This is a genomic window from Nocardia xishanensis NBRC 101358, assembly GCF_001613365.1.
GTDB lineage: Bacteria > Actinomycetota > Actinomycetes > Mycobacteriales > Mycobacteriaceae > Nocardia > Nocardia xishanensis.
Genome location: NZ_BDCF01000004.1, coordinates 1 through 57671, shown reverse-complemented (window position 1 = coordinate 57671; position 57671 = coordinate 1). Strand labels below are relative to the sequence as shown.

The 57671-nt window shown below is 69.7% G+C and carries 53 protein-coding genes and 1 pseudogene (1 of these 54 running past the window's edge); 39 read left to right on the top strand and 15 right to left on the bottom strand.

Going from position 1 to position 57671, the window contains the following annotated elements; translation table 11 throughout:
* Window positions 1–823 carry the 5' portion of an IclR family transcriptional regulator gene (locus NX1_RS05375; RefSeq protein WP_068054738.1) on the bottom strand. It extends 17 nt beyond the left edge of the window, so only the first 823 of its 840 coding nucleotides appear in the window; its start codon is at window positions 821–823; its stop codon lies beyond the left edge, outside the window.
* A gap of 241 nt (window positions 824–1064) precedes the next feature.
* Here NX1_RS05375 and NX1_RS05370 point away from each other — a divergent pair, with 241 nt between their 5' ends.
* The 9 genes and pseudogenes from NX1_RS05370 to NX1_RS05330 form a co-directional block, all read left to right on the top strand.
* Window positions 1065–1541 (top strand): flavin reductase family protein, encoded by a 477-nt coding sequence (locus NX1_RS05370; protein WP_068054735.1) that lies wholly within the window; start codon window positions 1065–1067, stop codon window positions 1539–1541.
* 113 nt (window positions 1542–1654) lie between these two features.
* Window positions 1655–2806: a 3-ketosteroid-9-alpha-monooxygenase, oxygenase component gene (locus NX1_RS05365; protein ID WP_068054732.1), complete on the top strand. Its 1152-nt coding sequence runs from the start codon at window positions 1655–1657 to the stop codon at window positions 2804–2806.
* 10 nt (window positions 2807–2816) lie between these two features.
* Window positions 2817–3044, top strand: coding sequence for a hypothetical protein (locus tag NX1_RS05360; protein ID WP_068054729.1), 228 nt, complete (start codon window positions 2817–2819; stop codon window positions 3042–3044).
* Complete coding sequence (locus NX1_RS05355) at window positions 3041–4045, top strand: ferredoxin--NADP reductase (protein WP_068054718.1); 1005 nt, start codon at window positions 3041–3043, stop codon at window positions 4043–4045. The genes NX1_RS05360 and NX1_RS05355 overlap by 4 nt, the downstream gene beginning before the upstream one ends.
* A 13-nt stretch (window positions 4046–4058) precedes the next feature.
* On the top strand, window positions 4059–4943 hold the full coding sequence (locus NX1_RS05350) for a VOC family protein (RefSeq protein WP_068054768.1): 885 nt from the start codon (window positions 4059–4061) through the stop codon (window positions 4941–4943).
* 31 nt (window positions 4944–4974) lie between these two features.
* Window positions 4975–6186 (top strand): LLM class flavin-dependent oxidoreductase, encoded by a 1212-nt coding sequence (locus tag NX1_RS05345; RefSeq protein WP_068054715.1) that lies wholly within the window; start codon window positions 4975–4977, stop codon window positions 6184–6186.
* Window positions 6186–7217 (top strand): zinc-binding dehydrogenase, encoded by a 1032-nt coding sequence (locus NX1_RS05340; protein ID WP_068054712.1) that lies wholly within the window; start codon window positions 6186–6188, stop codon window positions 7215–7217. The genes NX1_RS05345 and NX1_RS05340 overlap by 1 nt, the downstream gene beginning before the upstream one ends.
* Before the next feature lie 166 nt (window positions 7218–7383).
* The gene (locus NX1_RS05335) at window positions 7384–7884 is read left to right on the top strand and encodes a nuclear transport factor 2 family protein (RefSeq protein ID WP_245668332.1); all 501 of its coding nucleotides are present in this window, start codon (window positions 7384–7386) and stop codon (window positions 7882–7884) included.
* 131 nt (window positions 7885–8015) lie between these two features.
* Window positions 8016–9218 (top strand): annotated as a pseudogene (locus tag NX1_RS05330) (MFS transporter); the annotation flags it as partial.
* A 38-nt stretch (window positions 9219–9256) separates the two neighbouring features.
* Here the strand turns inward: NX1_RS05330 and NX1_RS05325 are convergent.
* Together NX1_RS05325 and NX1_RS05320 are read right to left on the bottom strand one after the other, a co-directional pair.
* The gene (locus tag NX1_RS05325; RefSeq protein ID WP_068054706.1) at window positions 9257–9904 is read right to left on the bottom strand and encodes a VOC family protein; all 648 of its coding nucleotides are present in this window, start codon (window positions 9902–9904) and stop codon (window positions 9257–9259) included.
* 188 nt (window positions 9905–10092) lie between these two features.
* Complete coding sequence (locus tag NX1_RS05320) at window positions 10093–10347, bottom strand: three-helix bundle dimerization domain-containing protein (protein WP_068054703.1); 255 nt, start codon at window positions 10345–10347, stop codon at window positions 10093–10095.
* 156 nt (window positions 10348–10503) lie between these two features.
* Here NX1_RS05320 and NX1_RS05315 point away from each other — a divergent pair, with 156 nt between their 5' ends.
* The 4 genes from NX1_RS05315 (at window position 10504) to NX1_RS05300 (ending at window position 14304) form a co-directional block, all read left to right on the top strand.
* Entirely contained in the window at window positions 10504–10980 is a 477-nt protein-coding gene (locus NX1_RS05315; protein WP_068054699.1) for a nuclear transport factor 2 family protein, read from the top strand.
* Window positions 10981–11117: 137 nt separating this feature from the next.
* Entirely contained in the window at window positions 11118–12209 is a 1092-nt protein-coding gene (locus NX1_RS05310) for a YncE family protein (protein ID WP_068054698.1), read from the top strand.
* A 423-nt stretch (window positions 12210–12632) separates the two neighbouring features.
* Entirely contained in the window at window positions 12633–13679 is a 1047-nt protein-coding gene (locus NX1_RS05305) for an aminotransferase class V-fold PLP-dependent enzyme (RefSeq protein ID WP_068054696.1), read from the top strand.
* Window positions 13680–13902: 223 nt separating this feature from the next.
* Window positions 13903–14304, top strand: a complete 402-nt coding sequence (locus NX1_RS05300) for a VOC family protein (protein ID WP_068054764.1) — start codon at window positions 13903–13905, stop codon at window positions 14302–14304.
* Window positions 14305–14718: 414 nt separating this feature from the next.
* Here the strand turns inward: NX1_RS05300 and NX1_RS35065 are convergent, their stop codons facing one another.
* Entirely contained in the window at window positions 14719–15927 is a 1209-nt protein-coding gene (locus tag NX1_RS35065; protein WP_218024062.1) for an alpha/beta fold hydrolase, read from the bottom strand.
* A gap of 83 nt (window positions 15928–16010) precedes the next feature.
* On the opposite strand from NX1_RS35065, the gene NX1_RS05290 reads away from it, so the two are divergent.
* Together NX1_RS05290 and NX1_RS05285 are read left to right on the top strand one after the other, a co-directional pair.
* Window positions 16011–16610: a TetR/AcrR family transcriptional regulator gene (locus NX1_RS05290; RefSeq protein WP_218024061.1), complete on the top strand. Its 600-nt coding sequence runs from the start codon at window positions 16011–16013 to the stop codon at window positions 16608–16610.
* Between the two features lie 391 nt (window positions 16611–17001).
* On the top strand, window positions 17002–17820 hold the full coding sequence (locus NX1_RS05285) for an alpha/beta fold hydrolase (RefSeq protein ID WP_245668331.1): 819 nt from the start codon (window positions 17002–17004) through the stop codon (window positions 17818–17820).
* A 101-nt stretch (window positions 17821–17921) separates the two neighbouring features.
* On the opposite strand, the gene NX1_RS05280 is transcribed toward NX1_RS05285, so the two are convergent.
* Together NX1_RS05280 and NX1_RS05275 are read right to left on the bottom strand one after the other, a co-directional pair.
* Window positions 17922–18989 (bottom strand): NAD(P)H-dependent amine dehydrogenase family protein, encoded by a 1068-nt coding sequence (locus NX1_RS05280; protein WP_068054690.1) that lies wholly within the window; start codon window positions 18987–18989, stop codon window positions 17922–17924.
* A gap of 1 nt (window position 18990) precedes the next feature.
* Window positions 18991–19782 carry an SDR family oxidoreductase gene (locus tag NX1_RS05275; RefSeq protein ID WP_068054687.1) on the bottom strand — a complete coding sequence of 264 codons (792 nt, stop codon included), beginning with the start codon at window positions 19780–19782 and terminating at the stop codon, window positions 18991–18993.
* Window positions 19783–19874: 92 nt separating this feature from the next.
* Between NX1_RS05275 and NX1_RS05270 the strand changes: the two genes are divergently transcribed.
* A complete protein-coding gene (locus NX1_RS05270) occupies window positions 19875–20774 on the top strand; it encodes a helix-turn-helix domain-containing protein (protein WP_068054684.1) in 900 nt (299 codons plus the stop codon).
* Window positions 20775–20795: 21 nt separating this feature from the next.
* On the opposite strand, the gene NX1_RS05265 is transcribed toward NX1_RS05270, so the two are convergent.
* The 6 genes from NX1_RS05265 to NX1_RS05240 all read right to left on the bottom strand — a co-directional run bounded on the left by NX1_RS05265 (window position 20796) and on the right by NX1_RS05240 (window position 27160).
* Entirely contained in the window at window positions 20796–21791 is a 996-nt protein-coding gene (locus NX1_RS05265; RefSeq protein ID WP_068054681.1) for a TAXI family TRAP transporter solute-binding subunit, read from the bottom strand.
* Window positions 21788–23824, bottom strand: coding sequence for a TRAP transporter permease (locus tag NX1_RS05260; protein WP_084501039.1), 2037 nt, complete (start codon window positions 23822–23824; stop codon window positions 21788–21790). Before NX1_RS05260 ends, NX1_RS05265 begins: the two co-directional genes overlap by 4 nt.
* A gap of 65 nt (window positions 23825–23889) precedes the next feature.
* On the bottom strand, window positions 23890–24255 hold the full coding sequence (locus NX1_RS05255; RefSeq protein WP_068054678.1) for a hypothetical protein: 366 nt from the start codon (window positions 24253–24255) through the stop codon (window positions 23890–23892).
* Window positions 24252–25202, bottom strand: a complete 951-nt coding sequence (gene lipP1 / locus NX1_RS05250; RefSeq protein ID WP_068054676.1) for a LipP1 family hormone-sensitive lipase — start codon at window positions 25200–25202, stop codon at window positions 24252–24254. Before lipP1 ends, NX1_RS05255 begins: the two co-directional genes overlap by 4 nt.
* A gap of 10 nt (window positions 25203–25212) precedes the next feature.
* The gene (locus tag NX1_RS05245; RefSeq protein ID WP_068054673.1) at window positions 25213–25989 is read right to left on the bottom strand and encodes a glucose 1-dehydrogenase; all 777 of its coding nucleotides are present in this window, start codon (window positions 25987–25989) and stop codon (window positions 25213–25215) included.
* Between the two features lies 1 nt (window position 25990).
* Window positions 25991–27160 (bottom strand): LLM class flavin-dependent oxidoreductase, encoded by a 1170-nt coding sequence (locus NX1_RS05240; RefSeq protein WP_068054669.1) that lies wholly within the window; start codon window positions 27158–27160, stop codon window positions 25991–25993.
* A gap of 151 nt (window positions 27161–27311) precedes the next feature.
* Between NX1_RS05240 and NX1_RS05235 the strand changes: the two genes are divergently transcribed.
* From NX1_RS05235 to NX1_RS05175, 13 genes are all read left to right on the top strand, one after another.
* Window positions 27312–28061, top strand: a complete 750-nt coding sequence (locus NX1_RS05235) for a glucose 1-dehydrogenase (protein ID WP_068054666.1) — start codon at window positions 27312–27314, stop codon at window positions 28059–28061.
* Between the two features lie 17 nt (window positions 28062–28078).
* Entirely contained in the window at window positions 28079–29767 is a 1689-nt protein-coding gene (gene kstD / locus NX1_RS05230; protein ID WP_068054662.1) for a 3-oxosteroid 1-dehydrogenase, read from the top strand.
* Between the two features lie 26 nt (window positions 29768–29793).
* A complete protein-coding gene (locus NX1_RS05225; RefSeq protein ID WP_068054658.1) occupies window positions 29794–30525 on the top strand; it encodes a glucose 1-dehydrogenase in 732 nt (243 codons plus the stop codon).
* Between the two features lie 16 nt (window positions 30526–30541).
* Window positions 30542–31360, top strand: coding sequence for an SDR family NAD(P)-dependent oxidoreductase (locus NX1_RS05220; RefSeq protein WP_068054655.1), 819 nt, complete (start codon window positions 30542–30544; stop codon window positions 31358–31360).
* A gap of 91 nt (window positions 31361–31451) precedes the next feature.
* A complete protein-coding gene (locus NX1_RS05215; RefSeq protein WP_157119553.1) occupies window positions 31452–31823 on the top strand; it encodes a hypothetical protein in 372 nt (123 codons plus the stop codon).
* 298 nt (window positions 31824–32121) lie between these two features.
* Entirely contained in the window at window positions 32122–34380 is a 2259-nt protein-coding gene (locus NX1_RS05210; protein ID WP_068054756.1) for an ATP-binding cassette domain-containing protein, read from the top strand.
* Between the two features lie 192 nt (window positions 34381–34572).
* Window positions 34573–36837 (top strand): pyruvate, phosphate dikinase, encoded by a 2265-nt coding sequence (locus NX1_RS05205; protein WP_068054649.1) that lies wholly within the window; start codon window positions 34573–34575, stop codon window positions 36835–36837.
* Window positions 36838–36843: 6 nt separating this feature from the next.
* On the top strand, window positions 36844–37608 hold the full coding sequence (locus NX1_RS05200; protein WP_084501037.1) for a tyrosine-protein phosphatase: 765 nt from the start codon (window positions 36844–36846) through the stop codon (window positions 37606–37608).
* A 73-nt stretch (window positions 37609–37681) separates the two neighbouring features.
* Window positions 37682–38563 (top strand): glycoside hydrolase family protein, encoded by an 882-nt coding sequence (locus tag NX1_RS05195; RefSeq protein WP_068054647.1) that lies wholly within the window; start codon window positions 37682–37684, stop codon window positions 38561–38563.
* Window positions 38564–38700: 137 nt separating this feature from the next.
* Window positions 38701–40131, top strand: a complete 1431-nt coding sequence (locus tag NX1_RS05190; RefSeq protein ID WP_068054644.1) for an L-fucose/L-arabinose isomerase family protein — start codon at window positions 38701–38703, stop codon at window positions 40129–40131.
* Window positions 40132–40167: 36 nt separating this feature from the next.
* Window positions 40168–41649: an FGGY-family carbohydrate kinase gene (locus NX1_RS05185; RefSeq protein ID WP_068054641.1), complete on the top strand. Its 1482-nt coding sequence runs from the start codon at window positions 40168–40170 to the stop codon at window positions 41647–41649.
* 63 nt (window positions 41650–41712) lie between these two features.
* Entirely contained in the window at window positions 41713–42165 is a 453-nt protein-coding gene (locus NX1_RS37300) for a thioredoxin family protein (RefSeq protein ID WP_307649950.1), read from the top strand.
* A complete protein-coding gene (locus tag NX1_RS05175; RefSeq protein WP_218024060.1) occupies window positions 42162–43178 on the top strand; it encodes a glycoside hydrolase family 172 protein in 1017 nt (338 codons plus the stop codon). The genes NX1_RS37300 and NX1_RS05175 overlap by 4 nt, the downstream gene beginning before the upstream one ends.
* Here the strand turns inward: NX1_RS05175 and NX1_RS05170 are convergent.
* The gene (locus NX1_RS05170) at window positions 43169–43621 is read right to left on the bottom strand and encodes a hypothetical protein (protein ID WP_068054635.1); all 453 of its coding nucleotides are present in this window, start codon (window positions 43619–43621) and stop codon (window positions 43169–43171) included. The genes NX1_RS05175 and NX1_RS05170 overlap by 10 nt on opposite strands.
* Before the next feature lie 77 nt (window positions 43622–43698).
* On the opposite strand from NX1_RS05170, the gene NX1_RS05165 reads away from it, so the two are divergent.
* The 7 genes from NX1_RS05165 (at window position 43699) to NX1_RS05135 (ending at window position 50124) form a co-directional block, all read left to right on the top strand.
* Complete coding sequence (locus tag NX1_RS05165) at window positions 43699–44703, top strand: zinc-dependent alcohol dehydrogenase family protein (protein WP_068054632.1); 1005 nt, start codon at window positions 43699–43701, stop codon at window positions 44701–44703.
* On the top strand, window positions 44700–46097 hold the full coding sequence (xylB, locus tag NX1_RS05160) for a xylulokinase (RefSeq protein WP_068054629.1): 1398 nt from the start codon (window positions 44700–44702) through the stop codon (window positions 46095–46097). Before NX1_RS05165 ends, xylB begins: the two co-directional genes overlap by 4 nt.
* 275 nt (window positions 46098–46372) lie before the next feature.
* A complete protein-coding gene (locus tag NX1_RS05155) occupies window positions 46373–46900 on the top strand; it encodes a GNAT family N-acetyltransferase (RefSeq protein WP_068054626.1) in 528 nt (175 codons plus the stop codon).
* A gap of 72 nt (window positions 46901–46972) precedes the next feature.
* Window positions 46973–47428, top strand: a complete 456-nt coding sequence (locus NX1_RS05150; RefSeq protein ID WP_169812185.1) for an RDD family protein — start codon at window positions 46973–46975, stop codon at window positions 47426–47428.
* Window positions 47429–47675: 247 nt separating this feature from the next.
* On the top strand, window positions 47676–48617 hold the full coding sequence (locus NX1_RS05145; protein ID WP_068054620.1) for an acyl-ACP desaturase: 942 nt from the start codon (window positions 47676–47678) through the stop codon (window positions 48615–48617).
* A gap of 156 nt (window positions 48618–48773) precedes the next feature.
* Window positions 48774–49673 carry a DUF4760 domain-containing protein gene (locus NX1_RS05140; RefSeq protein WP_084501032.1) on the top strand — a complete coding sequence of 300 codons (900 nt, stop codon included), beginning with the start codon at window positions 48774–48776 and terminating at the stop codon, window positions 49671–49673.
* 112 nt (window positions 49674–49785) lie between these two features.
* Window positions 49786–50124 carry an MmcQ/YjbR family DNA-binding protein gene (locus NX1_RS05135; protein WP_068054614.1) on the top strand — a complete coding sequence of 113 codons (339 nt, stop codon included), beginning with the start codon at window positions 49786–49788 and terminating at the stop codon, window positions 50122–50124.
* A gap of 63 nt (window positions 50125–50187) precedes the next feature.
* Here the strand turns inward: NX1_RS05135 and NX1_RS05130 are convergent, their stop codons facing one another.
* Together NX1_RS05130 and NX1_RS38335 are read right to left on the bottom strand one after the other, a co-directional pair.
* Window positions 50188–51105, bottom strand: a complete 918-nt coding sequence (locus NX1_RS05130) for a tyrosine-protein phosphatase (RefSeq protein WP_245668330.1) — start codon at window positions 51103–51105, stop codon at window positions 50188–50190.
* A gap of 41 nt (window positions 51106–51146) precedes the next feature.
* Window positions 51147–53570, bottom strand: coding sequence for a PEP-utilizing enzyme (locus NX1_RS38335; protein WP_068054608.1), 2424 nt, complete (start codon window positions 53568–53570; stop codon window positions 51147–51149).
* A 240-nt stretch (window positions 53571–53810) separates the two neighbouring features.
* Here NX1_RS38335 and NX1_RS05120 point away from each other — a divergent pair, with 240 nt between their 5' ends.
* The 3 genes from NX1_RS05120 (at window position 53811) to NX1_RS05110 (ending at window position 57459) form a co-directional block, all read left to right on the top strand.
* Entirely contained in the window at window positions 53811–55295 is a 1485-nt protein-coding gene (locus NX1_RS05120; RefSeq protein WP_068054605.1) for an FAD-dependent oxidoreductase, read from the top strand.
* Between the two features lie 140 nt (window positions 55296–55435).
* Window positions 55436–56602 carry a 3-hydroxy-9,10-secoandrosta-1,3,5(10)-triene-9,17-dione monooxygenase oxygenase subunit gene (hsaA, locus tag NX1_RS05115; protein ID WP_068054601.1) on the top strand — a complete coding sequence of 389 codons (1167 nt, stop codon included), beginning with the start codon at window positions 55436–55438 and terminating at the stop codon, window positions 56600–56602.
* A gap of 2 nt (window positions 56603–56604) precedes the next feature.
* Entirely contained in the window at window positions 56605–57459 is an 855-nt protein-coding gene (locus tag NX1_RS05110) for an alpha/beta fold hydrolase (protein ID WP_157119551.1), read from the top strand.
* Window positions 57460–57671 lie beyond the last annotated feature (212 nt).

Below are 57671 nucleotides of genomic sequence, written 5' to 3'. Positions count from 1 at the left end.
GCCGCGGGAACAGCGCGCGACCTGCCTCGTGAGCGATCTCGACGAGAACCCGCGCCAACCGGGCGGTGTCCAGCGCGGGCCGTTCGCCGCTGACCTGTCCGGACAGCGACAGCGCGGCCACCGCGGCGCCGCGCCCGCGTACCGGCACGGCTACGCACGCGATGCCGTTGACCGATTCCTCGTTGTCGACGGCGACGCCCTGGCGGTGCCGGATCCGGTTCAGCTCGCGGTGCAGTTCGCCTCTGTCGCAGACGGTCCGAGCCGTCAGCTGGGGCAGCCGGTCACGGAACGACGCCTCGACGATGCTGGGTTCCAGCGTCGCGAGCAGCGCCTTGCCCAATGCCGTGCTGTGCGCGGGCATGCGGCCGCCGAGCCGGGTCGGGATGGTCGCGGCCAGGCGTCCACCCGCCTTGTCGAGATAGAGCACCTCGCGCCCGTCGAGCACGCCGAGGTGTCCGACCATCCCGGTGCGCTGACAGAGATCGTGCAGCAGCGGGCTCACCACATCGCGAATCTCGTTGTGATCGGCGGCGAGTCCGCCGAGCTCCAGGGTGCGCATGCCGAGGCGATAGCCGCCGGGAGCATGCGCGAGCCAGCGCAGCCGAATCATCTGGTCCAGGATGCGATGCACCGTGGAACGAGGCAGCCCGGTCCGCTCGGCGAGACCCAGCAAGGTCAAAGTCGGTGTCGCGCCGTCGAACGCATCTAGGATCAGCGTCATTCTCTCGATCATCGACACCGGCGGCTGGGCCGGCTTGGCGGTCGCACGACCCGTACCCGTCCACTCGCCGGACTCGGGATGGGTCAGCATCTCGACCGTCATGGCTCACCTCCATTGTGTAGCGAATCAAGCTTAAGAGTATTTCGATTAGGCATGTGCAGTTTCGGCACGTGTTCTTGTGTCTCCCATCACAGTGCCGCGCCGGGCGCGAGCCTGAATCCCGGAAACTACGGAGATCGGTACGGATTTTCTCGGTAGCCGGAATCCGTGCTTGACACCCTGGGCCCCGCGCCGCCTACGGTCATGGCGAAACGGAATATTTCTAGTCGAAACTAGGAGCACCATGGCCGTCGATCTCGACTTCAAGGCCGTCCTGGGCCGATTCTGCACCGGCATCACCGCGATCACGGCACTCGAAGGCGACCAGCCGCTCGGCTTCGCCTGCCAGTCGTTCTCCGCGCTGTCGCTGGACCCGGCCGCCGTCGCGCTCTTCCCGGCCCGCACGTCCACCACCTGGCCGCGCATCCGCGAGGTCGGCCGGTTCTGCGTCAATATCCTGGCCGACGACCAAGAGGACGTGTGCAGGCAGCTGGGCCGCAGCGGCCCGGACAAGTTCGCCGACCTGCGCTGGCGCCGCTCCCCCAACGGTTCGCCGCTGCTGGAGGGTTCCATCGCCTGGATCGATTGCCTCGTGGAACGAGAGGTCGACGGCGGCGATCACACCATCGTCGTCGCGCACGTCACCGCTCTCGGCGAACAGCGGGAGGCCGCGCCGCTGCTGTTCTACCGGTCCGGCTACGAGCGGCTGGCGGTGGTCTGAGCGGCTCCCGATCAGTGGGACCACGCCTACCGGCGCCACGAGCGCCGTCACAGCATCGAAATAGCCCGGAACGACATAGGCCTGAGCGAAATACCAGTGGAGGACCCGACATCATGAGCACGGCGAACACCGACGATCAGGTGCGCGTGATCGACACCGGCGCCCCGCCCGCCCGCTACGCGCGCGGCTGGCACTGCCTCGGACTCGCCGAAGGCTTCCGGGACGGCAAGCCGCATACCATCACCGCGTTCGGCACCGAACTGGTCGTCTTCGCCGGCGCCGACGGCACGCTCAACGTGCTCGACGCCTACTGCAGGCACATGGGCGGCAACCTCGGCGACGGCACGATCAAGGGCGACACCATCGCCTGCCCGTTCCACGACTGGCGCTGGAAGGGCAACGGCCGCTGCGCCGCGATTCCATACGCCCGCCGGGTGCCGCCGCTGGCCCGCACCAAGGCGTGGACCACGCTCGAGCAGAACCGGCAGCTGTTCGTCTGGCACGACCCCGAGGGCAACCCGCCGCCGGAGGACATCACCATCCCGCGCATCGAGGGCGCGTACAGCGACGAGTGGAGCGACTGGACCTGGAACCAGATCGTCATCGACGGCGCGAACTGCCGCGAGGTCATCGACAACGTGGTCGACATGGCGCACTTCTTCTATGTGCACTTCGCCTTCCCGACCTATTTCAAAAACGTCTTCGAGGGCCACGTCGCCAGCCAGTACATGACCTCCATCGGCCGCGAGGACATGCAGGGCGAGCTGGCCAAGGAAGCGGGCGGCAAGAACGTGCTGCACTCCGAGGCGCACTACTACGGCCCCTCCTACATGATCGACAACCTGGTCAACGAGTCCAACGGCCAGACCGTGGAGGCGGTGCTGATCAACTGCCACTACCCGGTGACCCCCACCAAGTTCGTGCTCCAGTACGGCGCGATCGTCAAGAAGCTGCCCGGTCTCGCGCCCGAGGAGGCCGACGCGATGGCGGTGCGGTTCGCGGGCGGGCTCGGCCGCGGCTTCGAGCAGGACGTGGCGATCTGGAAGCGCAAGACCCGCATCGACAACCCGCTGCTGTGTGAGGAGGACGGGCCGGTGTACCAGCTGCGCCGCTGGTACGAGCAGTTCTACCGGGACGTCGCCGAGGTGGACGAGAAGATGACCGCCCGTTTCGAATTCGAGGTCGACACCACCCGCGCGATCAGCGCGTGGGAGGCCGAGGTCGCCGAGAACCTGGCCGCGCAGCGTGCGAGCAGCGAGGCCTGAGCGCAGCGCCATGGACGCCGTCATCTGTCAGGCCTGCGGAAACCGGGTCGCCGTAGTGAAATTCAGCCCCGCGCACACGAGCGTGCAGTGGACCGCCGCCGCGGCGCGCCAGTGCGCGGAGCTCGGCGGCGACGGCGGCGGACCGGTGCCGGGCTGCGCCGCGCTGCGCCGCAGCATCGACAACGCGGTCATCGCGGGCGCGCTTGGGTTGAGTACCCGAGAGCAGGATCTGCTGTGAGTATCCGGTTGCGCGTCGCGCGCGTGATCGCCGAGACCACCGACGCGGTGTCGCTGGAGTTTGTCGCCGAGGGCCCGCGGCCCGCGTATCGGCCTGGACAGTTCCTCACCCTGCGGATCCCCAGCGACCGCACCGGGTCGGTGGCGCGCTCGTACTCCCTGTCGAGCGCGCCGCACGAGGACGGTCCACTGAAGGTGACCGTGAAGCGGACGGCGTCCGGATACGCATCGAACTGGTTGTGCGACAACGCCGCCGAGGGCATGGAGTTCGACAGCCTACCCCCGGCGGGTGTCTTCACCCCGGACTCGCTCGATGACGACCTGCTGCTGCTCGCGGCGGGCAGCGGCATCACGCCGGTGCTGTCCATCGCGAAATCCGCGCTGGCACAGGGGCGCGGGCACTGCACCCTGATATACGCCAACCGGGACGAGCGCTCGGTGATCTTCGCCGGCGAACTGGCTCGGCTCGCGGCGGCCCATCCGGACCGCCTCACCGTGGTGCACTGGCTGGAGACCGTGCAGGGCCTGCCCTCAGCTCGGCAGCTCGAGGCGCTGCTGGCGCCGTGGGCCGATCGCCCTGTGTTCGTCTGCGGCCCAGAGCCTTTCATGGATGCCGTCGAGTCGGCGTCCGCCGCGCTCGGCGTCGACCGTGTGCACTCCGAGCGGTTCCTTTCCCTCACCGGCGACCCGTTCGCCTCGGTGCCCGCTGCCGACGCCGGACACGAGGACGCGGCATCCGTCACCGTCGACATCGACGGCGACACCCACGAATTCGGCTGGCCGCGCGAGACCGTGCTGCTCGACGTGCTGCTCGCCCGCGGCGTCGAGGCGCCGTACTCGTGCCGCGAGGGCGCGTGCAGCGCGTGCGTGTGCCGGGTGAGCGACGGCGAGGTGAAGCTACTGCGCAACGACGTATTGGAGAAAGAAGACCTGGCCGACGGCTATGTGCTCGCCTGCCAGGCGATTCCGGTCACCGACACGGTCCGGATCACCTATGACTGAGGAGAACCACCCCATGGCTGTCATCAGCTCGCTCGGTTATGTGAAGGTCGCGGTCAGCGATCCGCACGCCTGGCGCACCTTCGCCTTCGACGTGATGGGTTTCGCCGAGGGCAGCGGTCCCGACCCGGACGCGATCTACCTGCGCATGGACGAACGCGGCGCCCGCCTGGTGCTGGTGCCGGGCGACACCGACAAGGTGCTCGCGGTCGGCTGGGAGGTCCGCGACCACCGGGCGCTGGCCGCCGCGCGAGACGCGGTGCGCGCGGCCGGGATCGAGGTCGCCACGCTCTCGGTCGAGGAGGCCGACGCGCGCCGGGTCGAGGAGGCGATCGCCTTCACCGACCCCGCGGGCACGCCCGTCGAGGTGTTCCACGGCCCGGTGCTCGACCACAGCCCGGTCGTCACCCAGCACGGAAACCGTTTCGTCACCGAGGGACTCGGCCTCGGTCACGTCGTACTGCCGGTGCCTGACCTGGACGTCGCGTTCCGCTTCTACACCGACGTGCTCGGCTTCCTGCCGCGCGGCGCGTTCCGGCTGCCGACCCCGCCGGAATACGGCCCGATGCGGGTGCGGTTCCTCGGCGTCAACCAGCGGCATCACAGCCTGGCGCTGATCCCCTCCGGCGGCAAGGAAGGCTCCGGCCTGGTGCACATCATGGTCGAGGTCGACAAGCTCGACGACGTGGGCCGCGCGCTGGACCGGGTCGGCAAGGCCGGCTACCACCTGTCCTCCACCCTCGGCAGGCACACCAACGACAAGATGATCTCCTTCTACGTCCGCACCCCGGGCGGCTGGGATCTGGAGTACGGCACCGAGGGGCTGCTGGTGGACGAATCCACCTACACCGCGGAGGAGATCACCGCGGACAGCTACTGGGGCCACGACTGGTCGCGCTGACGGATACGAACACGAAGTCAGGACAACTGAATTGAACGGCACCGCTGCGTCCGGACCCACTCGGTTCGGCTTCTTCCTCGCGCCCTATCACCCCCTCACCGGCAACCCGACGCTGCAATTGCAGCGCGATCTGGAGCTGGTGTCGCTGGCCGACCGGCTCGGCTACGCGGAAGCCTGGGTGGGCGAACATCATTCGGCCGGACTGGAGATCATCGCGGCGCCTGAGGTATTCCTCGCCGCCGCCGCGCAGCGCACCAGTCGCATCCGCCTCGGCACCGGCGTGAACTCGCTGCCCTACCACCAGCCGCTGATGCTCGCCGATCGCCTGTGCTTGCTGGACCACCTCACCATGGGCCGCACCATGATGGGCGTCGGTCCTGGTCAGCTGGCCACCGACGCGGCCATGCTCGGCATCGACCCGGTGCGGCAGCGGGACATGATGCACGAGTCCATGGCGGTGCTGGTGCGCCTGCTGCGCGGTGAGACGGTGACCGCCGAGACCGACTGGTATCGCCTCGGCGACGCCCGGCTCCAGCTGCTGCCCTATCAGAGCGGCGGGCTGGAAATGGCTGTCGCGTCGACCCTTTCGCCGTCCGGTGCGGTGCTGGCCGGTCGGCACGGCGCCGGGCTGCTCTCGCTGGCCGCCTCGGATCCCAGCGGATACGAGGCGCTGGCGCCGAACTGGAAGGTCTACGAGAAGACGCTGCTCGAGCACGGGCACGCGGTGGACCGCTCGCGCTGGCGGCTCGTCGCGCCGATGCATATCGCCGAGACGCGCGAGCAGGCGATGCGGGACGCCGAATGGGGCGTCGGCCACCTCGTCGAGTACATCGAGAAGCTCAGCGGCCGGACCGCGCCGTGGGGTCGCTCGCCGCGGGCGGCCGTCGAACAGTGGGTGGTCGAAGGGTTCCCGGCGTTCGGCCGCGCCACCATCGGCACACCGGACGACGCCATCGCCGCCCTCGAGAAGCTCACCGAGCAGTCCGGCGGTTTCGGCACCTTCCTGCTGCTCGGGCTGAACGTAGCGGACTGGGACGCCACTCAGCGGTCAGCGCGCCTGTTCGCCGAACACGTGATCCCGCACTTCACCGGGGCGAACCGGAATCGGATCGCGTCACTCGATTGGGCGGAGGCCAACAGCGAACGTATGCTCGGCGGGCTGCAAGCGGGCATTCAGAGCGCCTTCGACAAACACGGGCAGACGCTGGCCGCCGCGCTCGGCGCCGACGAGGAGGGCCGCTGATGCGCGCGGTGGTGATGCGGGATCGCCGTCTGGTCGTCGACGAGGTCCCCGATCCGACGCCCGGCCCACGGCAGGTGCTGGTGGAGACGGTGGCCTGCGGAATCTGCGGATCCGACAAACAGGCGCTCGATTACACCGATGAGTTCCTCCAGGCCTCCCGCGACAGCGGCGTGCCGACCTTCGAGTTCGACCCGGGCCGGGACGTGGTGCTCGGCCACGAGATCGCGGCCCGGGTGGTGTCGGCCGGGCCGGACACCCCGCACGAGCCCGGTCAGCTGGTCGTGGCCTTGCCGTGGGCGGTGGACCACGCGGGACAGATCCACGGTGTCGGATTCTCGAACGAGTTCCCTGGCGGCTACGGGGAGCGCATGGTCTTGCAGGCCATGGCGCTCGAGCCGATCCCGGAGCACGTGCCGCCGCACGTCGCCGCGCTGACCGAACCGCTCGCGGTCGGATTCGGCAATGTGGCGCGCACCGGGATCGGCCCGTCCGGCTCGGGCATCGTGATCGGTTGCGGGCCAGTCGGTTTGGGCGCCGTCGCGGCGCTCGCCGAACGCGGCGTCGCGCCCATCGTCGCCTCGGATCCATCGAAACTGCGACGTGACGCAGCCTTACGACTCGGCGCGCACCGCGTCATCGATCCGGTGGTGGACGACCCGATCGAAGTGTGGCGCGAAGCCGCATCACCGGGGCAACTGCTGCACATCTGGGTTTGCGCCGCGGTGCCGGGCCTTCTGAACGACCTGATGCACAAGGCGCCGCGCCAGACCACCATCCTGCAGATCGGCGCGGTGATGACCAACGACGTCATCCGCCCGATCGTCGGCATCTACAAGGACATCTCGTTGCAGATGTGCATGGTCTACCCCCACGAGGAGTACGCGAAGACCCTCACCCGCATCGCCGACGGCACCATCGACGCGGCCTCCCTGATCACCGATCAGGTCGGCCTCGACGGCGTGGCCGGCGCGATCGACGCCCTCCGCAACCCGGACGCCCATATCCAAATCCTGGTCCGCCCGGATTTGTGAGAGGTGCGTGCGTCGGGCCCATCACCTCTGCCCCAGGCCCGGCGCACGCCCGCCCGGCTGTCGAGTCGGAGCATCGGCTCAGCACCGGGATAGCCAGTGGTAGCGGGTGATTCGATCGTTTCGGCTACGCGAGTGGTCGGCAAGACGCATGGGACATGCAAGGCCCGTGCAAGGGCAGTCATCGATTGTTGCTGCCATGACAACAACAATCGAGTCAGAAGATCGGGCGGAGATCAGCGCGCTGCTCAGTGGCTATTACCGAGCGGTCGATGACAAACGGGTCGATCGGGCGCTCGTCGAGGCGACATTCGCCGTTGACGGCCGCTGGGTGAGCCCGACCGGCGTCGCCAGGGTCGGTCGCGAGGCCATCGCCGCTCAGCAGATCGATGCCATAGCTTTGTTTCGAGCCACTCATCACACGACTACCGACCACCTCATCGAGCTCGACGGTGACACCGCTCGCCTACAGGCCAACGTGACCGCCATGCACCTGTGGGCATCCGGCACCGGCGATGAGGCCGCACTCGAATCTCACTTCCTGGCAGGTGGCGTGTTCGAGGGACACGCCGTGCGGACCAGCGTGGGATGGCGATTCTCGGAGCTGGCCCTCCGGATCGTTTGGCGCACAGGTGCTCTGCCGATTCACATCAGTCCGGAGAAGGTGTGAGTTCCGACCGCTGAACCAGCGGGCGCACAGGGCGTGCCGGATGGCGCCGCGTCAGGACGCGCCCGACCGCGGCGACGATCGCGTCCTTTTCCCGCCGGAAGCGCGAGTTCAGCGCTCCTAGCGTCGGTCCAATGAAAACCGATCCGATTCAGGACGACCGGGGCGCCGCACTGCGAACGCCCGTCGTTTGCTTCATGGCGCTCGCGGCCGCGTTCGGCACCGCAAGTATCTATCCGCTGCAACCGGCCATCGGGGAGGTGGCCGGTTCACTGCACGCCTCGCTCGCGGCGGTCGGCATGGCTCTGGCGTGCGGACCGTTCGGCTACCTGGCCGGCCTGGCGCTACTGGTACCGTTGGTCGACCGGTTCGCACCGCGCACGGTGGTGTCGGCCCAGTTCGGCGCCCTGGCAGTCGCTTTGGCGGTGAGTTCGGTGGCTGGTTCCGCCTGGCTGCTCGGCCTCGTCGTCGGGCTGATCGGCGCGGGGTCGTCGGTCGGCGCCCAACTGAGTTCGGTCGCAGGGCGTTTCGCCGAACCGCAGCGGCAGGCCACGGTCTTGGGGATCGTGACCGCGGGCATTTCGGCCGGGATCCTCGCGGGCCGGATCGCAGGAGGGTGGCTGGCGGATCTGATCGGTTGGCGCGGAACGCTTTTCGCTTTTGCGGTGGCGTGCGCGGCTATCGCGGTGACCGCCCGCTTCGCGCTGCCCACCGTAACGAGAAGTTCCACCGTGGGTTGTCTCGCAACGCTGCGCGGAATTCCAGGACTACACACCCGGTATCGGACGCTCCGGCTGGCGGCCGGTCGCGGCGCCCTTTGGTTCTTCGCCTTCTGCACGATCTGGGCCGGACTCCCTGTCGCGCTGTCGCAGCCGCCGTTCTCGTACTCGCCCGAACGGATCGGCATGTACGCCTTCGCTGGGCTGGTCGGTGTCGTCGCCACCCGGATCTCCGGTGTGTGGACCGATCGCGTCGGCGCGCGGCGAGTGATCGCGATCGGGCTCGTGCTCGCCATCGCCGCCGCGACCGCTCTGAGCGTCTTTCTGTCGAATACCGTCGTGACCCTGATCTGCCTCGGCCTCTTCGACGCCGGACTCTTCGCGGCCCAGGTAGCGAACCAGAGCACGGTGCTCGGCATCGACCCGGCCGCCCCGGCTCGCTTCAACAGCGCCTACATGATCGTCTACTTCATCGGCGGCAGCTTGGGTACCGCCTTCGGCGCCGCCGCCGTCGGCTGGTTCGGCTGGCCTGCCACCACCGCCCTCGCCGCCGTGGCCATCGCGATCGCCATGGCGATCACCTTGACCACTTCACACACCGCACCCACGAACCGGCCAGCGCCCCAGAACCCGAAAACCACATATGCGTCGAGGCGTCAGATCCCACCCGCTCGCGCAGAAGCGTCCTCCCACTCGAACCCGTCCGGGTCGGAGAAGGCTCCGAAACCGCCGGCGATGACGATCCGGTGCGATCCGGCGCCCTCGGGTGAGACGCCGGCGTCCTTGGCGGCGGCACGGCGACCGTAGAGCGCCAGCTTGACCGAGGACGGCGGGGTGTCGAACTCGACGTACTTGCTGCCGAAGCTCTTTCCGACGGCCATGCCATGGTCGACGTAGAACTGCTTGGTCGCCTTGACGTTGTCGACCCCGAGGAGCACCACGAAATCGTCGACCTCGCGGGTGGCCGGTCCGGTGTCCTTCTTCGCCGACGTCGCGATCTTCCAGATCGTCCCGTCCGGAGCCTGGATGACGCCCCCGTATCCCCAGAAGCTCTTCTTGGCAGGCTTCAGCGTCGTCGCGCCCGCGCCGAGTGCGGTGCCGATGAGGCTGTCGACGGTGCTCGGCTGAGACACCACGAGCGACAGAATGAAGCCGCGGAAGCCGGTCGTCGGCGCCTCAGAGGCGCGGAAACGCAGCTTGTCGCCGAGACCGAAGGCGGCGTCGTAGAAAGCCGCGGCAGCGGTGGGGTCGGCCACCTCGAGGATGACGGAGTCGATAGCGGTCTGATCAGTGGTGATGTTCATGGCGACAACGCTAATTGCGGCCCGGTGACCAGCGCTTCTTGATTCCTGATCGGTTCGGCCACCCGCCTCGCCTCGCATGGTGGGTGTGTCGATCTCGTCGACAACCAGGCACGACGCGGAAAGCGGCACTGCGGTGCGCCAAGTGTCCCGGGTGGGATTTCGGGCTGCCGGCGACCAAATCGGCGGACCTACGCCGAGGTCTCCGCCTCCGCCAACGCGCGCAGCCACTCGCGGGTGTAGCGCTCGGCGAGGAGAGGCAGGAAGTTGTCGAAGACGGCGTCGTCGGCCATGTAGTCGTAGGCGGCGTGCAGGAACTGGTCGATGGCGTTCTCGGGGACGTCGTCGAATTCCTTGACCAGCCGGGCGGCGGCGGTCCGCAGGGCGTGCTGCTGGTCGACGGATGGCTCGGCGGGGCGGTCGGCTGGTACGGGCGTCTCGGTCACGGTTCCTCCTCGTGACGGGTCTGTGCACGGCGGCGGCGCGGAGGGGCGCTCCGCACCCGCTCGTCGAGTACCCATTCGCCCGCGCCGCCGCACCCCGGCGACACGAAATGAGAACACGTTCTTGTCGAGCGGGCCGCCCCGTGCCAGGCTGAGCGAATGGATCTCGCCGCCATCGAAGCCGTGCGCCAGTTGAAGTACCGCTACTTCCGAACCCTCGATCTCAAGCTCTGGGCGGAATTCGCCGACACGCTCGCCGTCGACGCGGTCGGACGCTACGGCACGCACGCGCTGGGCGAACCGCTCGCGCTCGACGGACGCGCCGCCATCACCGACTTCATGCGCCAGAATCTGGGCCCCGGCATTCTCACGGTGCACATCGCGAACCATCCCGAGATCACCGTCGACGGCGACACCGCGACCGGGTCGTGGGCCTTCGAGGACACCGTCATCGCCACCGAGTACGGCATGCTGATCCGCGGCGCCGGATACTACGACGACCGGTACCGGCGCGACGCCGATGGGCAGTGGCGCATCACCGAGACCGGCTATCGGCGGATCTACGAATCCAGCCAATCGCTCGCCGACACGCCGAGTCACCGGCTGCTCAGCAACATGTGGGCCGACAAGGTCTGAACGGTTCCGCCGCGCGAGGAACCGGCGCGGAAGCGACCCATCGACACCGCAATACGGCCCGGTAGCGGGGCAACCGCTTGCGGCGGCGGCGATTACGCGGAATAGTCCGTTCGGATACCCACCAGAAAGGTCCTACGATGGCAAACCGGTTCCGGCGGCGATCGTCGCGCGCGTTGGCGCTCGCCGCGGTCGCCCTGTCGCTGCTCGCGCCGACCGCCGGAGCCGCCGATACCGGGCCGCTGGCCTACATCCCGGTCGCGGGCGAGGGCGCGGTGTTGGTGGTCGACACCGCGGCCGACCGTATCGTGGGCCGGGTCGAAGGAGTCGGACCGCAGGCGTCCGCGGTGACGGCTTCGCGGGACGGACAACACCTATACGTCCAGACGTTCAACCCGCCTTTCGCCGGCGCCGACGACATAGCTGTCATCGACCGCGCCACCGACAGCGTTACCGCCCGAATTCCGATCAGCGGCACCGACGGCATGGCGCGACCGATCACCGACCCGGTTCGGGACATCGTCTACGTGATCACCGCCCGCCCGTCCATCGACGTGCTGAGCACCACGTCCAACAAGCTGGTCCGCTCGATGCCGCTGCCGTCGCTGGCGCTCGCCGCCGCCATCTCGCCCGACGGCGAACGCCTCTACGCCGTGTTCGCCGACTCGACCGCCGCCGTGTTCGACCCCGAGTCGGGATTCCAGCTGGGCGAACGCATTCAGATCGACGGCTCGGTGCCCGCGTTCGCCGCGGTCTCCCCCGACGGCCACAAGCTCTACGCGATGAACGCGCTGGGCGACAACGTCTCGGTGATCGATACGGCGTCTTGGCGGCGGCTCGGCGCGATTCCGCTGCCGCCGGGCAGCGCACCGGTGTCGGGCGCGTTCAGCCCCGACGGCGATCGGCTTCTGGTGGCCACGCCGGGTGCGAATGCCGTCCAGGTGGTCGATGTGGCGGCCGACCGCGTGACGAGCGCGGTTCCGGTGGACGCACCGGTCTCGGTCGGCTTCACCGCCGACGGCGCCAAGCTCTACGTGGGAAGCCTAGGGCCACAGGCGGGTCCGGTCATCGCGCCGGTCGCGGGCTTCGACGCGACATCGCTGCTCCAGCCCCTGGTGCGGGCGAGCAGTCGGCCGAGTTCGGTGATCTCCCTGGACGCGGCGACGCTGCGGCCGACCGGATCGCCGGTCGCCCTGGGTGCGGCGCCCGGCGTCGGGGCCTTCATGAACTGAGTTCGACTGCCCCGCAATTGATCTCAGCGCTGCGGGCCCCGGCGGGTCGAGGTAGACAGACCGCGCTCCTCACCGAGGCCGACGGGTCGAGCCGATGTGGCGCCGATGCTCACCGCCACGGGTAACAGGGTGACGTAACCCAGGATCTGGTCATGGAGGCAGGTCGTACGTTGCCTGCACCCAGTCGGACAGCTGGGCAGCGGGTCGCCGTCGACAACACTGCGGGCAACGCGCTGTGCCATCTGATGGAGAATCCCGCGTAGGTGGCCCGATGTGGGTCGGAGGCGCAAGGTGCTTCTCAACTACCGGCGATGAGCCGAGGATGTGGTCAGGACGTGGAGGGGCTCGCCTGCCTCGCGATTAGGTCCACTTTCGGGCCGCTGGCGCTGTACGGATCACCGTCGAGATCGCATGATGCAAAGCATGTCCTCCTTAGCGCCCCATGAATTCCGTTCCGAGACCGCCTATCTCAACACCGCCTCGTACGGACTGCCCGCGAATCGGGCGCTCGCCGCGACGGCCGAGGTCAACGCCAGCTGGGCCGCGGGCAAGGGCGGCCCGATGACTCACGACTCGCTGGTGCCCGAGCTGCGCGCGGCGTTCGCGAGACTGCTCGCGGGCGCGCACGCCGATCACATCGCACTCGGCAGCGGCGTCGCCGGGCTGGTTGGTCCGGTGGCCGCCGCGCTGCCGCCCGGTGCGGAGGTGCTCCTCGCGGAGGGCGAATTCGCCTCGGTATCCAGCCCTTTCGTGCACCGGGGCGATCTGGTGGTGCGGGTGGTTCCGCTGGCTGAGCTGGCGGCGCAGGTGCGGCCGGAGACCGCGCTGGTGGCCGTGAGCGTCGTCCAGTCGGCGGACGGCCGGATCACCGACCTGTCCGAGCTCCGCGCCGCCACCGAGGCCAACGACGCCCGGCTGCTGGTCGACGCCACCCAGGCGGCGGGCTGGCTGCCGCTGAGCTTCGCCGACGCCGACTACTGGGTCTGCGCGACCTTCAAATGGCTGATCGGCGCGCGCAGCGTGGCGTTCTTCGCCGCCACGACGGAGTCCACCGCCGCGCTGCGCCCGGTCGGCCCCAGCTGGTACGCGGCCGAGGACCGCTGGACCGAACTCTACGAGCCGCGCGCCTTGCCGGTGACCACCCGCCGCTTCGACGCGACTCCGGACTGGCTCGGCGTCGTCGCCGCGTCGGCTGGTCTGAGCTTGATCGAGGAGCTGACCGTCGAGAAGATCAACGCGCACAATCTCGATCTGGCCGACCGCTTCCGCGCCGGTCTCGCCGAACTCGGCCGAGAGCCGGTGCCAGGGCGTTCGGCGATCGTCGTGGTCCCCGGCGCGGGCGAGCTCGCGCCCAGGCTGGAGCAGGCGGGCGTGATCGCCTCGGCGCGGGCGGGGGCGCTGCGGTTCGCGTTCCACCTCTACAACGACGAGACCGACGTGGACCGCGCGCTGAACGCATTGGAGTCGTGAGCCACCGCGAACCGGTTGCCGCACGTTTCTCGATCGCCGCGACGCGGGAACATCGAGGGGATGAGCGCCGTCGCCGAACAGCTCACACGCTCGGCAGGTGACCGCCTCCAAAGTGTCTGAGCTGCAGGATTTTCGTGCTGCGCCAGCTTCCGCGGCGCGAATCGCGGCCGATGTGGATGATTTTCCGGGCTCGGGACAGGCCCGCACGCGTACCGTCGAGCGCATGGCCTGCAGGATCACCGAACTCGTCATCGACTGTGCCGATCCGCAACTGCTGGGGAACTTCTGGTGCGAAGTCCTCGGCTACGTCGAGCTCGGCTGGGAGGGCGACGCCCTGGAGATCGGCCCGCCCGAAACCGGTTTCGGCGGGCCGCAACCCACATTGGTGTTCAGCCGAAGCACCGATCCGAAGCGCGGGAAACTACCGCTGCACCTGGACGTGAATCCCACCGACCGCGATCAGGACGCGGAGCTGGAGCGGCTGCTCGCCGCAGGTGCGCGAAAGGTCGACATCGGCCAGACCGGCGCCGAAACGTGGCACGTGCTGGCCGACCCGGAGGGGAACGAATTCTGCCTGCTGCGGCGCAGGGTCGATGCGGTGGGAAGCGACCCGAACACTCGATAATCGGCGTGGAAGCCGTCAGTTCCTGCCACTACCTTCGCCGCTGCCGTGTATATGGAGGTATAGCAATGGAATCCGGTCCTCTTCTGCCATTCACGGCGCGCTCGCACAGCCTGGTCGACTATCGGCCGTAGGTCAGCGCTTCAGCTTCGCCACCTGCGCGGCCGGCAGCCGATCGCATCGTCGCGGCGGGTCAGCCCTCCCGCTCATCCCACTCCAGGCCGAGTCGAAATGCTTGTAGCCCCTGGCATCCAGGCGACATCCAGGCTCGAAATCGGAGTTGTTGCCCCGGCCGGACAACACCGCTGGCACGCACTGCCGCTTTGGTCGCGGAGGCGATACTGCGCCCTGTGTTCGGGCCGTGTTGACGTCCTCTTCTCCCGCTCCCGGCGGGCTCGGGCAGGCAGGGCGGTGGATTCAGGATAGGGACGGGTCGGCAAGGGCTTGGGCGGCGGCAGCGGGGGCGTAGGTCGCCAGTGTGGTGATGAGGGTTCGGATGGCGCGGCGGGTGGCGGGGGTGAGTGATGCGGTGCGGGCGACGTCGAGTTCGTTGGCGATGGTGAGGACGGCGAAGTCGGCGAGGTCGGCGGCGGCCAGGGTGATGATCTCGCCGGTGAAGCGGTCGGTGAGCGGAAGCTGTGGCGCGCCGAGGCGGGGGTAGGTCTTGCTCCGGTCGCAGGCGCCGTAGCGGTAGACGAGGACTTCGGCCTCGTCGCCGATCGCGGCCCGCAGGCGGGTTCGCTGGTCGAGCGGCAGCAGTGCGTCCGGGTAGCCGTCGGTGCCGTAGGCGGCGTGACAGAGCGTGGCCAGGCGGACGCGTTGGCTCGCGCTCCAGTCCGTCACCAACTGGTTCACCCGCCGAAGGTGGTCGAGCAGCTTCCCGCCAGGGTGGTCGATCTGCCCCGCTCCGAGTTGGCGAAGCAGCGCCAGCGCAGGCCATTCGGTGGCGATGGTGGCGATGGCCTCGGCCAGTACTGCCGGTTGCTCGCGAGCGATGAGGTGGCCGGCACCTGGGATGCGCACCACTGTGGTTTGCGGGGCCAAGTCCAGCAACCGGTCGACGTCGTCGTCGGTGACCGGCGACCCGGCACCGCCGCGGACGAGCAGGACGGGCCGACCGAACTCGGCGATGGCCAGCCGCAGCGAGGCCACGTGCGCGAGGGCGTCATCGACGAATTCGGGATATGTGCCGAGCATGCCGATATCGGCGAGATAGTGGCGAATCCGGTGGGGATCGAGGTCGGGCACGCAATCCACCAGCACCAGGCCCGCGACTCGCTCTCGCGTCGCCGGATCACCCAAGGCGGCCATGGCGGCGAGTCCGCCCAGCGACGCGCCGACGACTATGCATCCAGGTGGCTCGGCATCGAGCATTGCGGCGACGTCGTCCGCGCAGCCGGCGAGCGCCCGCAGCTCGCCGCCGCTGTCACCGTGACCGCGTTGATCGAAGGCGACGCATCGGTTTCCGGCGTCGCCGAGGGCGTCGATGACCGGTCGCCAGACCTGGCGGCGCTCACCACCGGCGTGAAGTAGCAAGAGGGTCGGCCCGGCGCCGACTTCCTCGCCGTACAGGACTGCATCAGGGCGAGTGAGGCGCCGCATCCGGGGATTGGTGAGGTCGATCATGGTGGTGATTCCTCCACTACCTTGAGTTCTCAAAGTAAGAGCGTAGTGAGCCCGCCTTGGCCAGTCAAGGTAAAATTGCCCGCATGACACGTTCGCGTGTGCGCCGCACGCCTGACGAGGCGCGACGCCTGATCCTGGACGCGGCCGAGAGTCTCCTGGTCGAGGGTGGCGTTGCCGCGGTCCAGGTCCGAGCGGTCGCCACCCGCGTCGGCATGACCGATGCGGGGGTCAACCATCACTTCGGCACGCGTGAAGGCCTGTTGGAAGCTCTGCTGCGTCACGGCGGCAAGAAGATCCACGCCGGAGTGCAGGAGGTGCTGAGTGCCTGGCTCGACCGCGGCGCCGATCTCGCCGAACTGGTCGACGTCTTGGCGAAGTTCTACCGTCAGGGTTACGGCGAGCTAGGCGTCGCGCTACACGCCGCCGGGTGGCGGGATGAGGGATCCGGGATGCTCAACCCGGTCGTCGAGGCCCTTCACGCCCTGCGGCCCGACCCGGCCGACACCCCGATCGACGACACCCGGCTCGCCGTTGCCGCCCTCCATCAAGCCCTTGCTACCGAATCTTTGTATGGTCCGGCTTTCCGCCGGAGCGCCGGCCTCACCAGCCGGAAAGCCACCTCCCCCGGCCCCCAGCTCAGCTGGTGGACCACCTATCTCACTTGCGCCCTCGGTCTCCAGTAGCGCCCGGCATCCAGTCAGACCGGCACTGCATCCAGATTTCGACCGACAACTGCTGAACGATCTCGGAATCGATCGACCGGCTCAGCAGATCAGCAGTGACAGCTGATGTGAAACCCATTGAACCGCAGACAATCTCGCACTGTCGCTTGCAGTCTCCATTTCTCGCAGCTCGAGTCCACCTGCTCCGATACCCTTTGCGACGCCGCCCCTCGTCCTGATCAGGGCCTCGGCCGGCGTCTCACACGAATGACCGACAGCGGTGCGAGTCCTGCTCTGCTCGTGGAAATGGGGAAATCGAGTGTCTACTCGCCCGAATAGTCAGCACGTCGAACGGACGTCGGCGATCGACGGGTTCCGGCTGGCGTACGACCGAATCGGGGCTGGAACCCCGGTGGTTCTGCTGCACGGATGGCCGAGCGACAGGACCGAATACCGCGACGTGGTCCCGCTCTTGCCGATGCACGACGTCGTCGTGCCGGACCTGCGCGGCTTCGGCGCATCCGACAAACACCTCGAGGCCTCTTCGACGCAGTACAGCGCCGACGCGCAAGCGCGCAGCGTCATCGGACTCATCGAGGAGCTGAAGCTGGACCGGCCAGTCCTCGGCGGGCATGACATCGGCAGCAGGATCGCGCTCGCGGTGGCGCGCCGGCGGCCGGATTCGATACGTGAACTGGTGCTGACCCCGCCGTTGCCTGGCATCGGTGAACGGATCCTCTCGGCCGAAGCGCAACGAGAGTTCTGGTACGTGTCGTTCAACCAACTCCGGCTTGCCGATGAACTCATCGACGGCAAGCCCGACGCCGTACGCGCCTTTCTGCGCCACTTCTGGTCGCACTGGTCCGGACCCGACTTCGTCCTTGCCGAAGATCATCTCGATCATCTCGTCTCGGTGTACTCCCAGCCGGGTGCATTCACGGCATCCCTGGCCTGGTATCGGGTCGGTGCGGGAGGAGTCGCCCGCATCGCCGCCGAACGCGCGCCTGAGCCCGCCCAGCGCATCACCGTGCCTACCACTGTGCTCTGGCCGGAGAATGACGCGTTGTTCCCGACGAGTTGGGCCGATCGGCTGACTGATTACTTCGCCGACCTGCGGGTCCAGCACGTCGAGGACGCGGGGCATTTCGTTCCGCTGGAGAGCCCGCGAACGTTCGCCACCGCCGTGATCCAAGCCGCGACTCGAGGCACCGCTGCCCGGCATTCGCCGTGAAGGGTTACGACGAGTCAGAATGAACGCCGTCGCCAACGAGTTCGCGCACGCCCTCGGCAGGTGAAACGAGCGCGAAAACGTCGGGCCACGAGCGCCGTCGATCAGGACCTCGTCGCCGGCGCGGTGATCAACGGCAAGTCCAGGGCGGTCAATACCCCGGCCGGGGCCGAAACCACCGCGGGCACCGCGTTCACGATCCGCATGGCGGTCGCCAGCAACGTCGCGTAGTTGTGGTCGCCGCGCGGGCTGGAGGTCACCAAATCCATGGCGTAGCACGGGTCGCCGGTGAGCTCCACCCGGTAGGAACCTTCGGGGTGGGCGGGCTGGGGCCAGTCCGGGCAAAGGTCTGGGCGCAGGCGGGTGACGTGTTCCAGCACCGTGACGACCCGGTCGCCGACCATGCCGCGCACCTCGAAACGCAGTGCGGCGGCTGTGCCTTCGGCGATGTGGCCGGTGGCGATGTCGAAGGATTCGGGTGCGGGGACGCGCTCGTAGGTCTCGGTGACGGCGTCCAGCGTGGCCCCGATGCCCGCGGCGAGCTGGCGCACCACGCTCCCCCACGCCAGCGAGAGCACGCCGGGCTGCAACAGCATCGGCGTCTCGTCCAGCGGTTTGCCGAAGCCCATGATGTCGACCATGACCGCGCGGTTGTCGTAGCTGGCGTAGTCGACGATCTCCATGCATCGCAGCTGATCGATGCGCAGACAGGTGCCCGCGAGCGCCAGCGGCAGCAGGTCGTTGGCGAAACCGGGATCGATGCCGTTCACCCAGAGCGACGAATCTCCTTGCGCCGCAGCCTCTTGCACCGGCTTCAGCAGCTCGTCCGGGAGCACGCCGTACGGGTACTGGAAGAACACCGGCGCGCACGCGACCACGTTGACGCCCGCCGCGAGCAGCATCCGCAGGTCCTCGATGGCCTCGGGCAGCCGGTTGTCGGTCATCGAGCAGTAGACGACGCAGTCGGGCCGGTCGGCGAGAAGCGCGTCGACGTCGTTGGTGGCGGCGACGCCGACGGAACGGTCGAGCCCGGCGAGAGTGCCCGCGTCCGTCCCGGCTTTCGCGCCGGAGACCCACACGCCGGTCAGTTCCAGGTCGGGGTTGGCGATGATGCCCGCCAACGCGTGGTGGCCGACATTGCCTGTGCCCCATTGCACTACGCGATAGGTCATGTCACAGATCCGGGATCGGGAGGTCGAGGTTGGGGCTGATGAGTCCGCCGTCGGGCTCGAGCACCTTGCCGGTGAGGTACTTGCCCGCCGGGGACACCAGGTAGAGCGCGGCGGCGGCGATGTCCTCCGGTTCGCCGATGCGGTGCAGCGGCGTCTTGGTCTCCAACTGGGTGCGCATGGCGTCGTTCGCCGCGACCACCTCGAGCGACGAGGTGAGGATCGAGCCCGGCGCGATGGCGTTGACCCGGATGCGCGGATTCAGGTCCAGCGCGGCCAGCCGGGTGTAGTGCGCGAGTGCGGCTTTCGCGGTTCCGTAGGCGGCGAAGGCGCGTCCCGGCAACCGGCCCATGGTCGAGGTGATGTTGAGAATCGAACCGCCGGCCGCCGTTTCCAGGATGTGCGGCACCGCGGCGCGCACCAAGGCGTGCGCATTGCCGACGTTGAACGCGAACGCCTCGGCCATCGCCTCGGGCGTGGTGTCCAGCAGCGGGCACGGCAGCGCGCCGCCGACATTGTTGACGACGATGTCGAGCCTGCCGAACCGGTCCACCGCCGTGGCGGCCAAGCTCGCGGCCGCGTCGGCGTCGCTCAGATCGGCGGGCACCACGTGGGCTCGCCTGCCGACCGCCGCGATCTGTTCGGCGACCTCGTCCAACTGGCCCTTGGTCCTGGCCGCGACGAGCACGTCCGCACCGGCCTCGGCGAACGCGAGGGCGATCGCCCTGCCCAGCCCGCGTCCTGCGCCGGTGACGACGGCGACCTGTCCGTCGATGCGAAACCGATCGAGAATCATCCGCGCTCCGATCTGGTGTCGAATATTCGACACTCAATGACTTATATTCGTCATCGTAAGTCGACGACCCCACCGGCACAAGGGAATGACCGATGCAGCCCACCGAACTCGTCCCCGACGACGACGCGCGCCGTTCGCCGTCTCCGCCGACCCGCCGCGTAGTCGAGATCGTGTCGTTGCTGGCAACAGCCAACGAGCCACTGCCGGTCGCGACAATCGCCGAACGCCTCGGCATCGCGAGGGCCACGGCCACCGCCGTGCTCGCCGAGCTCGACGCCGCGGCCTGGGTGGTGCGCGTGCCGGAGCGCGGCTACCGCGTCGGACCCGCTCTCGTGGCGCTCACCACCGCCCGGCTGCCGCGCGGGGTCGGCGATCTCCTCACCGGGTTGACCGCGAAGACCGGCTGCGGCGCGACGCTCAGCCGCATCGAGCCCGATCACCTCACCGTTCTCGACGTCCGGCACGGCCAGGACCGCACGGTGCCCGGCATACCGGTCGGCCACCGCATTCCGCTGCAATTCCCCGCGGGCGCGGCCGTCATGCCGTGGCGTTCGGCGGCCGAGCAGAACACCTGGCTGGGCACCACCGCCGAGCCGGACCGCCGCACCGCGAGCACCTTGCTCACGCTGGTGCGCGAGCGCGGCGTCGCCCTGTTCCGCCCGCGCGCCGACGACGCCGGGCTGGTCGACCTGCTCGCCGATCTGCTCGCGGCGGCGGGCAGCGAACTGCTGCAACCGAATCTGCGCGCGCGGGCGCTGCGCCAGCTGGCCGCGCTCACCGCGCGCCCGTTCACCAGGAGCGAGCTGGACTCCGACGCCGACCTGCCGCTGAGCTATCTCGCCGCGCCGGTGTTCGACGCGAACGGATCGGCCTCCTTCGAAGTGCAGCTCGGTCCGCTGCGGACCAGCACGTCCAAACCGGAACGCGACGACTACATCGCCGCGACGCTGACCACCGCACGAGCGCTGACGGCGGCTATCGCGGCGCAGTGAACGTCCGGACTGTGCGAGCGCTCAGTTCGTGAGCGCGTGCTCCGCACCGCGATGCAGTGGCACCGGCGCGGTCTCGCGCGCGGTGTCCCGGCTGATCCCCTTGGCGGCCGAATTCGCCTGTTCCAGTTGCGATTTGCGATCGAACAGCGTCTTGGTGAGCACGCACGCCAGGTCCGCGTCGAGATCGTCGCGGACCAGCAGCACGTTCGGGACGACGATGGTCGCCGCGTCGGCGGGCAGTCCGTAGGTGGCGGCGGGGATCGTGCCCGGCTCGTATACCGGGTTCACCGTGCGCAGGCGCGGGGCGAGGTCGGCGATGTCGAGGAAGCGGACCTTGTCGCGGGCCGAGGTGAACAGGTCGGTGATGCCGGGGGTGGGCAGGCCGCCGGAGAAGAACATGGCGTCGATGGAGCCGTCCTTCATGCCGTCGACGGTCTTGGTGAGATCGAGCCGCTGCGCGGAGATGTCGCGCTCGGGGTCGAGACCCGCGGCGGTGAGCACCCGGTGTGCGATGACCTCGGTGCCCGACTTCGGCGATCCGGTGGAGACGCGCTTGCCACGCAGGTCCGCGACCGAGGAGATGTTCGCCCCGGTACGCACGATCACCTGGGTGTAGTTCGGATAGAGCCGCGAAAGCGCCTGCACCGGTTGCTTATTGCCGTCGAAACTGCCCGTGCCGAGCACCGCGTCGGCGGCGGTGTCGGCCAGCGAGAACGCCACCTGATAGGTGCCCGCCACCAGCTGCTGGATGTTCTGCACCGACGCGCCGGTCTCCGCCGCGGTGGCCTTCACCGTGCCTCCGGTGGCCTGCGCGACCTGCTCGGCGTAGGCGTTGCCGAGCGCGAAGTACACGCCGGTGGCGTTGCCGGTCGCGATGCCGACGCGCGAGTCCCGCGTCACCTCGCAGGTCACCGCGCCGCCCGCGTCGGTGCGTGGTGCGTCCTGGCGGCCACCGCAGCCGGCCAGCAGTCCGGCCGTCACGGTGGCGACGGCGACAATCGTTGCGACTCTTCTCACTTCGTCCTCCTTCGGGAGAGCATCGTGTACCCGGCGGCGGCCGCTAGCGCGGCGAGCCCAATGACCAGCGCGGCGGGTTCCAGGTACAGCAGCGCCAGTCCGCCCGCCCCGGCGAGCACGCGCGCGGGTGTTGGTGTCCGGCCGATTCCCAGGAGCCAGCCGCCGCTGGCGGCGGCGAGTGCGGCGACGCCGAGGCAGGCCACGACGCTCGTCCACAGCACGTCGAGGGCGGGGCCGGTGCCGAGCAGGTGTTCGCCGGATTCGGTGAGCACGAACACGATCGGCACCAGGAACGCGGGCAGCGCGTACTTCAGCGCCTGCCACATGGTCGGCACCGTGCGGCCGCCGGTGACGGCCGACGCGCCGACCGCGGCCAGCGCGGTCGGCGGGGTGACCTCGGAGAGCACCGAGTAGTAGAAGACGAACATGGCCGCGGCGGGCGCGGGCACGTCCAGGGCGAGCAGCGCGGGCCCGATGATCGCCCAGCCGATGATGAACGAGGCGGTGACCGGCACGGCGAGACCGAGCAGAGCCAGGGCGACGGCGGCGAAGACCACCGTGCAGGCGAGCACCACGGTCTGGTTGTCCGACAGTGCCGAGGCGAATCGCACCAGCAGCGCGGCCAATTGGGCGCCGAGCCCGGTCTTGGTGGTCATCGCGGTGATCACGCCCGCCGCCGTGCACACCGCGACCACGGGAAGCGCGGAACGGACGCCGTCGCCGAGCGCGTGGAAGATCGCACGCGGAGAGCGAGCGAGGCCGCGGGTGCGCGCGTCCAGGAACGACAGGACGAAGGCCAGCGCGGTGGCGTAGACGACGGCCCGCGTGGCGCTGACGTCGAGGAGCAGCAGCACCACGATCACGATCAGCGACAGGAAGTGGTAGCCGAAGCGGGCCAGCAGTTTCCACGCCGACGCGCCGCCGATTTCCACCGGACGCGTGCCGAGCCGCCTGGCATCGATCTCCACGGCGAGCAGGATGCCCAGGTAGTACAGCACGGTCGGGATCAGTGCCCAGCCGAGCACGGTCACGTAGGAGACCTCGAGGTACTCGGCGACGATGAAGGCCGCCGCGCCGAGCGTGGGCGGCGACAGGATCGCGCCGACGCCCGCCGCGGCCAGCATGCCGCCCGCCTGCTCCGGGGGATATCCCGCCCGCCGCAGGATCGGCCAGGTCACCGCGCCGACGCTCACCGCCGTGGCGGTGCCCGAGCCGGACACCGTGCCGAGCAGGAAGCCGGAGGCCACCGCCGTGCGCCCGGCGGCACCGCGCGAACGGCGGAACGCGGCCACCGACAGATCGACGAAGAACTGTGCTGCGCCAGAGAATTCGAGCACCGCGCCGTACAGGGTGAACAGCACGATATAGGTGGCCGCGACGTCGAGCGGGGTGCCGTAGAAGCCGCTGCCCGAGTTGTACAGCGCGTCGACGATCTGCCCGAAGTCCAGCCCCGAGTGCGCGATGGTCCACTGCTGCGGCAGCAGCCCGCCGTAGTAGCCGTAGGCGAGGAACGCCAGGCATACGACGGGAAGCACCCATCCGGTGGTCCGGCGACATGCCTCCAGCACCAGCACGAGCAGCACCGTGCCCATGGCGACGTCCACGGGGTCGAGCAAGCCCTGCCGATCCAGGAACGCGTCGTATCCGCCTCCGCCGGAACCGATGTCGAACGGCAGCACCGGATACAGACAGACCACCAGCGCCAGCGCCGCCAGCCCCCAGTCCAGCGCACCTGGACCGGAGGACCGGTCGAGCAGCCGCAGGCCCGAGCGGTAGGCGAGGAACACCAGCGGCAGCGTGCCCGCGAGGAACACCACCAGGTAGTACTGACTCCCCTGCGGCAGCGGCCGGAAAACCTGCCACACCGCGAGAATCGCGACCGCGAACGCCACGGCCGCGACCACCCGCTCCGGCCACCCGCTCAGTTCGCGAGCGGGCCGCTCGGCGTCGTCCACCTCGAGCGTGTCGAGCGGCGGGCGCTGCCGCTGATCAGGCGACTCCTCGTCGAGCCGAGGGTCCCGCGTGTCGGACATCGTGCGACGATATCAACGCGGCGCGTCCGATTCGCCCGATTTCACGACGAAGATGTTCCCGCGGGCTATCGATCCGAAATCTTTGCGGAATCATGAGGTTCGTACAGCACGACCGACCACGGCGTGCCCGGCGTCGCTTCGAGCGCGGCGCGGCGCTCGTGCGGTCCGGTGACCGGGTCCGCGAGTGCGACGCCCGCGCCGCGCAGCGCGGCCACGGCGGCGTCGAGATCGGCGACCTTGACCGACAGCGCGGCCGCGTCCCCTTCCCGGTCGGACCCCGCGACCATGATTCGCGACGGCCCGACGTCGAACTGCGCCCACCGATCGCCGTCCACGAAGGTGGGTGCGACACCGAACAGCGCGGTGAGCAGCGCGACGGTGCCGGGCAGGTCGCCGGTGGGCAGGATCGTGCCGATCCGGTCGATGCTCATTCGTCACTCCCGAAGGCGCGGCGGACGGCCGAAAATGCCGCGGCGGCAGCCACTTCGGCGTCCGGAAGGTGATCGGCCATGCTCACGAAACCGTGGAATTCCCCGTCGTAGCGAACCATTTCGGTGGGAACACCCGCCGCGAGCAAGCGGGCGGCGTATGCCTCTCCCTCGTCGCGCAGCGGATCGAACTCGGCGGTGAGGACGTGGGCGGGCGGCAGTCCGGCCAGATCGGCCGCGCGCGGCGGCGCGGCGTAGGGGTTGTCGCCGTCGCCGTCAGGACCCAGGTACTGCTCCCAATACCACCGCAGGTGCGCGGCCGTGGTGAAGTACCCGTCGGCGTTGTCCCGGTACGAGGCGGTGTCGCAGGCCGGATCCAGCATCGGGTAGATCAGGAGTTGATGCGCGAGTGCCGGGCCGCCGCGGTCCCGGGACATCAACGCCGTCACGGCGGCCAGATTGCCGCCGGAACTGTCCCCCGCCACCGCCATTCGCGCGGGATCGCCGCCGAACTCCGTGGCGTGGTCCGCGACCCAGCGCACCACCGCGTAGGCATCCTGTGCAGCCGCGGGGAACCGGTGTTCGGGAGCCTGGCGGTAGTCGACAGAGACCACGATCGCGCCGATGCCGTTCGTCATCGTCCGGCAGAACTGGTCGTGGCTGTCCAGGCTGCAAATGGTGAATCCGCCACCGTGGCAGAAGACCACCACCGGCAGGCCGGGCCCGGCGTCGGCGGGCCAGTACATCCGCACCGGCACCTCCCGCGCTCCGTCCGGTCCCGGCACCGTCCGCTCTTCGACCCGGCCGACCGGGATCGGTTCGACCGCCGCCGCGGGCCGCGCCGCCAGCAGACGACGGGCCTCGGCGGCGTCGAGTACCTCGGTGCCGAGCTTCGGGAAGGAGGCCGAGGCCAGCTCCACGATGGCGCGGGCTTCGGGTTTCAACGGCACGATCCGCCCCTCACTCCGCGCCCGGCAGCTGCGCGCCGGGCGGGATGAACTGCCCGGCGGACAGTCCGCCGTCGATGGCGAGCTCCGCGCCGGTGACGAACGCCGAGGCGTCCGAGGCGAGGAAGGCGACCAGATCGGCGACCTCGCCGGGCAGCCCGACGCGCCCGAGCGGCAGCGCGGGGAAACTCCCAGGGCCCGTGCTCAATCCGAGGTGACCGATCATCGGCGTGTGGATCGGTCCCGGATGCACCGAGTTCACCCGGATGCCAGCGGGACCGAGCTCGAGCGCCGCGGTCTTCGTCAGTCCGCGAAGTCCCCATTTGGACGCGCCGTAGGCGGCATGCCCCATCAGACCTTGCAGGCCTGCCTGCGAGGAGATGTTCACGATGGACCCGCCGCCCGCCGCGGCCAGCGGACCGGCCACGGCCTTGATGCCGAGGAATGAGCCGACCAGGTTGACCCGCAGAATCCGTTCCAGCTCTTCGGCACTCGTGTCGGTCAGCGCCTTGGCGGTGTAGATCGCGGCGTTGTTCACCAGCGCGTCGAGGCGGCCGAACTCGCGTTCGGCGGTCCGCACCGCCGCCGCCCACTCGGCTTCGCTGCTCACGTCGTGCGTCACGAAACGCGCCGCGTCGCCGAGGGATTCGGCTACCGCCTCGCCTTCGTCGGCCAGCACGTCGGTGATCACCACGCGCGCGCCGAGCTCGACGAAAAGCCGCGCCTCGGCCTCGCCCTGCCCGCGGGCCGCGCCCGTGATGATCGCGACTTTGCCATCGAGAGAGGTCATCTCACGCCTCGTTCTTCCTGCTGTAATGTCCGTTCCGGCTCGCTGCGCTCGCTCGGAAGTGCGGAATCACCGTCTCGCCCCAGTGCCGGATGGTCTCCAGGCACGCTTCCTGCGGCACAGTGCCCATCTGGATCAGGCACAGGATCTCGTCCGCGCCCGCCTCCTTCAGCCGTTCCACGTAGGCGATGGCGTCCTCCGGCGCGCCGTAGGCGTGTTCGGCGTTGAACACCGAGGTGGCGCCCGCCTTCACCGGAATCTTGGCCTCGTGCAGGTAGGCCACATGGTCGTCGGCGGCCTGCGCGAGGGCGGCCATCTCGTCGGCGTTCGGGTCGACGGCCTCGTCCGGCACCGGGCCCGCGCCGTACCAGTGCTTGATCGACTGGGCGAAGAACCGCTGGCCGCGCGCGCCGATCTGCTGGGCCTTCTCGCGATCCTCGAGCACGATGGTCGGGCAGAGCGCCGCGAAGTGATCGTTGACGACGGTCGAGACGAACTTCTCGCCGGTGCGCTCCGCGATGGCCTGGTCGTAGGTGCGGCGCAGCTCGGCGATCTCCTCGACGCCTGCGAAACCGAGCACGAGCGCGCCGATTCCGTAGTCGGCGGCCAGCTTCAGGGTGTCCTTCTTGGTGCACGCCATGAACAGCGGCGGGTGCGGCAGCTGGATCGGTCGCGGCAGCATCGGGTGCGGGTCGATGTCGAGCAGTTCACCGTGCCATTCGAATTCGCCCTCGGGGTCCTGCCACGCCTTGCCGATGATGCGCAGCGACTCCTCGACCTCCTGGTAGGTGCGGTCGGGGTCGACGCCGCACATGGAGGTCTCCTGCGGGGTCGCGCCGCGGCCCGCGCCCAGGTTCACCCGGCCGTTGGAAAGCACGTCGAGCATGGCGGCGCGTTCGGCGGCGCGCACCGGGTGGTTGAAGTTGAACGGCATGCAGACCACGCCGTGGCCGATCCTGATACGTTCGGTGCGCGCGGCCACCCAGGTGAGGAAGATCTCCGGGGCGCTCATGTGCGCGTACCACTTCAACCCGTGATGCTCCACGGCCCAGACGGTGTCGAAGCCCATCTCCTCGGCCAGCACGGCCTGCTCGACGCAGTCGCGCAGCACCTGCCGTTCGTGCTCGGCCGACGGGTCGGTCATCTGCGCCTCGAAGATCATCGAGAATTTCATGCATTGCCTCCACTTCTCAATATGCCTATTAGGAATATTTCCGATGCTGCCGTTGAGGTCAGGTGCATGTCTCGCTGGATGAGACTGCGCACGACCGCGCCGATGCCCGGGTCCTAGCTTCGAAGCGAGGCAGCAGAAAGGAAGGACCGCAGTGGGTCGACTCGAAGACAAGGTCGCGCTGATCACCGGTGGCGCGCGCGGTATGGGCGCCGAACACGTGCGCCGCTTCGTCGCCGAAGGCGCGCGGGTGGTGTTCGGCGATGTGCTCGACGAGCAGGGCGCGCAGCTCGCGGCCGAGCTCGGCGCGGCCGCCCACTACGTGCACCACGACGTGACCAGCGAAGCCGACTGGACCGCGGCGGTCACCGCCGCGGTCGAGACGTTCGGCAAGCTCGACGTGCTGGTGAACAACGCCGGCATCCTCCGCTTCCAGAGCATCGCGGACATGAGCCTGGCCGATTTCAGCACCATCATGAACGTCAACGTGACCGGCACCTGGCTGGGCATCAAGACCGCGGCCCCGGCGCTCACCGCGGCGGGCGGCGGCTCCATCGTCAACATCTCCTCGGTCGAGGGATTCATCGGGGCGGCGGGGCTTTCCGCTTACAGTGCAAGCAAATTCGCGCTGCGCGGCATCACCAAGTCGGCCTCCCGCGAGCTGGGCAAGGCGGGCATCAGGGTGAATTCCGTACACCCCGGCGGCATCGCAACGCCGATGACCGCCAACGCGTCCTCCGGCGTGGACGGCGACAAGTTCTTCGCCGGACTGCCGATCCCGCGCTGGGGCAGGCCGGAGGAGGTCACCGAGGCGGTGGTCTTCCTGGCCTCCGACGCCGCGGGCTACTGCACCGGCACCGAGGTCGTCGTCGACGGCGGCATGCTCACCGGCGCGGGCTACTGAACGAGAAAGGCAGACCGATGTCTGAGCAGAAGGCCACCGAGGCCGCCTACGACGTGGTGGTCGTCGGTTCCGGCGCGGCGGGCATGACCGCCGCGCTGACCGCCGCCTACCGCGGTCTGTCGGTAGTGCTGATCGAGAAGAGCCGCAGCTTCGGCGGCTCGACCGCGCGCTCCGGCGGCGGCGTGTGGATCCCGAACAATCCCGTACTGGTGCGCGAAGGCGTGCCGGACAGCCCCGACCTGGCCCGCGTCTACCTGAAATCCGTGGTGGGCGACCGGGTTCCGCAGGCCAAGCAGGACGCGTTCCTGGACAACGGCCCGCGCATGATGACATACCTGAGCAGCCGCACCCCGCACCTGGAATTCGTCTACGACCGAGGCTACTCCGACTACCACCCGGAACTGCCCGGCGGTCTGGCCGAGGGACGCAGCATCGAGCCCGCCATCGTCGACGGCCGCCTGCTCGGCGACGACCTGGCGCTGATCAACCAGCCGACGATGTCCGGCCCGAAGGGAATCGCCTTCACCGTCAGCGATTTCCACGATCTGAACATGATCGCGCGCACCTGGAAGGGCAAGCGCACGGCGATGAAGGTCGGCGCCAAGGCGGTCGCGAACAAACTGCGCGGCCGCCTGCCGCTCAGCCTCGGCAAGGCGCTCGTCGCCCGGCTCTGGCTGGCGCTGCGCGAGGCGGGGGTGCCGGTGTGGCTGAACACGCCGCTCACCGAGCTGATCACCGAGGACGGCTCGGTGGTCGGCGTGCGCGCCGAACGCGACGGCGCGCCGATCGTGCTGCGGGCCCGGCGCGGCGTTGTGCTCGCCGCGGGTGGCTTCGAGCACAACCTGGAGATGCGTAAGCAGTTCTTCGCCGAGCCGGTGAGCACGGAGTGGACCGTCGGCGCCACCGAGAACGTCGGCGACGGTATCCGCGCAGGCGAAGAGATCGGCGCCGCGCTCGATCTCATGGACGACGCGTGGTGGGGCCCTTCGGTGCGCAACCCCGACGGCCCGCCGTTCTTCTGCCTGGCCGAACGCTCGCAGCCCGGCGCCATCATGGTCAACGACGCGGGCCTGCGGTTCACCAACGAATCGGCCAGCTACGTCGACGTGGTGCACACCATGTACGAGCGGCACGAATCCGGAATCGGCCACGTGCCTGCGCATTTCATCATGGACCAGCGCTTCCGCGACCGGTACCTGTTCCTCGGCACCTTCCCGAAGCAGCCCATCCCGCAGAAGTACTTCGACGCGGGCATCATCAAGAAGGCCGACACCCTCGCCGAACTCGCCGAGAAGATCGGCGTACCGGCCGACGCGCTCAGCGCCACCGTCCAGCGGTTCAACGGCTTCGCGCTGGCCGGACGCGACGAGGACTTCCACCGCGGCGAATCGGCCTACGACCGCTACTACGGCGACCCCACCGTGACGCCGAACCCGTGTCTGGCGCCGATCGAGAAGCCGCCCTTCTACGCCGTGGAGATGGTGCCCGGCGATCTCGGCACCAAGGGCGGCCTGGTCACCGACGAGCACTCCAGGGTGCTGTGCGCCGACGGCGCGCCGATCGCGGGACTGTATGCGGCGGGCAACAATTCGGCCGCCGTGATGGGCAACAGCTACGCGGGCGCTGGCGCGACCATCGGCCCGGCCATGGTGTTCGGCTACATCGCCGCCAACCACCTCGCCGATCTCGACCAGGCCGAGGCGTGAAGGGGCCGAGTGTGAAAGGACAGGACATGGACAGAGTTACCGGTAAGACGGTCATCGTGACCGGCGGCGCGCGGGGCATGGGCGCGGCGTTCGCGCGCAAGCTCACGAGCCAGGGCGCGTCGGTGGTGATCACCGACGTGCTCGCCGACGAGGGCAAGGCGGTCGCCGCCGAATTGGGCGAGCGGGCGCTGTTCCTGCCGCTGGACGTGACCGACGAAAACGCTTGGCAGTCGGTGGTCGCCGAGGCCGAGCGCGCCTTCGGTCCGGTATCCGGCCTGGTCAACAACGCGGGCATCGTGCACGTCGACCCGATCGAGAAACTCGCCGAAGCGGACTACCGCAAGGTGATCGACGTCAACCAGGTCGGCGTGTTCCTCGGCATGAAAGCCGTTGTGCCGTCGATGCGCAGGGCGGGCGGTGGCTCGATCGTGAACATCTCCTCCATCGGCGGCATCATCGCCTTCTCCAACATCCTCGGCTACGTCGCGTCCAAATGGGCGGTGCGCGGCATGAGCAAGGCCGCGGCGCAGGAGTTCGGCGCGGATGGAATCCGGGTCAACTCGGTGCATCCCGGCGTCGTGGCCACCGAGATGACCGCCGCCTCGGATCGTTCCCACTCGATGGTGCACGACCAGCCGCTGGCCCGCGCCGCCACGCCCGAGGAACTGGCCAACGTGGTGCTGTTCCTGATCTCCGACGAGTCGGCGTATTGCACCGGCGCGGAATTCGTCGCCGACGGCGGCTTCACGACCAAATGACACGAGGACAACTGCTGTGAAGAACTTCCAGGACAAGGTCGCCGTCATCACCGGCGCCGGGGCCGGCATCGGGCGGGCGCTCGCGCTCGAATTGGCGCGCAGCGGTGCGCGTCTCGCGTTGTCCGGCCGCGACCTGACCAATGTGAGCGAAACCGCCGCGCTGTGCGAGAAGGAGGGCGCGACGGCGCGCGCCTTCCGGCTCGACGTCACCGACCGCGCCGCGTTCTACGCGCACGCGGAGGAGGTGCGCGCTGCGTTCGGCCCGGCCAACCTGCTGGTCAACAACGCGGGCGTCTCGCTGACGGCCACCGTCGAGGAACTCACCTGGGAGGACTTCGAATGGATCGTGAACATCAACTTCTGGGGCGTCATGCACGGCACCAAGGCGTTCCTGCCGCAGGTGATCGCCTCCGGTGACGGGCACATCGCCAATGTCTCCAGCATGTTCGGCTTGGCCGCCTGCCCGAGCCAAGGCGCATACAACGCGACGAAATTCGGCATCCGCGGCTTCACCGACGCGCTGCGCCAGGAGATGAAGATCGCCGGGCATCCGGTCGGGGTGAGCAGCGTGCACCCCGGCATGGTGAAGACCGAGATCGCCTGGAAGGCTCGCGCCGGCGGCGAGCGCGACCGCGACGCACTCGCCGCCAACTTCGACCGGCTCGCCAAGACCACCGCCGAGGATGCCGCGAAGATCATCCTGCGCGGCATCCGAAAGGACAAGGCCAAGATCCTCGTCGGCGCCGACGCCCGCGTCATCGACCTGCTCCCCCGCCTCTTCGGCTCCGGCTATCAGCGCATCATCACGGCACAGATGAAGAACGAGGTCAACTGAGCAAACAAGGCGTTATGGGCCCGGGAACCGGTGGCAAGCTGGAGAGGTGCGTGCCCGGGATATCCGAATCGGGGAACTCTATATAGTCGAAGTGCCCCATCGGTTGCCCGCGCGCGCGGCCGGGCCGGGTGACGGTGGGTGGGAACTGTGGCGGCTGCGCGGATGTCGCTTCCGCGCCGTCGTCACCGCGCTCGACACCACCGTGCGACCCGCCGCCGTCGAAGCGCTCCGGGTGACGCGCCACAGTGTCGCCCGGGTCGACCTGTCCGCCGACCAGTCCGCCTCCCTCGGTCTCCCCGACGGCCGATACCACTTGCTGGGCATGATCTTCGACGACGACGGCCACCCCATCGAACTCCCCGACCTGGAACCGATCCGCGCCTGCGTCCGCTGGCTCTATCCCCTCGCCGAACAACGCCCGCCCGGCACACACCGCGACATCGACTTCCACCCCGCGCTCTGACGCCCACGGAAGTTGTTGCGGTCGGCGGCTTTTCGTCTCGAAGCCGGAAGCTCCGCCGGATCGCCCGCGGCGCGGAGGAGTTTGGCGGCGAGGGTGCGCAGGTGGACGGCCATCTCGGGTGGGTCGCGGACTTCGAACGGGAGGTCGAGGTACGCCCGCGCCGCGGACTCCTCGCTGCCCGCCACCCCGCCGAACGCGGCATGGCGCAGGCCGTCGGGCACGTCCTCAGTATGACCCGCAATGAGGACCGGAACCGTCCTCATTGCCGCCTACCGTGGCGCCGGTGAACGCAGAGACCATGGAGATCGTCGGCGCCAGGGTGCACAACCTGCGCGACGTCACCCTCCGTATTCCCAAGGGCAAGATCGTCGTCTTCACCGGGGTATCCGGTTCCGGGAAATCGTCGGTGGTGTTCGGCACCGTCGCGGTGGAGTCGCAGCGCCAGCTCAACGAGACCTTCACCTGGTTCATCCGGAATCGACTGCCGAAATACGAGCGCCCCGACGCCGACGTCATCGACAATCTCGCGCCCGCGGTGGTGGTGGACCAGAAACCGATCGGCGGCAATTCCCGCTCCACCGTCGGCACCATGACCGACATCCACTCGATCATCCGCGTGCTGTTCTCCCGGCACGGCGTGCCGAGCGCCGGTGAGGCGAGCCGGTATTCGTTCAACGACCCGGAGGGCATGTGCCCGGAGTGCGGCGGGCTCGGTCATGTGGTGCGGCCGGATCTGGACAAGCTGCTCGACACCGGGAAATCGTTGAACGAGGGCGCGATCCGGTTCGCCCCGTTCGCGATCGGCACCTTCCAGTGGCAGATCTACGCCGAATCCGGCCTCTTCGACCCGGACAAGCCGCTGCGCGACTTCACCGCCGAGGAGTGGGAGCTGTTCCTGCGCGGCAACGGCTTTCGCGTGCCGCGGCTGAACAAGACCGGTTCGATGGGACACAACGCCTACGAGGGCCTGCTGGAACGCTTCGACCGGCTCTACATCAAACGCGACCTCAGCGCGCTGTCGGAGAAGAACCGCGCGGCGGCGCTGGCGGTGGTCGGCGAACAGGTCTGCCCGTCCTGCGGCGGGGCGCGACTGAACGAAGCCGCGCTGGCGAGCCGCATCGACGGGCTCGGCATCGCGGACTACGGCCGGATGGAGGTGACGGATCTCGTCGACGTGCTCGCGGCGATCGACGATCCGGTGGCCGCGCCCATCGCGAGCGCGGCGATCGCCCGGCTGCGTCGCGTCGAGGATGTCGGCCTCGGCTACCTGTCCCTCGACCGCGAGACCGCCACGCTGTCCGGCGGCGAGGCGCAGCGGCTCAAGGTCGTCCGCCACCTCGGGTCGAGCCTCACCGGCATGACCTACATCTTCGACGAACCGAGCGTCGGCATGCACCCGCGCGACGTGCACCGGTTGAACGATCTGCTGATCCAGTTGCGGGACAAGGGCAATTCGGTGCTCGTGGTCGAGCACTCGCCGGACGTCATCGCGGTCGCCGACCACGTGGTCGACATGGGTCCCGGGGCGGGCGGCGACGGCGGCACGGTCGTGTTCCAGGGCACTGTCGAGAAGCTGCGCACCTCCGGGACGCTCACTGGGGAGCGGCTGCGCCGGACGCGGCCGGTCAAGGACGACCCGCGCACGCCCGCGGGCTGGCTGACGGTGACCGGGGCCGATCGGTACAACCTGAAGAACGTGACCGCGCGCTTTCCGGTCGGCGTGCTGACCGCCGTCACGGGCGTGGCCGGATCGGGCAAGAGCACGCTCGTCTCGGGCGCGTTCCTGGCCGCGCACCCGGACGCGGTGGCGGTCGACCAGTCGGCGATCGGCGGGTCGCGGCGGTCCAGCCCCGCGACGTATCTCGGCATCATGGACCGGCTGCGTGCGCTGTTCGCGGCGGCGCACGGGGTGAAGCCCGGGTCGTTCAGCTTCAATTCCGCCGGCGCCTGCGCCAAATGTGGCGGCGCGGGAATCATTTTCACCGATCTCGCGTACATGGATCCGGTGACCACGGTGTGCCGGGCCTGCCACGGCAGACGGTATCGCCCCGAGGTGCTCGGTTACACGGTGCGCGGTGCGTCGATCGCCGACGTGCTCGACATGACCGCCTCCGAAGCCATCGACTTCTGGCGCGGGCGCGACCGCATCCTGACGCCGCTGCGGGCACTGCGCGACGTCGGGCTCGGGTACCTCACCCTCGGCCGTTCCCTCAGCTCGCTGTCCGGCGGCGAACGCCAGCGCCTGAAGCTCGCCGATCACCTGCACCGCCGCGGCGGGGTGTACGTACTGGACGAACCGACCACCGGACTGCACATGGCCGACGTGGACACCCTGATGGCGCTGCTGGACCGGCTGGTGGACGGCGGCAACACGGTGATCGTCATCGAGCACGACCTCGAGGTGGTGAAACGGGCCGACTGGGTCGTCGACCTGGGACCCGACGGCGGCAAGCACGGCGGCGAGATCGTTTTCGCGGGGACCCCCGCCGACCTCGTGGCAGACCGGCGGTCGATCACCGCGGATTACTTGCGCCGCCATCTCGCCGCCGCGGCCTGACGACCGCGCTCGTCCTGCTGAACGGGACGGCGGGTACGCACCTCCGACGCGCACGGGCAGGCTGAAAGGCGCGCCGATGCTGTGCCGTTCGCCTGGCACGCCGGTGTGCCGTTCATCAGGCACGCCGGTCGTCGGCCCGCGTGCCCCGCCGACCGCGGTGGTGAGTCGAGAACGTGAACCAAGAGGAGTGACATGACGACCGGAGTGGAGCCCGTGGAGCGACCCCGAAGCGCCCTGGAGAGCACCGCACCGTCCGTTGCCGAACTCGACGGCACCTGCGCGCTGAGCCGTGACCGCATCGGCGGCAAGGCGTGGAGCGTCGACCACATGCGGGCGCTCGGCCTTCCGGTGCCGCCCGCGTTCGCCGTCACCACCGAGGGCTGGGCCGACTTCCGCGCACGCGGTGCGCTGAGCGAGGAGATCTGGCTCCAGGTGCGGGCCGGCGTCGCCGGGCTGGAGCGCGGCACCGGGCGGCGTTTCGGCGACACCCGGCGTCCGCTGCTGGTGTCGGTGCGTTCCGGCGCGGCGGTGAGCATGCCCGGCATGATGGACACCGTCCTCAACCTCGGCATCAACGACGAGGTGGAGCGGGCGCTCGCCGCCGAGACGCGCAACCCGGGATATGCCGCGGACACCCACCGCCGCTTCCGCTCGCAGTACCGCGAGATCGTGCTCGGCGACCCCGAGGGCGCGGTCCCGCTCGACCCGTGGGAGCAGCTGCGCGGCGCCGTCGCCGCGGTCTTCCGGTCGTGGGATTCCGCGCGGGCCAAGACCTATCGCCGCAGCCGCGGCGTCTCCGACGACCTCGGCACCGCGGTCACGGTGCAGGCCATGGTGTTCGGCAATCTCGACGCGCTCTCCGGCACCGGCGTGCTGTTCTCCCGCAATCCGAACACCGGCGAGCGCGCCGTGTTCGGCGAGTGGCTGGTCGGCGGTCAAGGTGAGGACGTGGTCTCCGGCCGCACCACCCCGCGCCCGCTCGACGAGCTCGCGGTCACCATGCCCGACGTGCACGAGCAGCTGCTCGCCGCCGCCGACCTGCTGGAACGCGACGGCCGCGACATCCAGGACATCGAATTCACCGTGGAATCCGGCAGGCTGTGGCTGCTGCAATCGCGGCCGGCGAAGCGCTCGGCCCGCGCGGCGGTGCGCGCCGCCGTCGCCATGGCCGGCGAGGGTCTCATCGATCCGGCGACGGCGCTGCGCCGCGTCGAGGCCGAGCAGGTGCGCACGGTGCTGCGACCGGCCTCCGGCGCGGAGACCGATCGGCCGCCGCTGGCCCGCGGCGAGTCGGCCTGCCCCGGCTTGGCCTCGGGTGTCGTCGTCACCGATCCGGACGAGGCCGAAACCCGCGCCGCCGCGGGCGAAGACGTCGTGCTCGCCCGGCCGACCACCAGTCCCGACGATCTGCACGGCATGATCGCGGCACGGGCCATCGTGACCGAACTCGGCGGAGCCACTTCACATGCCGCGCTGGTGAGCCGGGAACTGGGCAGGCCGTGCGTGGTCGGCTGCGGCCCCGGCGTGGTGGCGGCGCTCGCCGGACAGGTGGTCACCGTCGACGGCGGCGCGGGCGCGGTGTGGCTGGGCGAGATCGCCGGAAAGGCCGTCGACCAGAGCGTGATCGAGGACGTGGCGCAGCTCGCCCGCTGGGCCGCGGTGTCGCCCGACGAACTGGTCGGCCTGCTCGCGGCACGCTCCGCCGATGCCGAAATTCCCTCGTCCGCAACGCATTCGATCGAGAATGGACGGATGACAGCAGGGACTTCGCCTGCGTCCGATCACGCTCTGCCGCACACCACCCCGCGCGACGGCCGGACGCAGCAGCACACCACCCCCATTCCCCTCCCCGCCTCCGACCTCGACCTGCTTCGCCTGATCGGCATCAAGGGCCGGGTCGCCCCCGACGCCGTCGCGGACAGCCTCGCGGACGATGCGGCCGAGACCGCCTGCGCGGATCTGGTCGCCCGCGGATTGTGCGCGACCACCCCGGTCGGCGTGCGGCTCACGCCGGAGGGCCGCGGCGAGCTCGCCCGCCTGCTCATGGCGGAGCGAGAAACGGTGGACCCCACCGTGATCGCGGCGGCCTACGACGAATTCTGCGTGTACAACGTCGAACTCAAGGAAATCATCACCGCCTGGCAGATGAAGGACGCGGCGACCGTCAACGACCACTCCGACACCGCGTACGACACCGCCGTGCTCGACCGCCTGCGCGCCGCGCACGGCCAGGTCGCTCCGCTGGTACGCCGGATCGGCGAGATCGCGCCGCGTCTGGCGCGCTACGCGGGCCGCTTGGAGCGCGCGGTGCAGCGCATCGACGGCGGCGATCACACCTGGGTGGCGCGCCCGATCATGGACAGCTACCACACCGTGTGGTTCGAGCTGCACGAAGATCTCATCGGCCTGTGCGGGCTCAGCCGCGCCGACGAGGCCGCGGCGGGCCGGGCCCACTGACGCGCCATGCACACCGACAGTTCCTTGCGGCGATGGGTCGAGTTCGCCGAGATCGACAACGTTCGCGACCTCGGCGGGCTGCCGGTGCCCGGCGGCGGCGTCACCCGCTTCGGCGCGGTGTACCGCGCCAGCACCCCGCAGCACCTGACCGAGGACGATCTGGTCCTGCTGACCGGCCGGGTGGGTCTGCGCACCCTGATCGACCTGCGCAACCCCGACGAGGTCGAGCGGGAAGGCTACGGACTGCTCACCGGCGCGGATGTCCGATTGGTCAACCTGCCCGTGCGGAAGGCGGCGGCGACCACCGTCACCCCAGCCGATCTGGTGCCCGACAGCAAGCACTACGACCTGGTCGCGCTCTACCGCGAACTCCTCGACGGCAGCGTCGAATCCGTGCTCACCGCCGTGCGGCTGATCACCGACACCGATCGCCATTCGGTGGTCTTCCACTGCGCCGCGGGCAAGGACCGCACGGGGGTCCTCGCCGCGGTGTTGCTGGACGCCGTCGGCGTGCCCGCGGAAGTGATCGCGGCGGACTACGCCCTGTCCGGCGAGCGGATGGCGCGGGTGCGCGCCCGCCTCGACGCGTTGCCGTCGTATCACGGGCTGCCACCCGTGCGCACCGGAATCCTCGCGGTGGAACCCGGCGTGATGATCGGGTTCCTGGAACGGCTGCGGGCCGATCACGGCGGCGCGGCGGGCTGGCTGCGCGCGCACGGTCTCGGCGACCGCGAGCTGGCGGATCTGCGCCGGGCGCTCGTCGAGAGCTGATCGCACCGGTCCCGCGCGGCGTGTCCGTAACCAACCGGACCCGTCGCGAGCCGCGCGGCGGGATCATGGTCGTATGGCGACGCGCGAAGTGGTGCGAGCGGGCCGGTTCACCAGGATCTACGACCCCAGTGCGGGCGAGGCGCACCCGTGGTACATCAACGACCACACCATCGTCCAGGGCCGGGACGGCGGCTGGCACCTGTTCGGCATCACCCACCCCGAGCCCGCCGACCCGTTCCACGAGATCGAGTTCGCCCACGCCACCGCGCCGGACCTGCACGGCCCGTGGACCAAACGGCAGCACGCGCTCCGGGTCGATCCCGGCTACCACGGTGAAACCCACCTCTGGGCTCCGTACGTGATCCGTTCCGGCACAACATATTTCATGTACTACGCCGCGGGCGGCGCCGACCGGACCAGGGCGGCGATCAATCTGGCCACCTCCACCGACCTGGTCCGCTGGGAGCGCGCGCCGGGCGGGCCGCTGTTCCGCGACGGCTACGACGCCCGCGACCCGATGGTGCTGCGGATCGGCGAGAAGTGGGCGATGTACTACTGCGCGACGGGCACGCCCGCGGGCGGTCACCACGTCGTCGCCTACCGGCTCAGCACCGACCTGTGGCACTGGGGCGAACGGCACATCGCCTATGCCGATCCGATGATCGGCACCGAGGCGGGCAACACCGAGTCGCCGTTCGTGGTGCGGCACGAAGACCGCTGGTACCTGTTCATCGGTCCGCGGCCCGGCTATGTCGGCACCGATGTCTTTCGCAGCGACAACCCTTTTCGCTTCCGCATCGGCGACAAGATCGGTCACGTGGGCGCCCACGCCGCCGAGATCGTGCGTGATGCGGGACGCTGGTGGATCACCAGCGCCGGATGGGGGCAGGGCGGTGTGCATCTCGCGCCGCTGACGTTCCCGCGGCCGCCGGCGGGCATCGCCGTGCCGCGCTGATCGAGACGCGCCGTGGCGGCTCGACCGCTCGGTGACGATCCCGGCTCCGATTCGCCGAAAGAGGCCGATTCGGCTGGGTGGCCTGGTATCTGTTGAGCGAGTCGACTATCCGCCCACCCACCGCGGGAGGTAACGGCATGGCCCGTATCGGCGTGATCAGTGTTTCCGACGGCCGCGACTATGTGCACACCGGCATCGCGGACTTCATCCGGGCCACCGAGGACCGCCTCGTCGACGCCCTGACGGCGGCGGGACACGAGGTGGTGCGCGGCAGGGAGATCATCAGCGACAACGCCTTGGCCGGATCGGTGGCGCGCGAGGTGGCCGCCGCGGGCGTCGATCTCACCGTGCTGCACTACGCCGTCTGGGCGTTCCCGCACTTCAGCATGCTCGCCGCAGGCGCGACACCGGGGCCCCTGCTGTTGCTGTCGAACATCGATCCGGTGCAACCGGGCATGGTGGGGATGCTCGCGGCGGGTGGCGCGCTCGACCAGATCGGGCGCGCGCACACCAGGCTGTGGGGCGACCCGGCGGATGACGCGCTGATCGAGGCGATCGGGGTGCGCGCCACGGCGGCGGCGGCCGTCTCGGCGTTGCGCGGCAGCACTTTCGGTCGCATCGGCGGGCGGCCGATGGGCATGAACACCGCCGTCGCGAACACCGATCAGTGGCAGCGGTTGTTCGGCGTCGACGTCGAGGAGATCGACCAGTGGGAGATCGTGCGACGGGCCGAGACGGCCGACGCCGGTGAGGCGAAGGCCGCGCGGGAGTGGCTGGAGCGCCACGCCACCGTGCACTACGACGGCGCGAAACTCACCCCCGAGCTGCTGGAGCGCCAGATCCGCTCCTACCTGGCGATGCGCGAGCTGATCGCGCAGTGGCGGCTGGACTTCTCCGGCATCAAGGGCCAACCGGAGCTGACGCAGTATTTCGCGACGATGGACGTCACCGAGGCGTTCCTCAACGATCCCTACGACTGGAACGGCCGCAAGGAAACCCACGTCTGCGCCACCGAGGCCGACATGGACGGCGCGCTCACCATGCAGCTGCTCAAACACCTCGCGGGCACGCCCGTGCTCTTCGCCGACGTCCGGCACTATCACGCCGACCGCGACATCTGGGATCTGTGCAATTCGGGCCAGCACGCGACCTGGTTCGCCGCGCGCAGCGACGATCCCGCGGAGAACCTCGCCCGGGTGCACCTGTACCCGGAGGTGTTCTTCTTCCCCGCGGGCGGCGCTTCGGTGCACCACCTCGCGGCGCCCGGCACGATGACGCTTGCGCGGCTGACCCGCAAGGACGGCGATTACCGAATGCAGTTGATGCTCGGCGATTTCGAGACCTACGACGAGCAGACCAACGCCTCGCTGATGAAACAGTCCACCAGGGAGTGGCCGCACGCGTTCGCCCGGCTCGACGCCCGCGCCGAGGATTTCCTTTCCCGCTTCGGCGCCAACCACATTCACGCCGTCCCCGGCGACCACCGTGCGGCGGTGCGCGCGACCTGCGACCTGCTCGGCATCACGCTCGACGAGTTCTCCCGCGACCCGTCCGGCGACCAGCGATGACGGGCCGGCCCGGCCGCAGGGAACGGCGGTAACCCGATGTTCCTAGGCGTCGACATCGGCACCTCGGCCTCCAAAGGCGTGCTGGTGCGCGCGGACGGCACGGTCGCCGCGAGATCCGAACGCGCCCATTCCATCTCGACTCCGCGCCCGGGTTGGGTCGAGCACGACGCGGAGACGGTGTGGTGGTCGGACTTCGTCGCCATCGCCACGGATCTGGTGGCGGCCGCCGACAGCGAAGGGATCGAGGGGCTCGCGGTCTCCGGCATCGGGCCATGCCTGCTGCCCGCCGACGCGGCGGGCAATCCGCTGCGCCCGGCCATCCTCTACGGCGTCGACACCCGCGCCACCGTCGAAATCGCGGAACTGAACGCGGAATTCGGCGCGGAGAAGGTGCTGGAGCGCGCGGGCTCGCCGCTGACCAGTCAGGCGGTGGGGCCGAAGCTGCGCTGGCTGGCCCGCCACGAACCGCGGGTCGCCGCAAGCACCGACCTGCTGCTGATGGCGAGTTCCTTTCTGGTGCACCGGCTCACGGGCCGGTACGTGCTCGACCACCAATCCGCCAGTCAGTGCGTACCGCTCTACGACCTGCGCAAGCGGGCGTGGGCCGCGGACTGGGCCGAGGCGGTGGCGCCGTGGCTGACGCTGCCCGAACTCGCTTGGCCCACCGAGATCGTCGGGCGGGTGAGCGCGACGGCCGCGGCCGCGACGGGTCTGCCCGCAGGGCTGCCGGTGACCACCGGAACCATCGACGCCTGGGCCGAAGCCGAGAGCGTCGGGGTGCGCGCGCCGGGCGACGCCATGATCATGTACGGCACCACGATGTTCCTGGTGCAGGTGCTGACCGAACCCGTCCCGCATCCCGGGCTCTGGGGCACCTGCGGAACATGGCCTGGCACTTACACTCTCGCCGCGGGCATGGCCACCTCCGGCGCGGTGACCGAATGGCTGCGCGATCTGGTCGGCGGCGACTACGCCGAGCTGGTCGCCGAGGCCGCCACGGTGCCCGCGGGCAGCAGGGGCCTGCTCGCGCTGCCCTATTTCGCCGGCGAGCGCACCCCGCTGTTCGATCCCGACGCCAGGGGTGTGATCGCGGGACTGACGCTGCGCCACGGCCGCGCCGAGTTGTACCGGGCGGCGCTGGAGTCGATCGCCTACGGCGTCCGGCACAACCTGGAGGCGATGACCGAGGCGGGCGGGCGGGCCGGGCGGCTGGTCGCCGTCGGCGGCGGCACCAAGGGCGGACTGTGGACGCGGATCGTCTCCGAGGTCACCGGACTGCCCCAGCAGCTGCCCGCCGACACGGTCGGGGCCTGCCTCGGCGACGCGATGTTGGCCGCCACCGCCGCCGGTCTCGACACCTCGGCGTGGAATCCGGTGGCCGACACCGTCGTCCCCGATCCGGCCCGCACCGCCGCCTACGAGCCGTACTACCGGCGCTATCGAGAGCTCTACTCCGCCACGGCCGAGATCGCGCATTTCCTCGCCGCCGAACAACGCCGGGCACACCCGCCTTCCTGATCCCGGCACGTCGTGCCAGGATGCATGAGGCAGCACCGGCAGGGAGGACCCGATTTGCCCACAGTGACCTTGACCCAACACAACTTTCATCAGGTCGTCAGCACCAACCACATCGTGCTGATCGATTGGTGGGCTGGCTGGTGCGGCCCGTGCCGCCACTTCGCGCCGGTGTACGAGGCGTCCGCCGATCAGCACCCCGACATCGTGCACGGCAAGGTCGACACCGAGGCCGAAGAGGCGCTGACGGCGATGGCCCAGGTCGACCGGTTCCCGACGCTGATGGCCTTCCGCGAGGGGCTGCTGGTGTTCAACCAGCCGGGGTTCCTGCCCGCCGCCGATCTCGAGGAGGTCGTGCAGCGGGTGCGCTGGCTCGACATGGACGAAGTCCGCAGGGAACTGGCCGCGCAGGGCGGAACCGCGATGCAGGCCGAGCCGGTCGCCGCGGCTCCCGCGGGCGGCGCACGCCTCGCCGGACCGGCCCGCGGGCCCGCTCGGTACGGCTGGCCGGGGCTGTGACCGCCGCCGGGTCGCCACCTGAACTGTGGCGGCTCGACGCCGCGCGTACCCGGTCGATCAGCGCCGAGAACCCCACCGGCGCGCCCGGCGCGGGAGCCCGCGCGACGGAGGGCACCGGCGCCCATGCCGCACGCCACCTCGGCCCGGGCTGGAAGGTCTCGCCGTCCATCCACCTCGAGCCCGGCGCCACCGCCACACTGGCCGACGTCGCGGGCCCCGGCGTGATCCGGCACTTCTGGCTGACGACCGACCGCGCCGCCTTGCGTGCCCTGACCCTGCGCATGCACTGGGACGACGCACCGCGACCCGCCGTTCAGCTGCCGCTGGGCGATTTCTTCTGCAACGCCTGGGACGAGCTCGCGCTGGTGAACTCGGAGATGGTGGTGGTCGCCCCGGCGGGCGGCCTGAACAGCTACTGGCCCATGCCTTTTCGCCGCAGCGCGCGGATCGGACTGCACAACGACGGCGATCGCGCCGTGCCGGTGTACTACCAGATCACCTACACCGAAGAGGACGTGCTGGAGGAGGCCGGTTACCTGCACACCCAGTGGCGGCGCGGCGCGCCGTTGGGTGGCCCGGCCGTGCACACGATCCTCGACGGCGTCACCGGACGCGGCCGCTACGTGGGCACCTACCTCGCCATCCGGCCCGGCGATCCGGGATGGTGGGGCGAGGGCGAGCTGAAGTTCTACCTCGACGGGGACACCGAACACCCGAGCATCTGCGGCACCGGCACCGAGGACTACTTCGGCGGGGCGTGGAACTTCGACATGGACGGCCGATACCGGACCTACTCGACGCCGTATCTCGGCCTGCCCCAAGTACTTCCGCCGGACCGGTGCTACGAGGCCGAGCAGCGGTTCGGCATGTACCGCTGGCACGTACGCGACCCGATCTGCTTCCACAGCGGACTCCGCGTCACCGTGCAGGCGCTCGGCTGGTCCGATCCCGGCACCTACCTACCGCTGGAACGCGCCGAGATCGCCACCACCGCCTGGTGGTATCAGGGCTGACCTGGCAGCTCGACGGCGGCTGTGTCGAGCCCGTCCATCAGCTCGTCGGCGCGCGCCAGCGCCATGTCCAACCCAGCCCCGAGATCATCGAGCAACGTCAAACCGCCCAGCAGCCCGGACAATTCGTTGCGCACCCGCTCCAGTTCCTCGATCGCCGGATCGACCGGAGACCAGACCACACCCTCCGACCAGTCCGCCGCGCCGTCCAGCCAGGCGCACAGCAGATCGCGCACCAGGCAGTGATCGGAGGTGTACACCTCGAAGCGCCGCGGGTCGTCGCCGTCGCGGTGCTGGAGTTCGTATAGGCCGTCGGGCAGGCGGCGAGCCCGGATCCACGCGCGTTCGCCCCTGGCCAGTTCAAGGAACGGCTGCTCGGCGGCGCCGCTCTCGGTCGCCGCCGTCGAATCGAGATCACCGGCTGGTCGACTGGGGTCCGCACGCACGGGGTCAGTCTGCCCGATCTCGGCCGCGAATACCCGAAATGCACCGCCGCACCTCGATCCGGGTGCATGGTAGAGGCATGCGCGCGGTGGTCGTCGAGACGCCAGGTCGTTGTTCCGTGCAGACCGTGCCGGACCCGTCGCCGGGTGACGGCGCGGTCGTGGTGCGCGTCGCCGCGGTGGGCATTTGCGGAACGGACGCGCACATCATCGACGGCGAATTCCCGCCGACGCCGTATCCGATCGTGCCGGGGCACGAATTCGCGGGCGAGATCGTCGCCGTCGGCCACGAGGTGGCCGGCGTCGCGGTGGGCGATCGGGTCGCGGTCGACCCCTCGCTCTTCTGCGGGGCATGCCACTACTGCGCGATCGGCCGCGGCAATCTGTGCGAGCGCTGGGGCGCGATCGGCGACACCGTCGACGGCGCGATGGCCGAGTACGTCGCGGTGCCCGCCGCCAACTGCCACCGCCTGCCGGACGCGGTCTCGCTGAGCCACGGCGCGCTTGTCGAGCCGCTGTCGTGCGCGGTGCACGCCTTCGACGTGCTCCCCCGCGCGCTCGGCGCGCACTATCTGCTCTACGGGGCGGGCACCATGGGCCTGCTGATGTTGCAGCTGGCGCGGGTGGCGGGCGCGGCCTCGGTGTCGGTCGTCGATCTCGATACCGCGCGGCTCGCGGTGGCCGAGAAGCTCGGCGCCGACGCGGTCGGCACCGGCGCCGACACGTTCGACCGCCCGCACGGATGGGAGGTCGTCATCGACTGCACCGGCGCGATCGCCGCGATCGAGGACGGCGTGACCAGGGTCCGGCGCGGTGGGGTGTATCAGCAGTTCGGCGTCGCGCCCGGCGCGGCGACCGCCGCCATCTCCCCGTTCCGCGTCTACAACGACGAGATCACCATCGTCGGGTCCATGGCGGTGCTGCACAGTTTCGGGCGGGCGGTGGAGTTGATGGGCAAAGGCGTGATCGACGCCGACACCATGATCACCCACAGCTTCGCGCTCGACGAGTTCGCCGACGCGATCGGGGCGTTCCGTGCGCGGGAGGGCCGCAAGATCCAGATTCGACCGGATCGGTCCGGATGACCAGGGTCGCCGGGGTGGACAGCTCCACTCAGTCGTGCAAGATCGTCGTCTGCGACGCGGCGACCGGCACGGTGCTGGAGCGGGCAACGGCTCCGCATCCCGACGGCACCGCGGTGCCCGCCGAGGCGTGGTGGGACGCGCTGCGCGCCGCGAGCGACGGGCTGCTCGACCGGGTCGACGCGATCGCGGTGGCCGCGCAGCAGCAGGGCATGGTCCCGCTGGACGCCGACGGCGCGCCGGTCCGCGACGCGCTGCTGTGGAACGACACGCGCTCCGCCGCGGCGGCCGACGACCTCGTCCGTGAGCTCGGCGGCCCGCGGCGGTGGGCCGACGCGGTGGGCAGCGTACCGGTCGCCTCGTTCACCGTCGCCAAACTGCGCTGGTTCGCCGATCACGAACCCCACCTGGCCGACCGAACCCGGCGGATCCTGCTTCCCCACGACTACCTCACCTGGCGGTTGCGCGGCCTCGACGCCGAACCCGTCACCGACCGCGGCGATGCTTCCGGCACCGGCTACTGGTCCCCCGCCACGGGTCACTATCGAGAAGACTTGCTGGCATTGGCTTCTCGCGGCCGCACGCCGTTGCTGCCGCGGGTACTCGAGCCCGCCGAAGCCGCGGGCCGTACCGCGACGGGCGCGCTGATCGCGGCGGGCACCGGCGACAACGCCGGGGCCGCACTGGGATTGGGGCTCGAGCCCGGCGACGTCGTGCTGTCGCTCGGCACCAGCGGCACCGCCTACGCGCGCGCCGAGACACCCAGCGCCGATTCGTCCGGCGCCATCGCAGGATTCGCCGACGCGACCGGAGCGTTCCTCCCGCTGGTCTGCACGCTCAACGCGGCGCGGGTGCTGACCTCCGCCGCGCAACTACTCGGCGTCGACCTACCCGACCTGGAAACCCTTGCCGCTCAGGCGCCCCCGGGCGCGGACGGATTGGTCATGCTGCCCTACCTCACCGGCGAACGCACCCCCAACCTGCCGCACGCAGCGGGCAGCCTGCACGGCTTGTGCCCGCGCACCATGCACCCCGGCCATCTCGCGCGCGCCGCCTACGAAGGCATGCTGTGCAACCTGGCCGACGCACTCGACCGCCTCGTGGCCACCGGTATCAGCCCGCGCCGCATCCTGCTCATCGGCGGTGCCGCCCGCTCGCCGCTGGTCCGGGCGATCGCCGCGCAGATCCTCGGCCATCCCGTCACCGTCCCCGAACCCGAGGAATACGTCGCCCTCGGCGCGGCCCGCCAAGCCGCCTGGGCGCTCGCGGGTACCGCCGCTCCCCCGCGATGGCCCACCCGTACCGCCGCCGAAATCTCCGTCTCCCCGGACGCCGCCGACAGCGGACGGGCCGTCCGCGCCACCTACGCCCGCACAAGGGACACGCTCTACGGCTGAACCTCCTGTACTTGGAAAACCGCGGCCGATACGGCACCCGAGGGCGGCGCCGCACCTTCGCCGAGGCGCTGCGCGACGGACGCCACCGCGGCCACCGCCCGTCAGTACGGAATCGACCTGGCCGTGCACCCGGAAACCGTCGACCTCCGCCTCGCGAGAATCGCCCAGCTGACCGGCCACGACACTGCTCCGGCCAACAGCAGGCGGCACCGGCGCTCGGCGCGCATCGCCCGTAGCTACCGGACGCAGGCGCGCGCGTGAGTATCGTTCGCGCTATGCCCGAGCTGATCGCGCCCACCACACGCCTGCACGCCGCCTGGCTCGAGGCGCACCGGGAGTGGGGACCGGGCGTCCACGAGGACGGTTTCGGTCTGCGATTGTCCGACGAGGTCGACACGCTGGAGGGGTTCGCGGCCTGGGTCGGGCGACTGTCCGGTGCGCCGGACCGGGTGAAACTCGTCCCGGTGCCGACCGTCTATCGCTGGATCGTCGACGGCGACCGGGTGCTCGGCGGTATCGCACTCAGACACGCGTCCGACGAGGCCGTCGAGCGGTCGGGCCACATCGGCTACGGCATCCGTCCCTCCGCCCGCCGCCGCGGCATTGCGACCTGGGCGCTGGGCCGGATGCTGGACGAGGCGAGGGTGCTCGGCATGAGCCGAGTGCTGGCGATCTGCGCGGCCGACAACCTCGCCTCGGCCAAGACGATCGAACGGCACGGCGGTGTACTCGAGAGCATCCGGGACACCGAACTCGGTCCCGCTCGCCGCTATTGGATCGAAATCCGCGGGCCGAGAGAATGATTCGCGGTAACGAGTGATGTAAAGGGCGGCCCGTGGGTCCGCCCCGGTAGTCGACTGTGCCATCATGGGCTTGTGAACGCGGGTGGGGTGTGGGGCATAGGGCAATCGGTCAATTTTCTGCCGGAACATCATGGCGCGGACGGTGATCCGCGGTACCCATCGCCACGACAGGCGCGCTCGTTCGGCGCCGCGTTCGTCGACTCGATTCTCCACCTGGCGACGCTGCTGTGCACGGTGTTGTCGCTGATCGTGTTCCCTCTCGACGCCCCGACGGCGGTCAAGCAGGCCATCCCAGTAACAGCGTTCACCCTCGTCGTCGTCGTGAACCGAATCCTGCTTCCGAAATGGATCCGAGCCAGCATCGGCGAATTGCTGTTCGGGCTCGCGCAGATTCGCGCGAGCGATGGTGGCAGGCCGGACTACCGCGTTCTGCTGCGCCATCTTCGCGGCCAAAACTGGGGTCGCTCCCGCGAAAACCCGCACATCGTCGCCGTCCGCCGCCACGACATCGCGTCCGGCAATCACTGACTCGTCGGCACCCCACCGCTCGATGGTCCCCTCGGCGACGCAGTGAACTCGCCGTGTTCAGCCGACACCTTCGTCGCGACCGGGCGAGTCCTGGACAATCAACTGTCAGGTGGTTCGACCTGATTTTGCGCGATGAATCGAATGGCGCTGGCCTAGGGTGTGGGTGCGGCCAGGGTCGCACGAGTCTGTGATGCGTGTACAGCGAGCGGTACGTTCCGTGGATTTCGATCGAATCGAAAGGCGCTGGATGTCTAGAGACTTGAGGCAACTAGAACTTTTGCGGGAGCTGGAGCCGGTCGTCGCGGCCAATGTCGACCGGCACGTGGCCACCGCCAAGGAGTGGTGTCCGCACGACTACGTGCCGTGGGACGAAGGCCGCAACTTCGCCGCGATGGGCGGCGAGGATTGGAATCCGGAGCAGTCGCGGCTCTCGGAGGTCGCCAGGGTCGCGATGATCACGAACCTGCTCACCGAGGACAACCTGCCGTCCTATCACCGAGTGATCGCCGAGAACTTCTCACAGGACAACGCGTGGGGTTACTGGGTCGGCCGCTGGACCGCCGAGGAGAACCGCCACTCGATCGCCATGCGCGACTACCTCGTCTGCACCCGCGCGGTCGATCCCGTCGCGTTGGAGAACGACCGGATGGTGCACATGACCCGCGGCGTGCACACCCCGCCTGGCTTCGGCGGTGTCTGCGATCAGGTCGCGTACGTGACGTTCCAGGAGCTGGCCACCCGGGTCAGCCACCGCAGCACGGGACGAGTCTGCAACGAGCCGACCGCCGACCGGCTGCTGCAACGCATCGCGGCGGACGAGAACCTGCACATGATGTTCTATCGCAACGTCGCGGGCGCCGCGTTCGACATCGCTCCCGACCAGACCATCGAGTCGGTGACCACCATCGTGAAGTACTTCGCCATGCCGGGCACCGGCATGCCGAACTGGCGGCGCAACGGCGTGTTGATGGTCAAGCACGGCATCTACGACCTGCGCCAGCACCTGGACGAGGTCGTCATGCCCGTCCTGCGCATCTGGAACGTCTTCAATCGCACCGATTTCACCGCACGCGGCGAACGCAGCCGCGAAGAACTCGGTGCGTATCTCGAGAAACTCGGCCGCGACGTCGTCCGGTTCGAAGAACAACGCGAACGGATCCTGGCCCGCGAAGCCGCGCGAGTCGGGTAAGTCGCCGAATTATTCACCCGGCTGTTCGGACCGGCCCCAGCGCAGCCGGTCCGAACACCTGCCTTCGGCAGCGCCGCGCCCCGGCATTACTCACGGCAGTTCGCGCCCGCCTCGGTCCGCCGATTTGCGCGGGCAGGCACGACGTCGAGTCCTCCGATGATTATTTTCGGTTTCGTACGCCGTCGACTCGATGATGATCCGCGCGCCGAGGGGAGATTCCACCGGATCGAAGCCCATCACCGTCCTTGCCGGACAACGGAGTTCGCGCCGTCCATACTCGGAACGTTCACGCCGGCACGGTGGGCGATCGGGGTCGTCAGACAGTGCCGGCGGCATGTAGCGCTAACGTCCATCGCAGGGGTGACGGTGTCGGCATTCGAAATACTCTCATCGACCATCGCGGCCGTCGCCGTCGTGGTCAATATCGCTGCACTGCTGTTCCTCGGCATGCAGGTCAGGCAGGGCGTGCGCAATGCCTCCACCGCCGACGCCGCCCGAAAAGAGGAATGGACCAAGCGGCGCAAAGAGGCGAGCATGCAGTTCTATATGACCACGCTCGAGCGCCGCGAACATCACAGAAGCGCGCTGCCGCCCGACCGGGACCGTGAATCCATCGCGCGCTTTCTGGCGGAAACCAAGAACGACCCGGCGAAGGACGCCGCCGTTCGCACTTACCTCAGCTACCTCGAGATGCTCGGCACCGGTGTCAACACAGGCGTCCTCGACATCGAGATCATCGAACAGTTCGCGGGCGGCTCCATCATCGCGGCCTGGAACAATTATGGATTCTGGATCATCGAAGTCCGCGAGGAATTCTCGGCACCGGCGATATACCGCCAGTTCGAGATCATGGCTCGAGCGATTGCCGTTGAGCGCGGCGTCGAGGTGTGGAGACCAGTAACCGAGCCGCGTTCGCCGCTGCCGGCAGACGAATCCGGCCGAGCGGCCGCCGACGCCGATGCTGATCTCGACGCCGATCCCGAGCCCAATGCCGATCCCAGCTCCGACTCGGACTCCGGCCGAGAATCCGCCGGGGCAGTCACCGGCGGCCGATAGACCCGCGCGCACTACCCCGCGCCATCATCGCCGACAGTTCCGACAAGGACGCTCGCCGCCGTCTCTCGAACCGTTCCGCCGGGTGTCGGTAGCGCCTGGAAGGATTCGGGGCATGAGTACCACCGGGGACGATGTCCGTGCCTATGCCTTGTCGTTGGCGGAGACGAGCGAGCAGTTCGCTTGGGGGATGCCGATTTTCCGGGTGGCCGGGAAGTTGTTTCTGACGTTGCCGGAGAACGAGACGTCGATGGCGGTGCGCTGCCCGGCGATCGACCGGGACGAGCTGGTGGTGGCGGAGCCGGAGAAGTTCTGGGTCGCGGCGCACGAGGCGAACAATCCGTGGGTGCGGGTGCGACTCGCGGCGCTGGACGATCGGGAGGAACTCGAGGCGATCGTGCTCGACTCGTGGCGGCAGGCCGCCCCTCGGCATCTGCTCGACGACGCGGAGTGAACGAAGCGCCGCCGCCCCTGCCGAAGCGGGAACGGCGGCGGTCGAACTCGGCGCGGCTCGATGCTAGGTGAGCAGCTTCGCCTTCACCTTCTCGAGGGTCGCCGCGTCGATGCCGAGCCCCTCGGACACGAAGCGGTCGAACGAACCGTAGGACTGCTGGACCTGGTCGAAGGCGGCGTCGAGGAAGTCACGCTGCACGCCGACGATGGGCTCCCAGAGCGCACGGTCCTGCACGAGGCCCTGCTGGACGAGCGCGTCGAGCAGCGCTTTGTTGCCCGCCGCGAGATTGTCGTTGGAGTCGAGGAAGTCGTTGTAGATCTGGCCCTTCGGGACGTCGAGTGCGCTCATCAGGATGGCGGTCATCCAGCCGGTGCGGTCCTTGCCCGCGGTGCAGTGGTAGAGCACCGCGCCCTGAGCGCCCGCGATCTCGCGGAACGCCGAGGCGAACTGGCCGCGGGCGGTCGGGTCGGTCACGAACCAGCGGTAGTAGGTGCGCATGATCTCGGCGCCCTTGCCGTCGCCGAGCACCCGCTGCTGTTCCTCGGGACCTGCCTGGATGAGCCGGGAGACCATGGCGAAGAAGTCGTTGGCCGGGTCGTACACCGGCAGCTCGGTGCGCCGCACGCCGGACGGGATCTTGTCGGGATCGCGGCCCGCCTCGATGGGGCTGCGGAAGTCGATGACCTGGGTGATGCCCAGCTCCACCAGCTTCTGCTGTTCGCCGGCGTCGAGCTTGGCGAGCGCGTCGGTGCGATAGACGACGCCGCTGGCGACGCGACTGCCGCCCTTGGCCGGGTAGCCGCCGATGTCGCGGGCGTTGGGCGCGTGCGCCAAGCCCATCGGCCGGTCGGCCTTGCCCGGCGATTCGAGGACGGGGACGGCCGGTCCCGCGAGAGCGGGCGCTACGGTGACCGGCAGGACGCCGAGCAGTACCGCGGCCGAGGCCGCTACTACGCCGCGCATGGCGCGTGAAATGGTCACAGGGGGTGTTCCTTTCGATCCTGGGACGGAGGTTCTCGTGATCAGTCGGCGAGCAGCGTGACGGTGCCCGCGGCCCCGTCCACGCGCACCCGCTGTCCGTCGGACAGGCTGGTGGTGGCGGTCTTGGTGTCCACCACGCACGGGATGCCGAATTCGCGCGCGACGATGGCGGCGTGCGAGGCGGAGCCGCCGATGTCGGTGATCACCGCGGCGGCGTAGGCGAACATCGCGGTGTGGCCGGTGTCGGTGACCGAGGCGACCAGGATGTCGCCGGGTTCGATGTCGTCGTCGAGCGAAAGCACCAGCTTCACGGTGCCTTCCACCACGCCGGGGCACACGCCGATACCGGTGAGGCTCTCGCCGGCGGCCAGCGCGCCCGCGTCGGCGACCGGTTCCCATTGGCCGGCAACGACGTCGGGCATCCGGATGTCCCGCAGGCGTTTCCGCTCGGCGCGGCGGCGATTCACTCGCTCGGCCGCATCCTCGGGGAGACAGAAGATTTCGTCCAGGCTGAGGTAGCAGACGTCGTCGGTATCGCGCAGCAGACCGGATCGGATCAGCCGGTCGGCGCGCTCGCGCACCGCCATGCGCAGGCAATGCGTGATCCGCACGACGGCGTCGCGGGCCCGTTCCCTGGCGACCGTGGCGCCCGCCGCCATCCGCGCCGTGCGACTCGAATTGGCGGGAACGGGTTCGCGGGCCGGCGCGGGCATTTGGGCCGCCCGCGCGGCGGCGGTCACCAGCAGCGAGGGCCGGTCGCCGAAGGTCGGATTGATCAGTTCGCATTCGCCGGGTCCGCGGTGGCCGATCTTGGCGAGTTCCTCGTCCAGTGCCGTGGCGAAGGCGGGCGAGGCGGCCCGCGCCGCCGCGACGTCGCCCGTGCCCGCGATCTCCAGCAGCGCCGAATCGGCGCGACAGATGGCGGCCAGACGCTCCACCGCGAGCATCGGTTTCGCCGACTCCAGCCGGTTCAGGTCGATCTGGACCTCGCCCGCGTTCTTGCCTCGGGCGTGCACGGCGGTGGCCGCGCCGGTCATCATGACGCCGATGGACGCCGCCTGCCAGGCCTGGTGCAGCCGGTCGCGCCAAAGCAGGGCGCGCACGTGCAGCTGTTCGTCGGTGAGGGCGGCGATCTGTTCGGCGGTCAGCGCCTCGGTGTGAGCGGCGGCGTTGATCAGTTCCGCGGTCGCGGCGAAGCGGCGGGCGGTGGCGATGACCCGGGAAGTGGCGCGCCAAGTGGCGGCGGTGCTGGCCAGGCCCGTCGGCATCGGCGGCTTCCCGTGCGGCTGCAGCGGGATCTCGTCGGGAATGTTGCCGTAGGCGTCGCGGCGGATGCTCTCCTCGTCCCAGCCGGGCATGTTCTCGGCGGCCAGCACGCCGATCGAGGCGTTGATGTAGATGTGGTGGCCGAGCACGGTGGTCACCCGGCTCGTCCAGTGCTCCAGCGCGATGCCGTCGAGCGCGATCATGGTGCCCATCGCCTCGTTGGCGAGCCGGATCGCGCCGGCGTGCAGATCGATGGTGAGCGGCGTCATCGGACCGGGCAGCGCCTCGGAGGTATTGGTCGCGGTGTGCACCGGGTAGCGCGGATCGACGCGGTCGTCGAACTCGCCCTCCAACCCCTCGGGAGCGACGTCGACCAGGCGGTGCCGGTCGGAAGTGGCGGCGCGCGAGGGAATCACGTGGGCGGGCAACGGGATCGCGCCGCCGCGCGTGCGGAAGGATCCGCCCGACGGCTTGCGCCCGACCAGACCGCGCACCACATCGGCGGCAGTCTCGGCCGCGGTCCATCCGCAGCGGAAGCCCCAGTCCTGCTGCGCCACTGAGGAACTCAGTAGCGGTCGGCGCGCCGACCAGCCCGGCGCCCACGCGGAGTAGCGCACCCCGGCCGCGCGCATCAATGCGCGGACTTCGTCGGTCGTCACCACGCCCGGCGCGGCCAGCTCGACCACGCCGATCCGCGGCGAGGTCGCCGCGAGCGCCAGGAAGCGGTCCAGGTCGTCGCTGTGCAGCAGCTGGAATCCGCCGCCGGACTTGGCGCCGAGGATCGGTTCGAGCGCGCGGCGGGTCTCGTGACCGATCCGGCGGCCCGCGATCAGCGCGGTGCGCACCAGCAGGTGGTCGGCGCCCGTTTCCCGAAGCCGTTCGGCGACTTCGGATTCCGGCACTCCGGCCGAGCGCGCCCCCGCCACGACCGGAACAACCACGCGCGCACCGGCGTTCCGCGCCGCCGTGGCCACCGCGCCGACGCTCGGTCCCGCCAGGTGAACGACGGTGTCGCAGCCGGCGACGGCCTTGGCGCAGGCCGCCGCATCGGCCGGGTCGCCCGCGGTGAAGGCCACGCGGGGATCGACGAAGCGGTGCCACCGGCGGTCCAGGCCGGCCACGTCGTGCCCGGCGGCCAACATCATGCGCGCCACCGCCCGACCGCTCGGCTCGGTGATTCCGGTGATCAGGACCCGCATCGATATCCTCTCCTCACTGCGCCACCACAAACGTGACGCCGTTCACACACCTTTGCGAGTGCGCGACCGCACCAGCCGGTTCAGTCCCACTGAGCGGGAGGTGGCGATCAGCTACCGAGATGACCGGTGTCGGGGGCCGCGGGGAGGCGTGACTGTCGCAGGCATGAGCGAACGCAGTGAGCGAATCGTGTGCCAGCGCGCGTCGCGCATGCCGGAGCCGAGCGCTAGCGAGGCGCAGGCATGAGCGAATCACGCCGGTCGGTCGCACCGCGGCCCGCGACAGAGGTCGACGCCTACGACATCGACACCGACGTTCTGGTCGTCGGCTACGGAAGTGCCGGGGCGGCAGCGGCTTTCGAGGCTGCCGAGGCGGGTGCGCGGGTGCTGGTGCTGGAGCGCTCGGGCGGGCCGGGCGGCGCCTCGGCCATGTCGGGCGGCGAGATCTACCTCGGCGGCGGCACGCCCATCCAGCAAACGTGCGGTTTCACCGACACTCCCGAGCAGATGGCGGCGTTCCTGCGCGCCGCGCTCGGCCCCGGCGCGGACGACGCCAAGATCGAGCGGTACTGCGCAGACAGCGTCGAGCATTTTCACTGGCTGGTGGCGCGCGGAGTCCCGTTCCAGCCCAGCCTGTGGGACGCGCCCGCCTGGGTGCCGCCCACCGACGACGGGCTGATGTGGCTCGGCGAGAACAGCTGGCCGTTCACCGAACTGGCGACGCCCGCCCCGCGCGGACACCGGCCCGCCGCGAACGATTTCGGCGGCAAACTGCTCATGGACGTGCTCGCAACGGCAGCCGAGAACGCCGGTGTGACAGCGCGATTCGACAGCTACGTGACGAACCTGATCCGCGCCGACGACGGCACGATCACCGGCGTCACGGCGCGCAGCTACGGCCGCGAGTTCACGGTGCGCGCCCGGCGCGGCATCGTGCTCACCACGGGCGGGTTCGTCGACGACGACCGAATGCTGGCCGCGCACGCACCGCGCCTGCTGCATCACACGAAGGTCAGCGCGGGCACCGACGACGGCAGCGGCATCCGGATGGCGCAGGCGGCGGGCGCGGCGGTGCGCCACATGTCCGCGGGACAGGTCGGCATCGCGCTGATTCCCGGATTCGCGGCCCGCGGCATGGTCGTCAACGGTCGCGGCGCGCGCTTCGTCAACGAGGACACCTATCCCGGCCGCATCGGCCAGGCCGCCCTGTTCCGGCAGGACATGGACGTCTGGGTGGTGCTCGACGAACAGGCCTACGAGGCCGTGCCAGAACCGCAGCGCTGGGGTGTGCGCCCCACCCACGTCGCCGAGACCGCCGAGGAGCTCGAGCTGCTGATCGGCGCACCGCAGGGCGCGCTCGCCGCGACCATCGCCAGGTACAACGAATTCGCTTCGCGCGGTGCGGATCCCGACTTCCACAAAGCGCCGCGCTGGCTGCGTCCGCTGACCCCGCCGCTGGCCGCCATCGACGTCCGCGCCGGGGTGCGCCCGCCCGCCGAGACCGGCGACCGGCGCGGCACCGGCGCCTCGGTCTTCACCCTCGGCGGCCTGCACACCACCGTGGACGGCGCGGTGCTCGATCTCGACGGCGCGCCGATCCCCGGACTGTTCGCGGCAGGCCGCGCCAGCTCCGGCCTGCACGGCGAGGGCTACATCAGCGGCACGTCCCTCGGCGACGGCACGTTCTTCGGCCGCCTCGCGGGCCGCGCCGCCGCCCACGCAGGCTGAGCGCCGGAAATCGCGGTTCACATGGTTCCGATCACCGGGACTGACCTACCGGACGCGGGGTGGACCGCCCTAGCGTCACCACCATGGCGGGGGCCGCGCGTGCGGTTCCCGGCCCGACGAAACACAGGAGGACACCCGTCATGACCAACAAGGTGCTCGATCGGGTCCGCGACCTGCTTCCGGCGATCCGCGAGCGCGCCGCGGACACCGACGCGCAGCGGCGGGTCCCGGTGCAGAGCATCCGGGAGCTGACCGAGGCAGGCGTGTTCCGGATGCTCCAGCCCGCCCGGTTCGGCGGTGACGAGTCCTCTCCCGTGGCCTTCTACGAGGTGATCCGCACGATCGCCTCGGCGTGCCCGTCCACCGGCTGGGTGTCCTCGGTGCTCGGCGTGCACCCGTGGCAGCTCGCGCTGTTCCCGCTCGAGGCTCAGGAGGAGGTATGGGGCGCCGACTCCGACACCCTGATCTCCTCGTCCTACGCGCCGACGGGCATCCTGACCCCGGTCGAGGGCGGTTACGAGGTGAGCGGACGGTGGAGCTTCTCCTCCGGCTGCGATCACGCGCAGTGGGCGTTCCTCGGCGCGCTCGCGCCCGACGAGAACGGCAAGCCGAGCGACTATCTGACGATCCTGGTGCCGCGCGCGGACTACGTCGTCGACGACGTCTGGCACGTGGTCGGGCTCTCCGGCACCGGCAGCAACGACATCGTCATCGAGAAGGCGTTCGTGCCGCACCACCGCGCCTACAGCGCGACCGAGCAGTCGCAGCTGCGCGGGCCCGGTCAGAAGGCGAATCCCGCTGCGCTGTACAAGATTCCGTTCGCGGGCGTCTTCTCCAACACCATCACCGCGCCGATCATCGGCGCCGCACAGGGCGCCTACGAGGCGCACATCGAGCGGATGCGGGAACGGGTGCGGCTGTCCTACGGCGGCCAGAAGGTGGCCGAGGACGCCTTCGCCCACGTCCGCGTCGCCCGCGCCGCCTCCGAGATCGACGCCGCGATCCTGCAGATGGAGCGCAACATCTCCGAGCAGCTGCGCTACGCCGAAGCGGGCGAGCCGATTCCGGACGAGGTGCGGCTGCGCACCCGCCGCGATCAGGTGCGCGGCACCGAGCGGGCGATCCAGGCGATCGAGCTGCTCTTCGACAACTCCGGCGGCCATTCGATCCGCAAACCGAATGCGATCGAACGGCATTGGCGCGACGCGCACGCGGGCAGCGTGCACGTCATCAACGACGTGGAGCGCGCGCTGGCCATGTTCGGGCGCGGCGAATTCGGCCTGACCGTCGAAGATCGGATGGTGTGACGGTGGCGCCGACCGCGGAGGACACCACCCGCTGGGTGACCATCGACGGGCTGAAACTCCGCTACCACGAGGCGGGTTCGGGTCCGCCGCTGGTGCTGCTGCACGGCTCCGGTCCCGGCGTGTCCGGCTGGGCCAACTTCGGCGGCAACCTCGCGGCGCTCGCCGAGCACTTCCGCTGCCTGGTGCTCGACCAGCCGGGCTTCGGCGCCAGCGCGCGCCCGGAAGTCTATGACCGCAACTACCTTCGCATCTCCGCCGACGCCGTGATCGGTCTCCTCGACAGCCTGGAGCTGCCGAGCGCGCACCTGCTCGGCAATTCGATGGGCGGCGCGGTGGCCACACTCGTCGCCCTCGATCACCCTGGGCGCGTCGACCGGCTGGTGCTGATGGCGCCGGGCGGTGTCGGGGTGAACGTGCTGGGACCCGAACCGTCCGAAGGCATTCGGCGACTGCTCGACTTCACCGCCGACCCGACGCGCGAGCGGGTGCTGTCCTGGCTGCGCACCATGGTCTTCGACGAGCGGATCCTCACCGAGGAGTTGGTGGACGCGCGTCTGGCGGCCGCGTCGGAACCCGCGGCCATCGCCGCCATCCGCGACGCCTACGCCACGTTCGCCGATCCCGCACTGGCCGAACGGGTTCCGCTGTGGGCGCGGCTGCGCGGCCTGCGCAACGAAGTGCTGATGCTGTGGGGCCGCGACGACCGGGTGACCCCGGCGGAGGGCGCGCTGCTCCCCTCACGGCAGCTGCCGAACGTCGACCTGCGGCTGTTCGGGCGCTGCGGGCACTGGGTGCAGATCGAACGCAAGGCGGCCTTCGAACGTGCCGTCACCGATTTCCTGCGAAACGGTCTGTAGGCACCGGTGCGGGCGTGTCGACCGGCTCGCCCGCACCGTAAACCCAAGGCGTAGTTCGCAGCCGGACGATAGCCTCGATCCATGACGTGGAACGCCCCCGAGGTCGAACGGACGCCCACTCCGCTCGTCGCCGACGAACGACCCATGCTGCAAGCCTGGCTCGATCGGCACCGCGAGACCTTGCTCTGGAAATGCGCCGGTCTGGATGCCGA

Excerpts from the sequence above, each read along its gene's own strand:
- NX1_RS05270 (WP_068054684.1), top strand. The coding sequence starts at position 19,875 with ATGCAGCCCACCGAACTCGTCCCCGACGACGACGCGCGCCGTTCGCCG.
- NX1_RS05205 (WP_068054649.1), top strand. The coding sequence starts at position 34,573 with ATGACGACCGGAGTGGAGCCCGTGGAGCGACCCCGAAGCGCCCTGGAG.
- NX1_RS05135 (WP_068054614.1), top strand. The coding sequence starts at position 49,786 with ATGAGTACCACCGGGGACGATGTCCGTGCCTATGCCTTGTCGTTGGCG.
- NX1_RS05305 (WP_068054696.1), top strand. The coding sequence starts at position 12,633 with ATGTCCTCCTTAGCGCCCCATGAATTCCGTTCCGAGACCGCCTATCTC.
- NX1_RS05300 (WP_068054764.1), top strand. The coding sequence starts at position 13,903 with ATGGCCTGCAGGATCACCGAACTCGTCATCGACTGTGCCGATCCGCAA.
- NX1_RS05280 (WP_068054690.1), bottom strand. The coding sequence starts at position 18,989 with ATGACCTATCGCGTAGTGCAATGGGGCACAGGCAATGTCGGCCACCAC.
- NX1_RS05365 (WP_068054732.1), top strand. The coding sequence starts at position 1,655 with ATGAGCACGGCGAACACCGACGATCAGGTGCGCGTGATCGACACCGGC.
- NX1_RS05315 (WP_068054699.1), top strand. The coding sequence starts at position 10,504 with ATGGATCTCGCCGCCATCGAAGCCGTGCGCCAGTTGAAGTACCGCTAC.
- NX1_RS05200 (WP_084501037.1), top strand. The coding sequence starts at position 36,844 with ATGCACACCGACAGTTCCTTGCGGCGATGGGTCGAGTTCGCCGAGATC.
- NX1_RS05260 (WP_084501039.1), bottom strand. The coding sequence starts at position 23,824 with ATGTCCGACACGCGGGACCCTCGGCTCGACGAGGAGTCGCCTGATCAG.
- NX1_RS05350 (WP_068054768.1), top strand. The coding sequence starts at position 4,059 with ATGGCTGTCATCAGCTCGCTCGGTTATGTGAAGGTCGCGGTCAGCGAT.
- NX1_RS05325 (WP_068054706.1), bottom strand. The coding sequence starts at position 9,904 with ATGAACATCACCACTGATCAGACCGCTATCGACTCCGTCATCCTCGAG.
- NX1_RS05255 (WP_068054678.1), bottom strand. The coding sequence starts at position 24,255 with ATGAGCATCGACCGGATCGGCACGATCCTGCCCACCGGCGACCTGCCC.
- NX1_RS05360 (WP_068054729.1), top strand. The coding sequence starts at position 2,817 with ATGGACGCCGTCATCTGTCAGGCCTGCGGAAACCGGGTCGCCGTAGTG.
- NX1_RS05145 (WP_068054620.1), top strand. The coding sequence starts at position 47,676 with ATGTCTAGAGACTTGAGGCAACTAGAACTTTTGCGGGAGCTGGAGCCG.
- NX1_RS05275 (WP_068054687.1), bottom strand. The coding sequence starts at position 19,782 with ATGATTCTCGATCGGTTTCGCATCGACGGACAGGTCGCCGTCGTCACC.
- NX1_RS05155 (WP_068054626.1), top strand. The coding sequence starts at position 46,373 with ATGCCCGAGCTGATCGCGCCCACCACACGCCTGCACGCCGCCTGGCTC.
- NX1_RS05140 (WP_084501032.1), top strand. The coding sequence starts at position 48,774 with ATGATTATTTTCGGTTTCGTACGCCGTCGACTCGATGATGATCCGCGC.
- hsaA (WP_068054601.1), top strand. The coding sequence starts at position 55,436 with ATGACCAACAAGGTGCTCGATCGGGTCCGCGACCTGCTTCCGGCGATC.
- NX1_RS05120 (WP_068054605.1), top strand. The coding sequence starts at position 53,811 with ATGAGCGAATCACGCCGGTCGGTCGCACCGCGGCCCGCGACAGAGGTC.
- NX1_RS05340 (WP_068054712.1), top strand. The coding sequence starts at position 6,186 with ATGCGCGCGGTGGTGATGCGGGATCGCCGTCTGGTCGTCGACGAGGTC.
- NX1_RS05245 (WP_068054673.1), bottom strand. The coding sequence starts at position 25,989 with ATGACCTCTCTCGATGGCAAAGTCGCGATCATCACGGGCGCGGCCCGC.
- NX1_RS35065 (WP_218024062.1), bottom strand. The coding sequence starts at position 15,927 with ATGATCGACCTCACCAATCCCCGGATGCGGCGCCTCACTCGCCCTGAT.
- NX1_RS05165 (WP_068054632.1), top strand. The coding sequence starts at position 43,699 with ATGCGCGCGGTGGTCGTCGAGACGCCAGGTCGTTGTTCCGTGCAGACC.
- NX1_RS05190 (WP_068054644.1), top strand. The coding sequence starts at position 38,701 with ATGGCCCGTATCGGCGTGATCAGTGTTTCCGACGGCCGCGACTATGTG.
- NX1_RS05195 (WP_068054647.1), top strand. The coding sequence starts at position 37,682 with ATGGCGACGCGCGAAGTGGTGCGAGCGGGCCGGTTCACCAGGATCTAC.
- kstD (WP_068054662.1), top strand. The coding sequence starts at position 28,079 with ATGTCTGAGCAGAAGGCCACCGAGGCCGCCTACGACGTGGTGGTCGTC.
- NX1_RS05225 (WP_068054658.1), top strand. The coding sequence starts at position 29,794 with ATGGACAGAGTTACCGGTAAGACGGTCATCGTGACCGGCGGCGCGCGG.
- NX1_RS05185 (WP_068054641.1), top strand. The coding sequence starts at position 40,168 with ATGTTCCTAGGCGTCGACATCGGCACCTCGGCCTCCAAAGGCGTGCTG.
- NX1_RS38335 (WP_068054608.1), bottom strand. The coding sequence starts at position 53,570 with ATGCGGGTCCTGATCACCGGAATCACCGAGCCGAGCGGTCGGGCGGTG.
- xylB (WP_068054629.1), top strand. The coding sequence starts at position 44,700 with ATGACCAGGGTCGCCGGGGTGGACAGCTCCACTCAGTCGTGCAAGATC.
- NX1_RS05370 (WP_068054735.1), top strand. The coding sequence starts at position 1,065 with ATGGCCGTCGATCTCGACTTCAAGGCCGTCCTGGGCCGATTCTGCACC.
- NX1_RS05240 (WP_068054669.1), bottom strand. The coding sequence starts at position 27,160 with ATGAAATTCTCGATGATCTTCGAGGCGCAGATGACCGACCCGTCGGCC.
- NX1_RS05210 (WP_068054756.1), top strand. The coding sequence starts at position 32,122 with ATGGAGATCGTCGGCGCCAGGGTGCACAACCTGCGCGACGTCACCCTC.
- NX1_RS05310 (WP_068054698.1), top strand. The coding sequence starts at position 11,118 with ATGGCAAACCGGTTCCGGCGGCGATCGTCGCGCGCGTTGGCGCTCGCC.
- NX1_RS05290 (WP_218024061.1), top strand. The coding sequence starts at position 16,011 with ATGACACGTTCGCGTGTGCGCCGCACGCCTGACGAGGCGCGACGCCTG.